This is a genomic window from Actinoplanes sp. NPDC049316, assembly GCF_040677315.1.
GTDB lineage: Bacteria > Actinomycetota > Actinomycetes > Mycobacteriales > Micromonosporaceae > Actinoplanes.
Genome location: NZ_JBFAQM010000022.1, coordinates 31,843 through 89,513, shown reverse-complemented (window position 1 = coordinate 89,513; position 57,671 = coordinate 31,843). Strand labels below are relative to the sequence as shown.

Below are 57,671 nucleotides of genomic sequence, written 5' to 3'. Positions count from 1 at the left end.
ACCCAGGCCCCGATCGTGTCCAGCCGGGCGCCGATGCCACCGAGGTCGTCGCGGAGCCGGGCCACCGAGCGCCACCAGCCCAGCACGTGCAGCCGCTGCTCCGGGCCGTCGGCGAGCAGCGCGCGCAGCCGTTCCCGGTACGCCGGGCCCGCCGCGTCCCACGCGTACCCGAGCACGTAGTGCGGGATGCCGTTCGGCGTGAACGCGGCGAAGAGGTCGTCGAGGTCCTCGGGCCCGTACCAGTCGGCCTGGGGCAGTTCGGCCATCAGCCGCGCGGCGGCCCGTTCCGCCCCCGGGTCCAGGCAGGTGATGCTGAACCGGGCCGGGCCCTGCGCCGCCAGGGACAGCGCGGCGGCGGCGAGCACGTCGCAGGCCTCGTCCGTACGGGTGCCGAGCACCGCCAGGTTGCGCCCCGGCATCCGGCCCAGCCGCAGCCGGGCGGGACGGGCGGAGACGTCGATCCGCTCGCCCAGCACCGCGCCGGGGGACGAGCCCACGTCCGCGGTCGCGTCGGGCACCCGCCCCGCGGGCCGGTACATGTCGGGCAGCCGCGGCACAGCGTCGCCGTCGAACAGGCGCGGCGGCGTGCAGCTGTCCGTACGGGCCCGCCAGAGCTTGTGCTGCAGCATCCGCCACGCGGATCGGTCGCCGGCGTCGGGCAACCGGACGACGTGGTTGGCGCCGGCCACGCCCGAGTCGGCGTTGACGACGGCGTGGAAGCGCGGGATGACGGCGGCGGCCAGGTTGGTGTCGGCGAGGATCCGGCGCGCCTTGGGCAGCGCGATCCGCAGCGTGAACTGCCCGATCAGGCCCGAGCGGCCCCACAGCGCCTCGATGCCGGAGACGTCCTGCGAGGCGAGCACCAGGTGGATGCCCTGCGAGCGGCCGCGCCGGGCGAGGTCCTCCAGCAGCGTCACCGCCTCCTCGGCGAGCGCGTCGCGGCCGGCCAGCAGCACCTGGAACTCGTCGATCACGGCCACGATCCGGGGCCAGTGCCCGTCCGGGTCCTCCGCGCGCAGCTCGGCCAGCTTCGTGGCCTCGTACCGTTTGGCGGCCTGGGCCCGGGCCCGCAGCTCCTCGCCGAGGTGGCGCAGCATCGCCAGGCCGAACTCGCGGTCGCCGTTGACGTTGATCCCGGCCAGCCGGACCTGCGGCAGCCAGCTCGGGTCCCGCGGGCCCGGCGCGAACCGGGCGAAGGACACGCCCTCCTTGAAGTCCAGCAGGTAGAGCGCGAGCTCGTCGGGGCCGTACCGGCTCGCCAGCGAGCCGATCCACGCGTAGATCAGGTTGGTCTTGCCCGAGCCGGACGGCCCGCCGATCAGCGCGTGCGGCGGATCGTCGCCCAGCGGCACCTCGATCAGGGTGCCGTCGGTGCTGTCGCCGATGGGCGCGAGCAGGCCGTTCGCGGAGGACTCGGTCCAGATCTCCGAGGGCTGCAGGTCGGCGAAGCTCGCCGGGGGCGGGCCCTGGCGCAACCGCTCGGCGGTGCTGCGGCAGAAGGCCGTGATCCGTTCCGGCGGTGGCGGGGTGTCGAGCGTGACGGTCAGCTCGCCCGTGGTGTCGCAGGCCGCGGACTGGCCGCGCACGGCGACCCGCTCCACCGTCGGGTGTGGCGCCAGCTCCAACCCCCGGACCACCAGGTGTACGCCGCAAGCGACGCCGGTCCGCACGATCCGGTGGAGCTGGGCCCGCTGGGCGTCGGTCAGGTCGCCGGCGCGGGCGGGGTCGAACAGCAGCACCACCACCCGCCACGGCTCGGGCCGCGGGCCGGTGGTGGCGGCCGTCAGCTCGGCCAGGGACAGGTACTCGCCGGCCAGCACGGTCTCGTTGACCCGGCAGATGTGCTCGACCAGCTCGTCCAGAGCCGCGCCGAGCCCGCCCGGGGTCACGAACGACAGCAGCCCGGCGTTGCCCAGCGGCGCGAAGCCCGCCAGCGTGCCGCCGAGCTCCTCGGGGTCGTACACGCTGAGGCGGACGTCGCCGGGGCGGGTGGTGCCCAGCGCGCGCAGCAGCAGCCCGGAGACGACCCCGTCCGTGGCGGGCTGGTCGCCCAGGATGTTGATGTGGGCGTGGTCGAGGAACGGCACCAGCGCCGGCAGCTTGGTCTTCTCCTCGCCGGCCTCGTACGCGACCGTCCCGATCCGCAGCAGGCCGGGCCGCCCCACCCGGTCGGGCTCGGTGGGCGTCCAGTAGCGCCACGACGTGCCGGCGGCGCCCGGGGCGCTCAGCGCGGCCAGGGACTCGACGTTACGGGTGAGCGTGGCCGCCTCGGCGCGGGTACGGCGCAGAATGTCCTGCCGGGCGGTCTCGCGTGCTTCGGCGAGCTGGGCGAGGCAGGTCGAGTACGCGTCCCGGATCAGCCGCCTGCGGCGCTGCGCCTCGTTGCGGGCGGACTCGGCGGCGGCCAGCACGGCCCGGGCGGTGCCGCGCGCCTCGGCCAGCTCCTGCCGGACGACGGCGACCAGTGCGTTGCGGTGACCCACTCCACCCCCCGTTGTCCACGTTGGGCGATTTTAACCACCTTGGCCGTTTAATCGACCTCTTGGGCGGTGTGTCGGGTTCATCGCCCGCCGGTGGGTGGCTTCGCGGCGCCCGAGCGGGACAGCCAGCGGGGATCGGCGCTGACCAGATCGCGCCACAGCCGCGCTGCCACCAGATCCGCGCCCTCGCCCTTCCAACGCTGCAGGCTGCGACTGGGGACGAAGCGACGGAACCAGTCGAGCGCCTGGCGGGCGTCGCGATCCAGGCCCTCCGCCTGCGGCGCCCGGTCGTACGGCCGCAGCCCCAGCACGCAGCAGTAGTGCAGGGCGTTGTAGAACCGCCACTCGTCCGTGGTGCCGAACGAGCCGGCGGGCTTGAGCCGGGTCACCTGCTCGGCCAGCACGGCCCGCAGCTCGGCGACCCGGGCCAGCGGCTGATCCGGGACGCCGGCCCCGCGCGCGAGCAGCCGCCGGTCCACGGCCGGCAGGTCGACCAGCGGGTTGCGCAGCAGCCGTCCCACGTCGGCGAAGTCCTCGAGGGCGCGGCGGGTCAGCTGCCGGAACTCCTCCTCGCTGAGCGCGATCATCCGGTGCCGCTCCGGGCGCCGGGGCAGCGCCTCGGCGGCCACCAGCAGCGCCGACCGGTCCGCGCGCAACCGTTCGTCCTGCAGGAACGCGATCCGGTCCAGGCCCGCGCCGAGCAGTCCGGCCAGCCCCACCCCGCCCATCACCATCGCGACCAGCACGAACTGCAGCACGACCACCACCCGCAGGTGCGGGGCGGCGAGCATGGTCAGCGCGGCCGGGCCACCGCAGAGCAGGACGGCCACCACCGCGGCGACCAGCGAGCGGCGCAGGTCGGGCAGCAACCGCTCGCCGGCCTCCGCCGCGTCGTGCACCGCCACGAGATAGCCGAGCAGGAGCAGGTCGAGGCCCACGGTGGCGAGCACCAGCTCCGGGGATCCGGCGTCGACCGGCGCGAGCAGCACCACCAGGCCGAGCGCGTACAGGCCGGCGGCGGCCGTGAGCGCGACCGGCAGCGGCCCCGGGCGGACCTTGTCGCGGTAGCGCAGCAGGAGGACCGTCGCCCCGGCGAGCGGCGCCAGCGCGACCAGCTTGCCGACGCCGGGCAGCACGGCGGCGAGCACCAGGAACAGCGCGGAGACGAACACCCAGCCGCGGTTCACCTGCCGCCGCTCGGGCGCCTCGCGCGGCAACAGGGCCGTCGCCACCCCCGCCCAGCACAGCGCGGGCACGCACAGCAGCACCCGCGCGGCGGGGGAGCCCGGCGCGACCGTCCACGCGGCGACGGCCAGCGCGTACGCCGCCAGCGCCCCCGCCGCCCGCCACAGCACGACGCGGGCCGGGTCACGCCCCACCAGGTAGCAACCCAGCCACCAGGTCAGGGCGAAGGCGGGTACGGCGATCGCGGGCACCGCAGGAGTCAACCAAACAGTTGTGGCGTACCGACACCCTCCGAGCGCCGGCCTTCCCGCTTGCGCCTGCGACGTCGCCTGAACACCCACCCGCCGGCGAGCACGAGCAGCACGAGAGCGAGGAGCACGAGAACCGGCAACAGGATCGCTAGCACCGACAGCACGATGCTGGTGAAGTCCTCGGCCGTACTGGCCACCGGAGCGCCCACGCCGGCCGTGGTGGCGTTGACCACCGGCCGCGACGCGGCCTTGAGCCCGTGGACGCAGAGCGCGATGACGACGCCCGCGGCGACCGGCACCCACTGGTGCGAGCCGAAGAAGGCGCCGGGGTCCGAGACCGTCACGGTCTGCGAGTTCGAACCCGCGCCGAACGCCAGGCCGCCCGCGGTCGGCCGGACCACGGTCTGCACCACGTCGTTCACGTGGTCCACCACGGGCACCTTGTCGGCGACGACCTCGACCGCCAGCAGTACGGCGAGGATGAGCAGCACCCACCCGTTCGAGAGCCACTGCCACCCGCCGGGCAGCTCGATCGTGTCGGTGAACCGGGCCAGCAGACCCATCGTGAGCAGGGGGATGTACGCGTTCAGCCCGGCGGATGCCGCCAGGCCGCTACCGGTGAGCGCTTCGAGCACGATCTCAGCATGGCACCGCCGCGCTCGCCCCGCCCGGAGCCGGAGGCTACCCTCGTGCGGTGCGTCTGGTCATCGCGAAGTGTTCCGTGGACTATGTCGGCCGCCTCTCCGCCCACCTGCCGCCGGCCGTGCGCCTGCTGATGGTGAAGGCCGACGGGTCCGTCTCGATCCACGCGGACGACCGTGCCTACAAACCGCTGAACTGGATGAGCCCGCCCTGCAAGCTGCAGGAGGCCCCGGGCGTGTGGAAGGTGATCAACAAGGCCGGCGAGGAGCTGCGGATCACCCTGGAGGAGATCTTCCAGGACACCTCGTACGACCTCGGCGTGGACCCGGGGCTGGTCAAGGACGGCGTCGAGGCGCACCTGCAGGAGCTGCTGGCGGCCCACCCGGAGACCTTCGGCGACGGTCACACGCTGGTCCGCCGCGAGTTCATGACCGCGATCGGCCCGGTCGACCTGCTCCTCAAGGACGCCGGCGGCGGCTCGGTCGCGGTCGAGGTCAAGCGCCGCGGCGAGATCGACGGCGTCGAGCAGCTGACCCGCTACCTCGAGCTGATGAACCGCGACCCGCTGCTCGCGCCGGTGCAGGGCGTGTTCGCGGCGCAGGAGATCAAGCCGCAGGCCCGGGTGCTGGCCACCGACCGCGGCATCCGCTGCGTGGTCGTCGACTACGACAAGCTGCGCGGCACGGAGCGCAACGAGCTCACCCTCTTCTAGCGGTCGCTGAGCTCCACCCGGTCGGTCGCCGTCGTGCCGCTGAGGTACGCGCGCGCCCCGAAGCCGGCGACACCCGCCTGGACGAGCACTCCCGTCCAGGACAGCGCGCCGCCCTGGGCCAGCTGCACGATCGTCGGAAGGCCGAGGATCAGCACGTCCACCCCGGCGAACGCGGCGAGCAGGGGGCCGGTCGCGATCGAGCCCATCGGCGTGTCCAGCGGCAGCAGCGAGTTGTCCACGAAGCCCGTACGGGCCTTGCGGACCGCGGCGACCGCGCCCACCGGGCCGAGGACCAGCCCCAGGGCCCACCACGGGCCGGACGGGAGGTCGCCGAGGGCGGCCAGCAGGATCAGCGCGGCGGCGTACCAGAGGGCCGCCAGGACGCCGGGGACCACGAGCCGGTGCAGGATCGCCGTACGCGAGCTGAGCCCGAGCATGCGCAGCATCCACGGGTTGCCGGCGTCGGTACGCACGCTCGCGGTCGTGACACCGCCGGCCACCATGCCGCCGACCAGCACCGCGACGGCGAGCACCCAGCCCGGCGCGTGCGCCAGCAACGACGGCAGCGCCGCGCCCCCGGCCAGCCACACCAGCCGCCGTGGCCGCCGCCGCACCATCAGGAGGTCCTGGGCGACGAGGACGGGAAGCCGCGCCGGCAGGCGTGCGGAGCGCAGCCGGCGGCGGGCCCAGTAGCGCCGCTCGACCATCTCGGTGACGAAGGACGGTTCCACACCGAACGCCGAGTCGGCGAGCGTTCCGGCTGTGCGGGACGCCTCGAGGATGCGGTCGTTGGGCGTACGGGCGAGGCCGCGTACCGCCAGCAGGAAGAACGCGAGCACCACCACCGTGAGCGCGACCGCCGCACCGGCCACGACGGACGTCGCGGGCCATCCCGCGGGCGCGCGCGGCGCGGCCAGGGCCGAGTCCGCGACCAGGCCGGCCAGCCCCGCCGCCAGCAGCACGTACGCCGCATCGTCCGCCCAGGACGACCACCGCCGCTCGCCCTGGGCGCCCAGGGCCGTCAGCATCAGCGCACCCCCGAGCAGCGCCCCGCCGGCCGGGAGCAGAGCGCCCACCTCGGCCGGGACCGGCCGCGCAGCGGCGTGCCCGGCGATCGCGAACGCCCCCAGCGCGCCCGCGGCAGCGGCGGCGGCCGTCGCGAGCCACAGCGACGGCAGCAGCAGCCTGCGGCGGCTCACCGGGGCGGTGAGCAGCCACGACGCGGCCGGCCGGCTGAGCGCCAGCGGGCCGAGCCGGCGCAACATCAGATACAGGCCGCCGGTGATGGCCGTGGCCAGGGAGTACGCCGCGAGCACCGAGGCGTTCGGCGCGTCCGGCCAGAAGACCACCGCGAGCTGCCGGTGCAGCATCCCGCCGACGATCAGCACGAACAGGACGGCGAAGTAGAAGTTCCCGAGCGTCTCGCCGCGCTCGCGATGCGCCGACCGCGTCCTGCGCACCCACCGCCGGACCGCTCCGACATCCGTCCGCTCGGTCATGGGGCGTGCAGGTCGGCCATGCCGACCACCGAGGTGCCCGCCGCAGCGGCGAAGCCGTCGTCGTGGCTCGCGATCAGGACCGTGCCGCCGTCCTCCAGGTACGCCGCCAGCATCGCTGCCACGCTCGCGCGGCCCTCCGGGTCGAGGCGCTGCTCCGGCTCGTCCAGGATCAGCAGGCGGCTCGGGCGCAGCAACGCGAGCGCGAGCGTGAGCCGCTGTTTCTGCCCCGACGACAGCGACGGCGGGATGGCGTCCGCGTGCGAGGCGAGGCCGAACCGGTCGAGCGCCTCGTCGATGCCCGCGTCCTGCGGGTCCAGGCCGTGCGCGCGGCACACCAGCTCGGCGTGCTCGCGCGCGGTCAGCCCGGGATACCAGGTGGGCGGTTCCACGGTCGTCGCCACCGCCCGCCAGAACTCCGGCGTGGACCCGGGCGGGCCGCCGAAGACCTCGATCTCACCGCCGTCGGGCCGCTGCAGGCTGGTGATGCAGCGCAGCAGGGTGGACTTGCCGATGCCGTTCTCGCCGGTGATGCAGACGCCGGCGCCGGTCGGCACGGTCAGGTCGACGTCGACCAGCACGGGGGTCGAGCCGTAGCTCACCGACAGGCCGCGGACCTCGATCGCGGAATGATCCACCGGGTGAAGTTAGCAAGTACGGTCACGGGCGGCGGCCGTACAGGAGCTTCACCGCCTTGACGATGCGCTGGACCTGGGCGGGCGTGCGCTCGAACGTCATCGACGGCAGCAGCGACGGCGCCCGGCGTACGGTGATCGCCTTCGGCACGCCGAACTCGCGCAGCCCGTCCTCGCCGTGGATGCGGCCGAAGCCGGAGTCGCCCACGCCGCCGAACGGCAGCGTGGCCATGCCGACGAAGGTCAACGTCGAGTTCACCGCGACCATGCCGGCCCGCAGCCGCCGCGCGATCCGGACCCCGTTCGCCTTGCCGAAGACCGCGCCACCCAGGCCGTACGGCAGCGCGTTGGCCCGCTGCACGGCCTCGTCGGCGTCGGCGACCTTGGTGATGGTCAGCGTGGGACCGAACGTCTCCTCCTGGACCGCCGCGGACTCCTCGGGTACGTCGACCAGCACGGTCGGCGCGACGCTGGGCGGCTGCACCGCACCGGCGCCGCCCAGGACCGCGCGGCCGCCCGAGGCCAGCGCGTCGTCGATGTGCCGCCGGACGACGTCCAGCTGGCCCGGCATCGTCATCGGGCCGATGTCCTCGCCCAGCTTGAGCTTGCCCGCCTTGGCCACCACGGCCTCCACGAACGCGTCGTAGACGGGCGCCACGGCGTACACCCGCTCGATGCCGATGCAGGTCTGCCCGGCGTTGGTCATGCCGCCCCACACGGCGGCCTCGGCCGCCGCGGTCACGTCGGCGTCCGCGTCGACGATCAGCGCGTCCTTGCCGCCGGCCTCGATGATCACCGGGGTGAGGTTCTCCGCGCAGGCGGCCATGACCTTCTTGGCGGTGGGGGTGGAGCCGGTGAAGGCGATCTTGCCCACGCCGGAGCGGCACAGCGCGGCGCCCACGTCACCGAGACCGTGCACCGCCTGCAGCACCGGCTGCTCCGGTACGACCTCGGCGAACGTGTCGACGAGCCACTGACCGACCACGGGCGTGTACTCGCTGGGCTTGAGCACGACGGCGTTGCCGGCGGCGAGCGCCCCGGAGATCGGCCCGAGCGGGGTGAGGATCGGGTAGTTCCACGGCCCGATGACGCCGACGACCCCGTACGGCTGGTACTCCAGGTGGCCGGAGTGCTCGGCGAGCAGCAGCCGCATCTTCGTGCGCCGTGGCCCGAGCACCCGCTTGGCGTTGCGGGCGGCCCAGTCCAGGTGCTCGATCGCGGCGGTGGCCTCCACGATCGCGTCGGAGGGCGGCTTGCCCGTCTCGGTGTGGGTGAGCGCGGCGAGCTCCTCGATCCGCTCGGCCAGCAGCGCCCGCCACCGCAGCAGCCGGGTGCGGCGCCCGTCGAAGCCGAGCCCGGCCCACCAGGCGGCGGCCGTGCGGGCCCGCGCGACCGCCGCGGCGACGCCGTCGGAGTCGCAGACGGGTACGCGCCCCGCCTCGGCGCCGGTCGCAGGGCTGGTCGAGATGAGGACGCCGTCCTCGACCACGGGCATGCCGGGAGTACGCGTAGCCGTCATGAACGCGAGTCTAAGTCGCATCAGGCGTAACGCACCCCACACGTACGCTTGATCTGTGAGCCCGCGCCGAAACCGTCCCCGCCGCGACGCGACCTCGTTCATGCCGGACGAGCGCGTACGCCGGGGCGTCGAGGGCGTCCAGCAGTACCAGGACGGCGAGTGGACGGTCCGCTCGATCTTCGGCGGGGCGGCCGTCAAGACGTACCGCTGCCCGGGCTGCCTGCAGGACATCCGCCCCGGCGTCGCGCACATCGTCGCCTGGCCCGCCGACGAGCGCGGCGACGCCTCCGACCGCCGGCACTGGCACACCGGATGCTGGCGCGCCCGTGACCGGCGCGGCCCCGCGGTGGAGCGCTCGCGCAACGCCCCCCGCTATGGGTGATGCCATCCGACCGCCCCACCCGCCACCCAAACAACGACTGAAGGCCACGTCAATGAGCCAACCGATCCGCGCCAACTCCATCCTCCCGGCCCTGCGGCAGGACATCGAGCTGCACACGGCCGACGGGCTGCGGCTGGTCGGTGAGCTGGCCCGCCCGCTCGGCCGCGACCCGGTCGCCACGCTGGTCTGCCTGCACCCGCTGCCCACCCACGGCGGCATGATGGACAGCCACGTCTTCCGCAAGGCCGCCTGGCGGCTGCCCGCCCTGGCCGGCGTCGCGGTCCTGCGGTTCAACACCCGCGGCACGTCCAGCGTGCGCGGCACCAGCGAGGGCGCCTTCTCCGGCGCCGCGGACGAGAAGTACGACGTGGCCGCGGCCATCGAGTACGCCGAGTTCGCCGACCTGCCGAACATCTGGCTCCTCGGCTGGTCCTTCGGCACCGACCTCACGCTGATGCACGGTCTCGACCCGGCCGTCACCGGCGCGATCCTGCTCTCGCCGCCGCTGCGGTTCAGCGGTCCCGAGCACCTGGCCGCGTGGGCGGCGGACGGCAAGCCGGTCACCGCGCTCGTCCCCGAGTTCGACGACTATCTGCGTCCCGCCGAGGCCGTCGAACGGTTCCGGGCGATCCCGCAGGCCGAGGTGGTCGGCGTCCCCGGCGCCAAGCACCTGTGGGTCGGCGACGCCGAGACCGTCCTCGACGAGATCGTGCGCCGGGTCGCCCCGGACGTGCCGGTGCCGCTGCCGCGCGAATGGGACGGCCCGGTGGAGTCGGGCGACATGAACGCGTACGCCGACCGTACCGTCGCCGCCTTCGCGGACGTCCCCGTGCCGAAGCCGCTCGACTGATCTATCTGGTCTCCATGCTGGGATTGACCACCTCGCGGACGAGCAGCTGGATCGCCGCCACCATCGGGATGGCGATCAGCGCGCCGATCACGCCGAAGAGGCCGACGCCGAGCAGCGCGGCGGTCACCGCGGCGACGTCGCTGACCTTCACCGACCGGCGCATCACGTTCGGGTAGATCAGATAGTTCTCCACCTGCTGGTAGATCACGAAGAACACGACGCACGCGATGCCGTGCGGCAAGGAGTCCGCGAAGCCGACGAGACTCACGATCACCGCGCCCAGCGTCGCGCCGATCTGCGGGATGAGGTCGAGGACGGCCACCACCACGGCCAGCGCGAACGGGTACCCCAGCCCCACGATCATGGCGAACACCCAGGTCGAGACGCCGGCCAGCACGGCGATGGCCAGCGCACCCACCATGTACGCGCCGACCTTCGTCAGGATCTCGTCGGTCAGCAGCCGCACCCGGCTGCGCCGCGACGCCGGGACCAGCCCGTACGCCGCCTCCTTGATCCGCTCGAACGCCGCCATGAAGTAGATGGTCAGCACCAGCACGGTCAGCACGTTGAAGATCGTCCCGAACAGCAGCTTGGCCCCGCCGACCACGCCGCCGAGCGCGTTCGTGACGGTACCGGGGTTGAGCGCACTGCCCAGCTTGGTCGCGATGTCGTACCGCTCGATCAGGTCGTTGATCGTCTCGTTCCGCTGCAGGCTGCGGATGTAGTCGGGGAGATTCCCGATCAGCTCACCGGTCTGGGTCACCAGCGGCGGGATGAGCGCGACCACGCCCCCGCACAGCAGTAACACGACGGTCAGGGCCACCACCGTGACGGCCAGCCCGCGGGGGAGCCCCCAGCTGCGCAGCCGCACGATCGCCGGGTTCAGCCCGATCGCCAGGAACATCGCGACGAAGATCAGGACGAGGATCGAGGCGGCGTTCCGCAGGCCCAGGAAGATCCCGTACGCGACCAGCACCCCGAGCCCGCCCAGCAGGCCGACGAGGAACGGGTTGCGCCGGTTCAACGGCGGCCCCGGCGTCCCGAAATCCCCGCTGACGAAGCTCGCCGCCGCATCGTCCGGTGCGTGCGTCCCGGGGCCGCCGTCCGGCGCGGGCGTTCCGGGGCCGCCGTCCGGCGCGGGCGTTCCGGCACCATTGTCCGGGGTCGGCGTCCCGGAGGCGTTCTTCGGTGCGGGCGTTCCGGGGCCGCTGTCCGGTGCGGGCGTTCCGGGGCCGCTCTTCGGCGTGTGGGTGTCGTCGGTGAGCGGCCGGGGGGCCGGGTCTGTGGTCGGGGCGGCGGCGCGCGGTGCGTCCGTGGCCGGAGCGCGGGTCCCGTCCTCGGCGGGCGTCGCGGGCGGCGTCGCCGGAACCTCGCCGGGACGGGGTTCGTCAGCCGTCACCGCAACCTCCACTCGCGCTCGGGGAGGTCACCCGCGCGGCGACCGGACATCCCGGCGGGCAATGTATCGGCCGGGCCGCACGGCCCGCCACCCGCCGGGCGGCGTGTCCGCTGGTCAGTCGGCGCCGACGCGGCTGGTGGAGCTCGGCCGGGCGGTCACCTTGGCGGAGGCGGTGACCTTGGCGGGGGTGGCGGCCTGCGTGGTGCCCGGGCCCGCCGCCTTGTCCTGCGACTGACCGGCCGACGTGACCGGCGAGGCCGCCTGCGGGGCCACCGCGGCGGTCCCGGTGGCCGGCGCCGCGGCGCCCGCGCTCCCGGTGGCCGCGTTCCCGGTGGCCGCGTTCCCGGCCGTCGCCGTTCCCGCCGCCGCGTTGCCGGAGGACGAGGTCGCGGCCGCCGGTGCGGGGCCTGGAGTCGCCGGGGACGCGGTGTCCGCGCCGTCGTTGTCGTCGTCGGAGGAGGCCGCCGCCGCGAGAACGGCCGCTGCGGCCAGCTCGGCGACGCGCTTGGCTTCCTTCTGCACCTGGCGGCGCACCTCGGTGGCGCGGCGCTCCGCGGCCTCGCCCGCGCGCTTGGCCTCGGCCACGTGCTCCAGCTCGGCTTCGAGCTCGCGTTGCACCTCGGCCAGGCGCTGCTGGACGCGGTCGGCCTCGCGCTCGGCGGAGCGGGCGCGCTCCTCGGCCTCGGCGAGCTTCTTCTCCGCCGCGGCGACCTTGGCCTGCGCCGCCTCGAGGTCGCGGGCGGCCGCCGCCGTCTTCTCCTGCTGGGCGGCGATCTCCTTGCGGACCGCGGTGGCCTGCTCGTCGGAGCGGCGCAGGACCTCCTCGGCGTACTTGTCGGCCTCGCTGCGCAGGTCGGCGCACTGCTTCTCGACCGCCGCGCGCATCTGGCCGAGCTCCTGGACGAGCTCCTGACGGCGCTCGTTCACCTCGCGCTCGACGGTGGCCTTGACCTCCTTGTGCTGCCGGTCGGCCTCGGCGCGCAGCTGGGCGATGTCCTGCTGGGCCTTGTCGCGCAGCGCCTTGATCTCCTGGTCGGCCTGGACGCGGGTGGACTTCGCGTACCCGTCGGCCTCGGAGCGGACGCGCTGGGTGTCCTGTGTGGTGCGATCGCTGAGCTGCTGGGCCTCGGCGCGGGCGCGGGAGAGGATCGCCTCGGCCTCGGCGCGCATCTGCTCGGCGGCCTGGCGGGTGGCGGCGACGGCCTTCTCGGCGGCGGCGCGGCGGCCGGCGTCGGCCTTCTCCTCCTCGGCGCGGCGGGCGGCGAGGGCGATCTCGAAGTCGCGGATCCCGTTGTGCGCATGCGCTTCGGCCTCGGCGCGGATGCGCTCGGCCTCGGCGAGGCGGGCGGCGATGTCGTCGGTGGCGGAATTCTTGATGTCCGCGGCGACTTCCTCGGCCTTGGCGAGGATCTCCTCGACCTTGGGGCCGAGGTGGCGGAAGGACACCTCGGCGCCGACGCCGGGGTTGCGCCGGGCCTGCGCCAGCTCCTGCTGAAGCCGGTCGATCTGGCCCATCATCGCCTGGTTCTGCAGCTGGGCGCTGTCGCGCTCGCTGATCAGCGTGGCGATCTCGGTCTCCGCGCGGGCGACGTAGCGCTCGACCTGTTTCTTCTCGTAACCCCGCAGGGCGGTCTCGAAGCTGGGCTCCGGTGGCGTCTCCCCACCGAGACCGAAGATTTCACCGCCGTGCGACATGCTGTCCATCCTCACATACGCCTCGTCCCATGACGGGCCGATACACACCGGCTCGGCCGGGACTGTGCGTCTGGTCGCGGTTTCCGCCCACCCGTCCGGAACCGGGTGGAGCATTTGTCCGTGCTCAGGCTACGCGGGGAAAACCAGCGGGCCGTACCGGAGGTGTTCCGGTACGGCCCGCACACACGTCTTCGCACAGCCGGCCCGGTCCTTTAACCGTCGCGCACCGCCCGGGGTGGCGCAACCGGGGACCGAGTGGTGAAGAACTCAGCTGGACTTGGCCGCAACCTCCGGCTTGTCGGCGTCCGTGCCACCCTCGGGGGCCCGCTGCGCCGGGGCGTCCGGCGTGGTGGCCTCGGCGTTCTTCGCCGCCTGGGCCTGCACCGTCTCGGCCGCCTTGGCCGCGGCGCCGCCGACCGTGGGCACCAACCCGGACAGACCGGAGAGCATCTGGCCGAGCTGGTTGGTGACCGCGTCCTTCTGCCGGGTGAGGTCCTCGACCTCGCGGCGGGCCGCCTGGGTGGTGAGCTCGGCCTCCGTCCGCGCCTCGCTCAGCAGGCGCTGCGCCTCGCTGCGCGCCTCGGAAACGGTCTTGTCCGCGTGGGCGCGTGCCTTCTCGACGGTCTCGACCGCGTGTCGCTCGGACTCGACGCGGCGGCTCTCGGCGCGCTGCTCGATCTCCTTCGCGCGGTCCTCGGCGGCGCGGGCGCGCTCCTCGGCCTCGGAGACCATCTTCTGCGTGGCGCTGACCTGGGCGGCGTGCCGCTCGGCTTCCTCGCGCTCCGCCTTCTCCCGGCGCTCGGCGATCTCCAGCGCGAGGGCCTGCAGGTCCTTGTCGCGCTTGTCGCGAGCGTCGGTCAGCATCTTGGTCGCCTCGGCGCGCTTCTCCTCGGCCTCGCGGGCCGCCTTGGCGCGCAGCTGGGTGATCTCGCGCTCGGCGGTGGCCCGCAGCGAGGCCACCTCCCGCTCCACGGTCGACTTCAGCTCGGCGACCTCGTGCGCGGTGACCGTACGCAGCTGCTTTGTCTCGCGGTCGGCGTCGGAGCGCAGCGTGTCGGCCTCGCGGCGGGCCTGCACCCGGGCCTCGGCGGCCTCGCGCTCGGCGTGCGTCCGGACCTGCCCCGCCTCGCGCTCCGCGGTCGCCTTCATGGCGGCCGCCTCGGCACGAGCCTTGTCCGTGATCTCACGCGCCTCGAGCCGCGCCGCGGAGAGGATGCCCTCGGACTCCCGCTTGGCCTCGCTACGGTGGTCGTTCGCCTGCTCCTCGGCCAGCCGCAGGATCTGCTCCACCCGGGTGCCCAGCCCGGACAGGGTCGGCCGATTGTTCTCCTCGAGCAGCTTGTTGCTGTCGGCAAGCTTCTGCTCGAGGGCGTTCAGACGCTGCTCGGCCTGCCGCAGGCGGCGCTGCGCGTCGTTCATCCGCTGCTCGGCCTCGCCGCGGGCCTGCTCGGACTGATTCAGGGCGGCGACCAGCCGGCCGAGGTGGGCATCCACCTGCCCGCGGTCGTATCCACGCAGGACAACAGTGAAGTCGTGCTGCGAGTTTGCGGTTTCGAAGAACGCGAGATTGGCATCCTGCTGCTGGGGCATTGCGACATACTGGCAGACCCCCCAGGGGGCTACGCAAGAGCGTACGGGCCGGGTATTCCGCCCTAAGATCACCTTCGACCTGGCTGCCGAGGCCCCGTCGGCCGTTCGGGTGGCACCCCCTAGGGGTCTGCCCGCGCAGCGTCGCCACGCCGCTACCTGCTGTGCAGCCGAGGTGCGGAAGATCGTCTCATATCGGGGGCGTGCGGCGCTCCTCGATGGTCTCGATCCTGCCAGTCCGCGACCGCTGCGTGGGGATCATTCACCCGCAAGGCGTACGAAACAGGCAAGCGACACGGCCGACCCGGGTAGCGCGGCGCAAGTCCGAGCGGGCCGCCATCGGCGCAGTGACTGCGTCGACCGGCTGTTGCGTCGCCGAAGAGGGCATGCCGACCGGCTCGGCCGGGGGTCTGTCAAGCCGGGTCGGGCCGGTCAGGTCGCGGGTCGGTCGGGCCGGTCAGGTCGCGGGTCGGTCGGGCCGGTCAGGTCGCGGGTTGGTCGGGCCGGGCGGGTCGGCGGGGCCCGGCGGGTCGGTCAGGCCGGGTGGGGCGGGCGGGCCGGTTCCACGAGCTCGACCAGCACCCCGCCGGCGTCCTTGGGATGGACGAAGTTGATCCGCGACCCCGCCGTACCGCGCCGGGGCTCGTCGTAGAGCAGGCGCAGACCGCGGGCGCGCAGTGCCGCGGACGCCGCTTCGACGTCGCGCACGGTGTACGCCAGCTGCTGCAGCCCCGGCCCGTTGCGGTCGAGGAACTTGGCGATCGCCGAGTCGGGCCGCAGCGGCGCGAGCAGCTGGATGCGGGCGCCGGCGCCGTCGGGGCCGGCGGCGATCATGGCTTCGCGGACGCCTTGTTCCTCGTTCGCCTCCTCGTGCACGCAGCGCATGCCGAAGGTCCGCTCGTAGAAGGCGATGGCGTCGTCGAGGTCGGCGACGGCGATGCCGACGTGATCGACACGCAGCAGGCCGACAGGCGGCAGGGATTCCACGTCGGAGAGTGTGACATTCTCGCTCTCGTCCCCGCTGGGTGACGTAACGGTCATCCGGCTAGTCTGACCTAACCATCGTTCAGGCGTCGCGGCCGGTCCCCACGAGGGCGTGGCCGCGTCCTTGCCGGTGGGACCCCAGCCAACCGGAAAGCCGCCGGTCCGAGAGGCCCCGGCGGCGCGAAGCCACCCGTCGCAGCCACCCGAAAGCGAAGCTCCCGTGACCAGTTCGGTGATCGTCAGCGGCGCCCGTACCCCGATGGGGCGTCTTCTCGGCAACCTCAAGAACGTTCCGGCCACCGCCCTCGGCGGTCATGCGATCGCCGCGGCGCTCGAGCGCGGCGGGGTCCGGCCGGAGCAGGTCCAGTACGTGATCATGGGTCAGGTGCTCCAGGCGGGCGCCGGGCAGATCACCGCGCGGCAGGCCGCGGTCGCGGCCGGCATCCCGATGACCACGCCGGCGGTGACGGTCAACAAGGTGTGCCTCTCCGGGCTGGACGCGATCGCGCTGGCCGACCAGCTGATCCGTGCGGGCGAGTTCGACATCGTCGTGGCCGGCGGCATGGAGTCGATGACCAACGCGCCGCACCTGATGCTCGGGCAGCGGCAGGGCAAGAAGTACGGCGACATCCTGGTGCGGGACCACACCGCGTACGACGGTCTGATGGACCCGTGGGACGGCATCTCGATGGGTGAGTCGACCGAGCGCAGCGGCAAGGACCTCGGCATCTCCCGCGCCGAGCAGGACGCGTTCGCCGCGCTCAGCCACCAGCGGGCCGCAGCCGCGCAGCGCAACGGGCACTTCGCCGACGAGATCGTCCCGGTCAAGGCCGGGCTGCGCGGGGTGGACGAGGTGATCGACACCGACGAGGGCGTACGCCCCGACGCCACCGCCGAGTCGCTGGGCAAGCTGCGGCCGGCGTTCGCCAAGGACGGCACCATCACCGCGGGCAGCGCCTCGCCGATCTCCGACGGCGCCGCGGCCGTCGTGGTGATGAGCAGGGCGAAGGCCGAGGAGCTCGGGCTGACCTGGCTGGCGGAGATCGGCGCGCACGGCAACGTCGCCGGGCCGGACAGCTCGCTGCAGGCCCAGCCCGCCAACGCGATCAAGCACGCGCTGGCGAAGGAGGGCCTGACCGTCGCCGACCTCGACCTGATCGAGATGAACGAGGCGTTCGCGCAGGTCGTCATCCACTCGATGCGCGAGCTGAAGGTCAACGAGGACATCGTCAACGTGAACGGCGGCGCGATCGCGCTCGGTCACCCGATCGGCATGTCCGGCGCCCGGCTGGTGCTGACCCTCGCGCTGGAGCTCAAGCGCCGCGGCGGCGGCACGGGCGCGGCCGGCCTGTGCGGTGGCGGCGGCCAGGGCGACGCTCTGATCATCAAGGTTCCGGCGGCATGAGCGCCGGCGCCGGCGGTCCCGCGGATGCCGCAGCGCCTCGAGGGGCCGGGCGGCGGGACGTGCCGACGCTGGTCGCGCGGGCGCGCGAGGGCGATCCGAGGTCCGTCGCGCGCCTGATCAGCATGGTCGAGGACGGCGACCCGAAGCTTGCCGAGGTCGCCGCCGCGTTCGCGCCGTACGCCGGCCGGGCCCAGGTCGTGGGGCTGACCGGCTCGCCCGGGGTCGGCAAGTCGACCACCACCAACGAGCTGGTCCGCGCCCTGCGCGCGTCCGGGCGCCGGGTGGGGGTGCTGGCCGTCGACCCGTCCAGCCCGTTCACCGGCGGCGCGATCCTCGGCGACCGCGTACGCATGCAGGAGCACACCACCGACCCCGGCGTCTACATCCGGTCGATGTCCAGCCGGGGTCAGCTCGGCGGGCTCGCCGCCGCCACGCCGCAGGCGGTCCGCGTCCTGGAGGGCGCGGGGTGCGACGTGGTGCTGGTGGAGACGGTCGGCGTCGGCCAGGCCGAGGTGGAGATCGCCTCGCTGGCCGACACCACGCTGGTGCTGCTCGCGCCAGGGATGGGCGACGCCATCCAGGCCGTGAAGGCGGGCATCCTGGAGATCGCCGACGTCTTCGTGGTCAACAAGGCGGACCGCCCGGGCGCGGACGCCACGTACCGCGACATCCAGGGGATGCTGAGCCTCGGTGAGCGCGGTCCCGGTGACTGGCGGCCGCAGGTGGTGCGGGCGACCGCGGTCCGGGGCGAGGGCATCGACGACGTGGTGGCGGCCATCGAGAAGCACCGCGCGTGGCTGGAGAAGTCCGGCACGCTGCGGGCCGTGCATGAGAAGCGGGCCGCCGTCGAGGTCGAGGCGATCGCGCTCGGCACGCTGCGGGCCCGCATGGGAAACCTCCGCGACGGTACGGCGCTCAGCAAGCTGGCCGCGCAGGTGGCGGACGGCGCGCTGGATCCGTACGCGGCCGCCGCCGCCCTGCTGTCCGAGCTCGGTGGGCGTCACTGAGGTCACGACGAACACATAGGCGATTCACAGGCAGGAGGCTCAGGCCGGCCGCCGCAGCGCCGATGGGAGGAGTCGGCATCCCGCGTACCCGCGGGTAGCAGGACCGGGAACGAGGTGGCCCAGGATGTGGCGACCTCTCTCGCGCGCTCGGCGCGCCGATCCACTGATCGCCGCTCTTGTCGCCCTGCTCGTGGCGACGCACGTGGGCTTCGGTCTCGGCGGATTTTCGACCGGGTCCCAGGTTGTGGCGTTCTGGCTGCTCATGATCGCCGTCCAGGCATCCTTCACCGTGTCGGCCCGGCGGGTGGCGACTCACCTGACGCGGTCGGGCCCGGAGGGCGCCGCCGGTCGTGCCATGTGGCGGATGTTCGCGCTCGCCGGGGTCGTGCTCGTGCTCGGCAACGTCTGGCAGCTGGGGATCGTGCTGCGCGACCCGTTGTCCGTCGACGCGGCGATCGGCTCGGACCCGCAGCTCGCCTCGCTGGTGCTGGCCATGGCCCTGATCGTTGCGGGCCTGCTGCGCTATCCGATGGCCGAGATGAGGGCCGCCGAGCGTTTCCGGATGCGCATCGACGTCGCCACGGTGATGGCCGCGGCCACGACGTTCGGGCTGTGGGTCTCCGACCTGCCGTCCGGTCCGCGCAACGCCGGCTGGGTGCTGCACACGGCGACCATGATGCTGGTCCAGCCAGGGCTCTTCCTGGTCGCGGTCTTCGCCGTCGTCAAGATCGTGCTGGGCGGCCAGTCGGCGTTCGTGCGTACCGCCGGGCTGCTCAGCGGCACCACCGCGGTGCTGCAGGCGGTGCTCCAGGCCGTGCCGGTCCCGTACTACGTCGCACCGGCCACCATGCCGTGGTTGTTCGCGGCGAACGTGCTGGCCAGCGGCCTGATAGCGATCGCCGCGCGGGTCCAGGAGCGGCAGGTCCGCGCCGGTGCGCGGGACGCCACGCCGGGCGCGGCACGGCCGTACAGCCTGCTTCCGTACGGGGCCATGGCCGCCGTCTGGCTGCTCGCCGTCGCCGTGCTGGCGCGGCTCGGGCTCGACCTGCGCGCCTGGGTGGTCCTCGGCGGCTCCATGACCACCACCGTCCTGGTCGTCGCCCGGCAGGTGGCCGCGTTCCGGCACATCGCGGAGCTGCTGCGGGAGCGCGACGAGCTGACCGCCCAGCTCACCGAGATGGCGTTCCACGACGCGCTCACGACGCTGGCCAACCGCGGGCTGTTCATGCAGCGGCTGGAGGAGGCGCTGGCCGCCGGCCCGGCCACGGTGTTCCTCATCGACCTGGACGACTTCAAGCCGGTCAACGACGCGTACGGGCACGCCACCGGCGACGGGCTGCTCATCGAGGTCGGCCGGCGGCTGCGCGGCTGCGTACGCGCGGACGACACGGTGGCCCGCCTCGGTGGCGACGAGTTCGCCGTCCTGATCCGCGACGTGTCGGACGACCGGCGGTTGCAGGTGGCCGACGACCTCGCGGTGGCGCTGCACGGAAGCGTCCGCGTCGGCGCGGTGGAGGTGCCGCTGAGCGCGAGCATCGGCATGGCGATCGAGCGGCACGGCGGCCGGGATCCGGACAGCCTGCTGCACGAGGCCGACATGGCGATGTACGCGACCAAGGAACGTCGCCGCAACCTGCTCGGCAGTGACTTTGCGTAACTTTGAAGAAGCGTCCGGTAACTCGTCTTTTCCGCCAGGGTCACCCGGCCGTCGCCGCTGGTAGCGTTGCCGCCCTCTGGCCAGGAGGAACGCCCATGCGTACGAAACTGTTCGCCCTCGCCGCGGTCGGCCTGACCGCCATCTCCGGCATGTCCGCATGCACGGGCGGTGACGACGGCGGTGGCACCGCCTCGAGCGGCGGCACCCGCGCCGGGGCGGGCGCCGGCAAGGTCGGCGTGATCCTGCCGGACACCACCACCTCGCAGCGCTGGGGCACCGACGACCCGAAGCTGCTGCAGGCCGCCTTCGACGCGGCCGACGTCCCGGTCGACATCCAGAACGCCCAGGGTGACAAGGCGCAGTTCCAGCGGATCGCGGACAGCATGATCGCCGGGGGCGTCAAGGTGCTGATGATCGTGAACCTGGACTCGGCGACCGGCAAGGTGGTCCTCGACAAGGCCAAGGCCGAGGGCGTCAAGACCATCGACTACGACCGGCTGACCCTCAACGGCGGCGCGGACTACTACGTCAGCTTCGACAACGAGCAGGTCGGGGTGCTGCAGGGCCAGGGCCTGGTGCGATGCATGGCCGAGCAGGGCGCCACCGGCGGGCAGCCGCCGATGGTCGCCGACCTCAACGGCTCGCCGACCGACAACAACGCCTCCCAGTTCAAGGAGGGCTACGACTCGGTCCTGCAGCCCAAGTACGACAGCGGCGAGTATCTGAAGGGCCCCGACCAGTCCGTCGACGACTGGGACAACAAGGAGGCCGGCGTCGTCTTCCAGGAGATGTGGGACCAGACCAACAAGAACATCGACGGCGTCCTCGCCGCCAACGACGGGCTGGGTAACGCCGCCATCACGATCCTCAAGAAGGACAAGATGAACGGCAAGGTCCCGGTCACCGGGCAGGACGCGACCGTCCAGGGCCTGCAGAACATCCTGGCCGGCGACCAGTGCATGACCGTGTACAAGCCGATCAAGAAGGAGGCGGACGCGGCGGCGGACCTGGCGATCCGGCTCTACCGCGGCGAGACGCCCACCACGGGCGACCGGGTCAAGGACACGGAGTCGGGCGCGTACGTGCCGGCCGTGCTGCTCGATCCGCTGCCGATCGCGAAGAAGGACATCAACCTGGTGATCAAGGACGGCTTCGTCGAGAAGAAGGCGGTCTGCGCCGGCCGGTTCGCGCCGTTCTGCCGCGACGCGAACATCAGATGACGGGGTCCGGGTCCCGGTCGTCGGCCGCCGCCCGCCACCGGACCCGGTCGACCGCCACGAAAGCCAGGCCCAGCAGCCAGAAGGCCGCCGCGAAGAACACCGCGCTCAGCGAGACGCCGGCATAGCCCAGGTCGGTGACGTCGATGAACGGGTACGGGTACGTGTGCGTGATCAGGCCGCGGATCAGCGCGAAGCCGAGGTAGCCGAGCGGGAAGGCGAGCCAGTAGGCGGCGTACCGCCAGCGGAACCGGCGGCGCTCGTCGAAGATCAGCCAGTCCAGCACGGCGAGCAGCGGGACGACGGTGTGCAGCAGCTGGTTGCCGACCGACTCGGCGAAGGTGCGCTCGACGGGCCCCATGGAGAAGCCGCTCGCCGGGTTGGCCAGCACGAGGTGGTAGACGAGGCCGGTGATCGTCACGTACAGCGTGACGGCGCCCTTGAGCGCCGGCCGGGTGATCGGGCCGCGCGAAGCCGCCCAACCGGCGAAGAGGCCGTACGCCACATTGCTCTGGATCGTGAAGTACGGCAGCAGCCCGGACACGGTGGCGGCCCCGGCCGCCGTCAGCGCCACACCGGCGATGACGGCGACCAGGGCCGTGATCCGCAGAAATCTCACGGGGGAAAGCTACCGCCCGGTAATTCAGCAGGCGGCGTCGGTGCCCGCCACGTTGACCGCGGTCCAGGCCTTCTGCACGGCCTTGTACTCGGTGCTGCACCGGCCGTAGAGGTCGGTCGTCGCCGAGAGGGTGTACCCGCGGGCCTTGGCGTACGTGGTGCTCGAGGTGAAGTAGGTGGTCAGCGCCCGGTACCAGATCGCCGCGGCCTTGGCCCGGCCGATGCCGGTGACCGCGCCGGCGGAGCCGCAGACCGGGGAGGTGCCGTACGCGGTGGTGCCGGTGCCCTCCGCCAGGTTGAAGAAGAAGTGGTTGCCGACGCCCGAGGAGTAGTGCACGTCGACGCTCTTCGTGCTGGTCGACCAGCAGTTCTGGCTGCCCCGGCCGTCCAGCGACGGGTTGTACATGTAGCGCAGCGGGGTCCCGTTGCCGTTGATGTTGATCTTCTCGCCGATCTGGTAGTCGCCCGGGTCCGCGCTGTTGCCGGCGTAGAACTCGACCATCGTGGCGAAGATGTCGGACGTCGCCTCGTTGAGGCCGCCGGACTCACCGGAGTAGGTGAGGTTGGCGGTGCGCTCGGTGACGCCGTGGGACATCTCGTGCGCGGCCACGTCCATGGACACCAGCGGCTTGGCGTTGCCGGAGCCGTCGCCGTACGTCATCTGCGAGCCGTCCCAGAACGCGTTGACGTACGAGCTGCCGTAGTGCACCCGCGACGGCACGCCGGTGCCGTTGTTGAAGATGCCCTTCCGGCCGAACGTCGAGTTGTAGTAGTCGTACGTCTTCGCGGCGCCGTAGTGCGCGTCGACCGCGGCCGACTGGCGGCTGCTCGTGGTGCCCGTACCCCAGACGTTGTCGGCGTCGGTGAACAGCGTGCACGTACCGGAGGTCCGGTTGTTCATGTCGCAGGTCGTGCCGTTGCCGTGCGCCGCGTCCTTGAGGCTGTAGCTGCTCGTCGACACCTGCGTGGTGTTGATGGAGACGGCGCCGGAGTAGAGGCTGTTGCCGGTGGCGGTCTCGACGGTGTCCCAGGAGCTGAGCACCTTGCCCGTGGTGGCGTCGGTGACGACATGCAGCCGGGACGGGGTCTGTCCGTCCGGTGCCATGCCGGCGACGACCGTCTCGTACGCGAGCGTGCCCGTACCCTCGGTGGCGTCGACGACCAGCTCGGGCGAGCCGACCTCGGCGACCGTACCGGCGAAGCGGCTCTTCGCGGCCGCGGCGGCCGACGCGGCGCTCTTCGCCGGAGTCGTGCTGAGCGCCAGCGGGGTGGTGAGGCCGACCGACGCGCTGCGCAGGGCTCCGTTCGTGCCGTGCAGCACGAAGTCGCCGCCCAGCACGCGCAGCCCCTCGTACGTCCGGCGGTAGCGCACGTGGGTCGTGCCGTCGGCGTCCTTGGCGCTCGCGATGACCGCGAACGCGTCACCGGCGCCGGCCTTGACGGCGGCGCGGTGGGCGGAGGGGGACAGCGGATCGGCTGCCGGGGCCGCGTTCGCGACGTCGGCGCCGGCCAGCAGCCCGCCCAGGAGCAGGGCGGAGCCGACGGCGGCGATGGACTTCTTCACTCGGGGATCTCCTGACCGTGGGGGATGCGGCGGTGACCGCGCAGTCAGACTTCTCCGTCACATGCAGCCCTGTGAATATCCTGAAAAAGTCATAGCATCCGCGGGTGCTTAGCGATCGTTCAGGTTTGCGCATACGATGTGCGCCATGGACGCAGCCGACATCGCCGCCGGTCGCGAGCGCTGGCAGAAGCGCTACGACGACGCCCGCAAACGGGACGCCGACTTCACCACGCTGTCCGGGACCAGCGTCGACCCGGTGTACGGGCCCGCGCCCGGTGACGCCGTGCAGGGCTTCGAACGCATCGGGTGGCCGGGCGAGTTCCCGTACACCCGGGGCCTGTATCCGACCGGCTACCGCGGACGGACCTGGACCATCCGGCAGTTCGCGGGCTTCGGCAACGCCCAGCAGACCAACGAGCGCTACAAGATGATCCTGGCCGCGGGCGGCGGGGGCCTGAGCGTCGCGTTCGACATGCCCACGCTGATGGGCCGCGACTCCGACGATCCGCAGTCGCTCGGCGAGGTCGGCCACTGCGGCGTCGCGATCGACTCGGCCGCCGACATGGACGTGCTCTTCGACGGCATCAAGCTGCAGGACGTCACGACCAGCATGACGATCTCCGGCCCGGCCGTGCCGGTCTTCTGCATGTACCTGGTCGCGGCCGAGCGGCAGGGCGCCGACCTGAGCAGGCTCGACGGCACGCTGCAGACGGACATCTTCAAGGAGTACATCGCGCAGAAGGAGTGGCTCTTCGCGCCCGAGCCGCACCTGCGCCTGATCGGCGACCTGATGGAGTACTGCGCCCGGGAGATCCCGCGGTACAAGCCGTTGTCGGTCTCCGGCTACCACATCCGGGAGGCGGGCTCTACGGCCGCGCAGGAGCTGGCGTACACGCTGGCCGACGGCTTCGGGTACGTCGAGCTCGGCCTCTCCCGCGGCCTCGACGTCAACACGTTCGCGCCCGGCCTCAGCTTCTTCTTCGACGCGCACGTCGACTTCTTCGAGGAGATCGCCAAGTTCCGCGCGGCCCGCCGGATCTGGGCCCGGCACCTGCGCGACGAGTACGGCGCCACCAGCGAGAAGGCGCTCTGGCTCAAGTTCCACACGCAGACCGCCGGGGTGTCGCTCACCGCGCAGCAGCCGGTCAACAACGTCGTACGGACGGCCGTGGAGGCGCTCGCGGCGGTGCTCGGCGGCACGAACTCGCTGCACACCAACGCTCTCGACGAGACGCTGGCGCTGCCCACCGACGAGTCCGCCGAGATCGCCCTGCGGACCCAGCAGGTCCTGATGGAGGAGACCGGCGTGACCAACGTGGCCGACCCGCTGGGCGGCTCCTGGTACGTCGAGGCGCTCACCGACCGGATCGAGGCCGAGGCGGAGGAGATCTTCGCCCGCATCCGCGACCTCGGTCACGACGGCACGATGACCTCGGGCATCCTGCGCGGCATCGAGGACGGCTGGTTCACGGCCAACATCGCCGAGGCCGCCTTCACCTACCAGCAGGCGCTGGAGAAGAACGAGAAGAAGATCGTCGGCGTCAACGTGCACACCGGCACGGTCGCCAAGGACCTGGAGATCCTGCGCGTCTCGCACGAGGTCGAGCTCGAGCAGCGGCGCGGGCTGGCCGCCCGCAAGGACGACCGCGATCGCGTACGCGTGGAGCAGGCGCTGGCGCGCCTGGTCGAGGCCGCGCGCGGCGACGAGAACATGATCCCCGCGATGCTCGACGCGGCGCGGGCTGAGGCCACGCTGGGCGAGATCTGCGGCGCGCTCAAGGACGTCTGGGGCATCTACCGCGAGCCCGCCCGCTTCTAGGGCTTCTAGGGGCGCAGCCCCTTCAGCACGATGTCGAGATAGCGATCGGCGGCGGCCTCCGGGTCGCCGCCGCTGCGCGCCGCGTGCTGGATGCCGCAGGTCAGCCGGCGGAAGTCGTCGGGCGTGACGTCCGGGCGTACGACGCCGGCCGCTCGCGCCCGGTCCAGCACCACCAGCGACGCCGCGCCCAGCTCCTTGCTCAGCTCCGCGGTGTCCACACACTCGAAGCCCGGCTCCGACAGCACCGCCGCCAGGCTGGCGTCGGTGAGCTGACGCCGTAGCGCCGCCCGCAGCAGGGTGGCCAGGCCCGCGGCGATGTCCGGATTCTCCGCCGCCGCCCGCGCCTCCGCGACCAGTTCGGCGAAGCTCTCCGTCGCGAGGCCCTCCAGCAGCGCCCGGCGGGTGGGGAAGTGCCGGTAGACCGTACCCACGCCCACGCCGGCCTCCTTGGCGATGGCGTTCATCGGGAGCTCCAGGTCGCCTGCCGACACCCGGGCCCGGGCGGCGGCCAGCGCCTGCGCCCGGACGCGGGCGGAGTCTGCGCGCAACGTCACACGCAGAGGATAACTCATCCGTTTCCGTGCTACTGTCGGCTCGGAACGGATAGATAATCCGCTGAGAAGGGACAGTCATGGCTGTGCGGTGGAGCTTCGACGACATGCCCGACCAGGCCGGCCGTACGGTGGTGGTCACCGGGGCCAGCAGCGGGCTCGGCCTGGTGCTGGCCGACCGGCTGGCCCGGCGCGGCGCGTCGGTGATCATGGCGGTCCGGGACGTCGCCAAGGGCGAGCGGATCCGCGCCGGCCTGACCGGCGACCTGGAGGTGCGCCAGGTCGACCTGGGCGACCTCGACTCGGTACGGCGCTTCGCGGACGGTCTGCACGCCGACGACCGCCGCATCGACGTGCTCGTCAACAACGCGGGGATCGGCGGGCAGACGCGGGAGCTGACGCCGCAGGGCTACGAGAGTGTGTTCGCCACCAACCACCTCGGCGCCTTCGCGCTCACCGGTCTGCTGCTGGACCTGTTCCGGCCCGACCGGGATCCGCGCGTCGTGGCGGTCGGGTCGAACCTGTACCGGCGGATCCGGCCCCGTACCGACTTCGAGGACCTGAGCGCCGAGCGGAGCTTCGCGCCGGGGCCCGCGTACGTGAAATCCAAGCTGGCCAACATCCTCTTCGGAGCGGAGCTCGATCGCCGGCTGCGCCGGGCGGGGAGCCCGGTGCGCAGCTTGCTCAGCCACCCGGGCATGGCGTCCACCCCGATGCACGACGGTGCCCGGACGGTCGCGCAGAAGGCGATGGTGACGATCGGCGGTGCCTTGTTCAGCCGCCCGGTCGAGCAGGCCGCGTTGCCGCTCGCTTTCGCCGCCACCGACCCGGCCGCCCGCACCGGCGTCCTCCTCGGCTTCGCGGCCCGGAAAAAGGACATCCGCGTGCACTTCGACGCGCTCGTGCCGCCCGCCGACGACCGGCGTCTCGCCACCCGGCTGTGGCGCATCTCGGAGGAGGCAACCGGCGTGCGCTACCTCAGCGACGCCGTGCTCGCCGAGGGCGACGACCAACGCCTGTGACGTCCGATATCGCCTGCCCGGCGGCGCGGCGGACACGCCCGGGTGCGTGCGAGACTAGGTAACCATGAGCGACCCACGGACCACTCCGTCGATCTTCACCCGCGGCGCGGTCGATCTCGGCGCGCTGCGCCCGGCGAGCAAGCCCGCGCCGTCCACGCCGGCCGCCTCCGGCCCGGCCGGCCCGGCCGCCGGCGGCCCCGCCGGGGCGCCCGCCGCGAACCCGGGCGGCGCCCCGGGCGCACCCGCCGCGGTGATCGACGTGACGGAAGCGAACTTCCAGACGACGGTGCTGCAGCTGTCGATGACGACGCCGGTCATCCTCGACTTCTGGGCCGACTGGTGCGAGCCCTGCAAGCAGCTCAGCCCGGTCCTGGAGAAACTGGCCGCCGAGGGTGGCGGCAGCTGGGTGCTCGGCAAGGTCGACGTGGACGCCAACCCGCGGCTGGCGCAGGCGCTGCGCGTCCAGGGCATCCCGATGGTCGTCGCGGTCGTGGGCGGCCAGCTCGTCGAGGGCTTCACCGGCGTGCTGCCCGAGCCCGAGGTGCGCCGGTATGTCGACGCGGTGCTCAAGGCCGGCGGCGTGCAGGTCGCCCCGGCGGAGGACCCGCGGATGGACGCGGCCGACGACGCGCTGATGGGCGGCGACCTCGACGAGGCCGAGGCGGCGTACAGGAAGATCCTCGCCGAGTCCCCGCAGGACCGCGCGGCCGAGTCGGGGCTCGCCCAGGTCGAGCTCTACCGGCGGATCGAGGGCGTCGACCCGGCCGCGGTGCTGGCGAAGGCGGCGGCCGACCCCGACGACCTCGACGCGCAGCGGCTCGCCGCGGATGTCGAGGTCCTCAGCGGACAGGCGCCCGAGGCGTACGAGCGCCTGGTCGCCGCGGTGAAGCGGTCCTCCGGCGAGGAACGCGACGCCGTCCGCAAGCACCTGTTGTCGCTGTTCACCGTCGCCGGGCCGGACGACCCGGCGGTGGCGAGCGCGCGCCGTGCGCTCGCCCGCGCGCTCTTCTAGGCACAGTACGGGGGCCCCATGCGCCGCATAGCCGTGCTCGACGCGCCGTCCAACCTCGGACTGCGCCCGCCGACCGCGACGTCGGTTCCCGGCTGCGCGAAGGCGCCCGGGGCCCTGCGCGACCAGGGGCTGCTCCGCCGGCTCGACGCCCGGGACGCGGGCTGCCTCACGCCGCCGCGGTACGACCCCGGGGACTGGCGGCCCGGCGACGGCGTGTGCCACGCACCCGAGATCGCGCTGTACTCGCGCCGGCTCGCCGACCGCATCGGCGCGATCATCGATCAGGGCGAGTTCCCCGTCGTGCTCGGCGGGGACTGCTCGATCGTGCTCGGCTCGGCGCTGGCCATGCACCGCCTCGGCGAGGCCGTGGGCGGGCGCATCGGACTGGTCTTCGTGGACGGTCACTCGGACTTCCGGCACCCCGGCAACGCCTCGTACGTGGGCGCGGCCGCGGGCGAGGACCTGGCCCTGGTGACCGGCCGCGGCCAGGCCGACCTGGCGGCGATGGAGGGCCGGCGGCCGTACTACCGCGACATCGACGTGGTGGTGATGGGCATCCGCGCCCAGGACGAGTACCGCCTCGACCTGCAGGCCGCCGGCATCGTGACCCGCCCGGTGCCGATGCTGCGCGCGGAGGGTGCGGCCCGCAGCGCCCAGTGGGCCCGTGAGCAGCTCGTCGACTGCGCCGGTTACTGGGTGCACCTCGACGTCGACGTCCTCGACCCGGCCGTGATGCCGGCCGTGGACGCGCCCGAGCCGGGCGGCATCGCGGTCCCCGAGCTGGAGCTGCTCCTCGCCGGCCTGGTCGAGTCGCCGCACTGCCTAGGCGTGGAGATCACGGTCTTCGACCCCGACTACGACCCCGACGGCCGGTACGCCGAGGAGATCACCGCGGCGATCGTCGCCGGGCTGAAGTCGGCGCACACGGTGGACGTCCGGCCCGACCTGGTCGCCGCGCGGCAGGACCTCCTCGCGCCCAATGCCCCCGGCAAGCTGGCCCCGGCCCGCCCCGAGGACCCGATCGAGGAGCGGCGTGCCGCCGCGGCGGCGGACGACGTGGCGCTCGCCGCGGCCGGGATGTCGGGTGGCGGCCCGGGCGCGGGCCACGGCGAGGAGGTGGCCGCGCCGGCGACGACGCTGCTCGCGGTGGAGGAGGCCGGCGAGGTGGAGGCGCGGGTGGTGGAGCCCGCTCCCGGCGCCGGGGTCGTCGCCACCGGCGGGTACGCGCACGCCGACGCTGATGCGGTGATCGACGCGGAGGTGGAGCCGGACGCCGATGCCCACGCCGAGCCGGGCGCCGAGCCGGGCGCCGAGCCGGACGCCGAGTCGCCCGCCGAGCCGGACGCCGAGTCGCCCGCCGAGCCGGACGCCGAGCTGGGCGCCGAGTCGCACGCCGAGCCGGCCGCCGAGTCGCACGCCGAGCCTCATGCCGAGCTGGATCCCGTGGCCGAGGAAGAGCTCGAGGTCGTCGCCGAGGTCATTCCCGAATTCGTTGCTGAGCCGGAGGCCGAGGCTGAGGGAGAGCCGCAGGCCGAGGCTGAGGTCGAGGCCGAGATCGTGGCCGAGGCCGAGCTTGATGGCGAGGCGGAGGATGAGACCCAAGCCGGGGACGGGCATGAGGAGCGGGCGCTGCGGCCGCTCGGTCAGGCGCCGCTGCTCGACTCCGAGCCGCTGCCCGCGACGATGCCCGGCATGCTCCGCCCCCGGCCGATCGACGAATTCTCCCTGCCGGCGCAGCGCCCCGCGTTCGAGATCGGACCCGAGGCGGCCGCCGAGCTCACCTGATCACCGGTTGAGGCCCGTCAGGAAGCGCTTGACGATCGGCACCGCCGCCTCGGCTCCCGCGCCGCCGCGCTGCACCATGACCGCGAACGCGACGTCGCCCTGCCAGCCCACGAACCAGGCGTGGGTCTCCTCCGACTTGTCGGCGAACTCGGCCGTGCCGGTCTTGCCGTACACGGCGCCGCCGGGGGCGTCCCGCAGGTCGTCACCGGTGCCCTTGGTGACCACCTCGCGCATCAGCGTGTGCAGCGGCCCGACCGACGTGTCCGCCAGCTTCGGGCCGTCCGGGGCCGGCTGGGAGGGCGCCGGGTCCAGCACGAGCCGCGGCTGCTTGAACTGACCGCGGGCCACCGCCGCCGTCGCGCTCGCCATCGCGAGCGGGCTCACCGCCGTCGCGCCCTGGCCGAAGGTCGCGGCCGCCAGCTCCGTGGGGCTGTCGGCGGGGGACAGCTTGCCGGGGAAGGCCGCCGCGCCCAGGTCCCACTGGGCACCGATGCCCAGCTTCGTCGCGGCGTCCCTGAGCCCGTCCGCGCCGAGTTTCGGGGCGAGCTCGACGAACGCCGTGTTGCACGACTTGGCGAAGTCGGTGCGGAACGGGACCGAGCCCAGGACCATGTCGTGGGAGTTCTTGAACTCGCGGCCACTGACCTTCTTGGTCTTGGGGCAGGCCACCGTGCCGTCCAGGGTGACCGCCTTCTTGTCCAGCAGGCCCAGCGTGGACACCATCTTGAAGGTGGATCCGGGCGGGACCTGGCCGGTCAGCGCGGTGTCCACGCCGCCGCCGTCGGGGCCGTTGGCGACCGCCAGCACCGAGGAGTCGCTGATCCGGATCGCCACCAGCGCGCTGGGCTGCTTCTCGGCGGCGACCGCGTCGTCCGCCGCGTTCTGCGTACGGGTGTCCAGCGTGGTCTTGATCGGTTTGCCGGCCACCGGCTCGATGCTGTAGAGCTGCGAGTCCTCGATCTTGTCGTCGGGGGTCTTCCGGGCGATCACCACCGCCTGCCCCGGTGTGCCGCGCAGCTGGCCGTCGTAGCGCTGCTGCAGCCCGCCGTGGCCCACCTGGTCGCCCTGGGCCAGCGTGTCCGGGTTCGCGTCGAGGTCCTCGCGGGTGGCCTCGTCGACGGTGCCGATCGTGGCGCGGGCGAACGGCCGGGTGGGCGCCAGCTCCCGCTGCTCGTCGCGGAACACCATGCCGTCCAGGGTGTTCAGCTTGTCGCGCACCTTGACGAAGTCGGTCTGCCGCAGGGTGACCACGTCGACGAACGCGTCCGGCTTCGAGTTGCGGGCCCGGGTGGCGAGGTCGTCGGTGTCGAGGTCGACCTTGACCGTCTTCAGCGTCGTGCCGAGCTCCTTGAAGAGTTTCGGCTGGTCGGGGATCTGGTCCGGCCGGACGCCGACGACCACGACCGCCCGCTTGGTCACCAGCGGCTTGCCGTCGGGGCCGAGCAGGTCCGCCCGGTCGGCGGCCTTGCGGCGCAGTTCCAGCCGGTCGCCGTCGGTGAGCTCGCTGTGCACGACGGCCGGCTCCCACACCACCCGCCAGCCGTCGGAGTTGGCCTTCGTCAGCCGTACGGTGCTCTGGTAGGACCACGCGGACCCGCCCGGCAGCGTCCAGTCGATCTTGATCGGGGCGGAGGCGATGTCACCGGTCTCCTTGGCGTCGCCCTGCTGCGACAGCAGGACCGACGACTTGGCCAGGTCCCCCGAGAGCCCCTGGAGCTTGGCGTACACGTCCTCGGCGGAGATCCGGCCGCCTGCCGCGGTGACGAAACCGACCTTGCTCAGGTCGCCGTTGCGCCAGCCGTCGAGGAACGCCTTCACCGTGTCGCCGGGCCCGTTCGACCCCGAGCACGCGGCCAGGACGGAGCCGGCGAGCGCGAGCCCGGCCAGCGCGGCGACGGCTCGGCGGGCGCGTCCGATCCGGTGCATGAGGTTGCCCCTCCCCAGGTACGAACCAGGAAACGTACGGAACGGTAACCTCCCCGCGCTCGTCCGGAGCGCCCGTGCTGCGTGAGATGTGTCTAATTCGTTGTCGGATCTTCGCTTGCGCACCCCGGGTGTGCCCGGCCCTCCGCCCGCAGGATCTAGGCTGGAGCTGCGAAACGTGGACCCACAGTGTCGTGGGTGAGGGGAGCCGTCTGTCATGCCTGTCGCCGACGAGGCCGCCACCGAATCCGGCCCGGAGCTGGATTTCGAACCGGGCCCCGGGCTAGCCCTCACGGGCCGGCTCGGCACCTCCGACGATGAGCTCGACGAGCCGTTGCCGAACGCCGAGCGGCTCGTCACCGAGGCGGTGGCGCTGGCCGGCGAGGACCACGGCACCGCCGCGCTCGTGGGCCGCTTCTGGCGCTTCGCGCCGGACGAGGAGCTCGTCGGGTACACCCCGGCGGAGATGTTCGAGGCCGCCCGCCGGCACCGGGAGCTCGCCGCCGAGCGGCTGCCCGGGGAGTTGAAGCTCGACATCAGCGCGCCGTGCGAGGACCAGCCGCACACGGTCATCTCGATCGTCACCGACGACATGCCGTTCCTGGTCGACTCGGTGACCGAGCTGCTCACGGCGTATCAGCTGGACGTGCACCTGCTCGTCCACCCGCTGATCGTGGTGCGCCGGGAGCCGCTGGGCGCGCTGGCGCAGGTCGAGGCCGACGTCGAGCCCGACGACGCGATCGACGGCGACCTCGTGGAGAGCTGGATCCGCGTCGAGATCGACCCGGTGCGCACCGGCGAGGCCCGCGAGCACCTGCACAACGAGCTGCGCCGGATCCTCACCGACGTCCGTGACGCCGTCGACGACTGGCCGCGCATGCGGCAGCGGGCGCTGGTGATCGCCGACGAGCTGGCGGCCGCCCGCGGCTCCGACCGCAAGCTGCCCGTGCCGGACAAGGACGTCACCGACACGATCGAGCTGCTCAAGTGGCTGGCGCACGACCACTTCACGTTCCTCGGCTACCGCGAGTACCACCTCGCCGGCGACGGTGACGAGCTGGCGGTCGTGCACGGCAGCGGGCTGGGCATCCTGCGCGGCGACCAGAGCACCGCACGCAAGCTGTCCTCGATGGCGCCGGAGGCCCGTCAGCGGGCGCTGGAGAAGCGGCTGCTGATCATCACGAAGGCCAACTCGCGGGCGACGGTGCACCGCTCGGCGTACCTCGACTACATCGGCGTGAAGGTCTTCAACGACCAGGGCGAGGTCTGCGGCGAGCGCCGGTTCCTGGGCCTGTTCTCCAGCTCCGCGTACCGCACCAGCGTGCGCGAGCTGCCGGTGGTGCGGCGCAAGGTCATGGAGGTGCTGGACCGCTCCGGCCTGTCGCCGCGCGGGCACTCCGGCAAGGACCTGCTGCAGATCCTCGAGACGTACCCCCGGGACGAGCTCTTCCAGATCAAGACCGACGACCTGTACGAGGCGGTCGTCGGCGTGCTGCGCATGGCGGGGCGCCGGCAGCTGCGCCTGTTCCTGCGCCGCGACGGGTACGGCCGGTTCATCTCGTGCCTCATCTACCTGCCGCGCGACCGCTTCACCACCGCCAACCGCCAGGCCATGCAGGAGATCCTGCTGCGCGAGCTCAACGGCGTCGGCGTCGACTACACCACCCGCGTCACCGAGCGGATGCTCGCGCGCGTGCACTTCATCGTGCGTACGGACCCGGCCGACCCGCCCGGCGCGGTGGACCCCAACGCGCTGGCCGAGATGCTCGCCGACGCCACCCGCATGTGGGACGACGACTTCTCGCTGGTGCTCGAGCGCAAGCTCGGCGAGGAGCCGGCCAAGGAGCTCTTCCAGCGGTACGCGGGCGCCTTCCCGGACAGCTACAAGGACGGTCACACGCCGTACGAGGCGGTCCAGGACATCGCCAAGCTGGAGCTGCTGGAGGAGTCCGGGCAGCTCGAGATGCACCTGTACCGCAAGCGCCGGCTCAACCGCGACGGCTGCGCCGAACCCGACGACCACGACGTGCGGTTCAAGGTCTTCCGGTACGGCGAGCCGATGATGCTCTCCGCGGTCCTGCCCGTGCTGCACTCGCTGGGCGCGAAGGTCGTCGACGAGCGTCCGTACGAGGTCCGCCGCACCGACGGCACTGTCTACCTGTACGACTTCGGCCTGCTGCCGCCCGCCGCGCACCGGGAGCTGTCCGAGGTGCGGCCGCAGGTGGAGAACGCCTTCGCCGCGGCCTGGCAGAACGAGGCGGAGGTCGACGGCTTCAACGAGCTGGTGCTGCGCGCGGGGCTGACCTGGCGGCAGGTCGTGGTGCTGCGGGCGTACGCGAAATATCAGCGGCAGACCGGCGCCGTCTTCTCCCAGCGGTACGTCGAATCGACCTTCATCGCCTACCCGGAGATCACCCGCCTGCTGGTCCGGCTGTTCGAGACCCGCTTCTCGCCGCAACTGGAGATCGGCGAGGACGAGCGGGCGCGCCTGGCCGACGACCTGGTCGAGCAGGTGACCGGCCTGCTGGACGGGGTGGACAGCCTCGACCAGGACCGGATTCTGCGCTCGTACCTGACGCTCATCCAGGCGACCCTGCGCACCAGCTTCTTCCAGCGCGGCGCCGACGCGCGACCCAAGTCCTACGTCGCGTTCAAGCTGGACCCGCAGGCGATCCCGGACCTGCCGCAGCCACGGCCGAAGTTCGAGATCTTCGTCTACTCGCCCCGGTTCGAGGGCGTGCACCTGCGCTTCGGCGCGGTCGCCCGCGGCGGCCTGCGCTGGTCCGACCGGCGCGAGGACTTCCGTACGGAGATCCTGGGCCTGGTCAAGGCGCAGATGGTCAAGAACGCGGTGATCGTGCCGGTGGGTGCCAAGGGCGGCTTCGTGCTCAAGCAGAAGCCGGGCGACCGGGACGAGGCGGTGGCCTGCTACCGCCTGTTCATCGGCGCGCTGCTGGACGTCACGGACAACATCCACAGCGGGAAGATCGTGCCGCCCGTCGACGTCGTACGCCACGACGCCGACGACCCGTACCTGGTGGTGGCGGCCGACAAGGGGACGGCGACGTTCTCCGACATCGCCAACGAGATCTCGGTCGGCAAGGAGTTCTGGCTCGGCGACGCGTTCGCCTCCGGCGGCTCGGCGGGCTACGACCACAAGAAGATGGGCATCACGGCCCGCGGCGCGTGGGAGTCGGTCAAGAAGCACTTCCGCGACCTGGGACTCGACACGCAGTCGCAGGACTTCACCGCGGTCGGCATCGGCGACATGTCCGGCGACGTCTTCGGCAACGGCATGCTGCTCAGCGAGCACATCAAGCTCGTGGCCGCGTTCGACCACCGGCACATCTTCCTCGACCCCGACCCGGACCCGGCGGCGTCCTTCGCCGAGCGGCGCCGGCTGTTCGACCTGCCGCGCTCCTCGTGGGCCGATTACGACCCGGCGGTGATCAGCGAGGGTGGCGGCGTGTACCCGCGGACGGCGAAGTCCATCCCGGTGTCGCCGCAGGTCCGCGCGGCGCTGCGGCTCGGCGACGCCGCGGCGGTGAGCCCGCCGGAGCTGATGCGGGCGATCCTGCGGGCGCCGGTCGACCTGCTGTGGAACGGCGGCATCGGCACCTACGTCAAGGCGGCGTCGGAGACGCACGCCGACGTGGGGGACAAGGCCAACGACGCGATCCGCGTCAACGGCCGCGACCTGCGGGCCCGGGTGGTCGGTGAGGGCGGCAACCTGGGGCTCACCCAACGCGGACGCATCGAGTACGCCCGCAGCGGCGGCCCTCGCGACGAGGAGTCGGACACCGGGATGGGCGGGCGCATCTTCACCGACTTCATCGACAACACCGCCGGGGTGGACTGCTCCGACCACGAGGTCAACATCAAGATCCTGCTCGGCGGCGCGGTGACCGACGGCGAGATGACCCTGCCCCAGCGGGACGAGCTGCTGGCCGCGATGACCGACGAGGTCGCCGCGCTGGTGCTGCGGGACAACTACGAGCAGGCCACCGCGCTGGGCAACGCGCGGCAGCAGGCGCACTCGCTGCTGCCGGTGCACCGCCGGATGCTGACCGACATGGAGCAGGCCGGCCAGCTCAATCGCGAGCTGGAGGCGCTGCCCACGGACAAGGAGCTGGCGGTGCGGTACGAGGCCGGCGACGGGCTGACCGCGCCGGAGTTCGCAGTGCTGCTCGCGTACGTGAAGATCTCGCTCGAACGCCAGGTTCTCGCCGACGTGGTCGTTGACGAGGAGTGGACCAACGGCGTGCTGGCCCGCTACTTCCCGACGCCGCTGCGCGAGCGGTTCGCCGCCCGCATGGCCGGTCACCGGCTGCGCCGCGAGATCATCTCGACGGCCCTGGTCAACGAGGTGGTCAACCGGGGCGGCACGTCGTTCGTCTTCCGCGCCATGGAGGAGAGCGGCGCTTCGGCGGCCGACGTGATCCGGGCGTACGTGGTGGTCCGCGACGTGTACGGCCTGGGCGAGCTGTGGGAGGCCGCGGAGAAGCTGGACAACCGGGTGCCCACCTCCGCGCAGACCCTGGTCTACCTGGAGACCCGGCGCCTGCTCGACCGCGCGGTCCGCTGGCTGGTCAGCAACCGCCGCTCCCCGCTCGACGTGGCCGGCGAGATCGCCCGGCTGCGCCCCGGCGTCAGGGCCCTGCTCGCCCAGTTGCCGCAGGTCGTCGTCGGCACCGAGCGCCGCTCGCAGGAGGCCCACATCGACATGCTGGTGGAGAAGGGCGTCCCGGAGGAGCTGGCCCGCGCGGTCGCCCGTGTCGTGTACGGCTTCGGCATGCTCGACATCCTCGAGACCGCCGAGGCCACCGGCCGGGACGCGACCGAGGTGGCCGACGTCTACTTCGTCCTCTCGGAACGGTTCCAGATCGACGTCCTGCTGTCCCACATCTCCCGCCTGCCGCGCGGCGACCGCTGGCAGACCCTGGCCCGCATGGCACTGCGGTACGACCTGTACTCGGCGCTGGCCGGGCTGACGGCGGAGGTGTTGCAGTCCACGCCGGGCGACCTGCCGGCGGAGGACCGGGTGTCGCAGTGGGAGCACGTGAACGCGGCGTCGATCGCCCGGGCCGGCAACGCCATGGGCAACGTCTCGGACACGCCGGCCGATCTGGCGGCGCTGTCCGTGCTGCTCCGGCAGATCCGTACGCTGGTCAAGACGTCGTCGGCCGCCTGAGGGCGCTGATCCGGAAGCCGGTCCCGCGGTGCGGGGCCGGCTTTCTCGTCCGTTCATCTGTAAGCAAAGTTAATCTGCACTTTGCAGACGTCCTTTCGCACATCGTGATTTGACAGCTGCTTCTCGCGGCCTGCAACCGGCTCCAGGCGCTTTAATGACCGTTAAGGCGCGAGGAGGGGTGTCATGTTCAAAGGACCGGACATCGGGTGGGGCGGCGGCGCGGGAAGGCCACCGTGGCGGGTGCTCTACCAGGACCAGCGGATCACGATCACCAGCTGGTTCGTCGAGGTGGCGGGGCACCGCATCGCCATTCCGGAGCTGCGGGACACCGTACGGTGCCTCACCTACGGCTACCCGCTCGTCCGGGTCGCGGCGGTCACCGGTGGCCTCGAGATCGCCCTGGCCGCCCCGTTCGCCGTCGCGTACGGCTCGGCGCTCATGCTCTGCGCCGGCGTGGTGGCGGCGGCCGGCATGGGCCTCGGCGCCCTGCGCGACTTCCACCGGAACCCGCAGTTCATGACGATCGAGGCGGTCATCAGAGGGCACCGGGTCGTCCTCTACCGCACCCGGGACCGCAAGGAGTTCGGCCACGTCTGGCTCGCGATGGTGCGCGCCATCGAGGACTGCCGCGGCTCGCGGCCCTGACGCATCGTCCGACGCGCGCGGCCCTCGAGCCGCGCGCGGCCCGCTGGGCTACAGGCTGTCGCGGACGCGGCGGATCTCCTCGACGGCGGCGTCGCGGGTGAGACCGCCCTCCAGCATGCTGTCGACGGCGTCGTGGAAGCGGGCCGTGACCTCGCCGTCCTTCACCAGGAAGGCCTTGACCGGCGACTCGACCAGCACGACGTCCGGGTCGGCGGTCCCCTCGTACTCGAGGAGCTCGAAGACGCCGCCGAGGCTCGGATGCACGCCGCTGCGCAGCGGCACGACCACCAGGCGGACGTGCTCGTGGCGCGACATCTCGATCAGATGGTCCAGCTGCCCGGCGAGGACGTCGGGGCCCCCGATCCGCCGCTCGAGAACCGCACCGTCCAGGATCGCGACCAGCTCCGGGGGTTCGGCGCCCCGCATCCGCGCGAGCAGCTCCGCCTGCCGCCGCATCCGTACGTCGATCAGGTTCTGCAACTGGTGATCGTCCGGCTTCTTGCCCGCCACCGACGACGTCACGGCCCGCGCGTACGCCGGGGTCTGCAGAAGAGCCGGAATCTGAAGCGCCTGATAGACCGTGATGTGCGACGCCTCGTTCTCGTACGCGACGAAGTCCCTGTACTCGTTGTCGAGCTGGAAGCCGCTCCACCACTGCCGGCGCCGGGCGATCACCGCGAGATCGGTCAGCCGGCTCACCTCGGCGCTGTCGCGTACCTCATAGATGCCCAGCAGAGCCTGCACATCGAGGGGCTGCACCGTGACGGCGCCGGTCTCGATGCGATGCAGCTTCGAGGCGGACCAATGGGTGCGTGCGGTCACCGCGTCGGAACTCAGCCGGCGCTGCTTGCGCAGATCGACGAGCCGGGCCCGCAGGCGTTCCCGGGCGATGGCCTGTCCGATGTGCTCGGGCATGGTGAAGCCTCCGTATCGCTACGGAATCGGATGCTTTGCACGTGACGCGGTGCCGTCACATCCCCACGTTACTAGCGCGCCCGGCTTTTCAGGTGACAGCTATGTTCCAGTGAGGGAGTTCTTCGCCCTCTCGATCATTTCCACGGCGTCGGCGCCGCTCTTCCCGATCTCCCGCAATGCCTCGGCGTTGTCGCGATATCGCGTCGTAGCCGGCGCATCCCGGACGATGTAGTCGTCGGTCAGCGATTCGATGAAGACCAGCGGCGGGGCGTCGGCGAATTCCAGCAGCTCGAATACGCCGCTCAATCCGACGTGGCCGGGCGTACCGGTCGGCATGACGACGAGCGTCAGATGCGGCTGCTGCGCCTGCGCGACCAGGTGATCGAGCTGGGCGTCGAGAACCGCACGACCGCCGATCGGCCGGGACAGCACGGCTTCCTCCAGCACCACCAGGATCTCCGGTGCCGTTCCCCGCGCGATGCGTTCAGCGAGCATCTGCTGTCGTTCGACCCGGATCCCGACACGCGCGCCGACCGCGGCTTCCTCCGGCTCGGCACCGAGGATCGCGGCGGTCGCGGCGGTCGCGTACTCCTGGGTCTGCAGCAGTCCGGGAACGAGAAGCGGCTGGTAGACAACGATCCGCTCAGCCTCGGCCTCGTAACTGCTGAAGTGCTGAAACGCGTCGCTGAAGCCGTTCACGGTCCACCACAGGGGTGTCCGGGCCCGGTGGGCGAGCGCCATCAGGGTCGCCGCCTCGTCGTTGTCCGTGACGCCGTACGCCGCCAGGAGCGCGCCCACCTCCACGGGATGGACGGCCCGGGAACCGGCCTCCATCTCACGCACAGTGGACGGTGGCCAATGCACCGCACCCGCCGCCTCTTCGGGTGACAGGTGGCGCGCCTCGCGGAGGTCGCGCAGCCGGGCGCGGAGCCTTTCGCGGGCGACCGCCGGTCCGATGGGTTCTGACATGACGAGCCTCTCTGCTGGGAGGTCCGACTACGGCGTCGTCCCGGAGTTGGGTAGGGGGTAGCTCCTCTCGACGGAGAGTGGAAAGGTTGAGGTGGAACAACCACTTTAAGCGAGCTGAACCAGCGCCGAACGGCTTGACAACGCGCCGGGCGGGATCATTACGCCGCCTCGGCGCGTCATCCGCCAATTCGGGCGTCGCTCAGAAACGTGTCCCGAGCCCGCGCGACGGCCCTTTCCAGACTGTCCCGGCGTGAATCAGTCGCGAGAAGACTGTTCATGATCTGCCGGAACGTCGAGGTGTGTTCCTCATCCGTGATGAGGAAGTCGCTCGCCGGCGTCTCGATGAAGACCACGTCGAGATCGTCGTCCTCCGAGAAGGTCAGCAGTTCGAACGGTCCGCCCAGGCCCGGATGCGCGCCCAGCGCCAACGGCACGACGGCGAGAGTGACTGTAGGGAACCGGCTCAACTCGAGGAGATGCTCCAGCTGTTCCAGCATCACCTCGCGCCCGCCGATGGCGCGCAGGAGGACGGCTTCGTCGATGGCCTGGCTCAGTCCGGGCGGATTGTCGCCGGCAAGCCGCTGCATCAGCGACTCCTGCCGCTTCATCCGGATGTCGACGACCTCCTGCACGCGCGGTTCCTGCGGTGGCTTGCGAGGCACGGAAGCCGTGAGGGCCTCGGCGTACGCGCGGGTCTGCAGCAGCCCGGGGAGGTAGCTCACCTGGTAGCCGTACATGTGGGAGGCGTCGTTCTCGAAGGCGATGAAGTTGAGGTAGTCCTCGTCGACCGAGTGCTCTTCCCGCCACCACATGCGTTGCCGGGAGGCCAGGGACAACTGGACCAGCCGTTCGATCTCGTCCGGGTCCTGGATGCCGTAGTGCTGGACGAGGGCCCGTACCTCTAGAGGCTGAATCGTCACCTTGTTGTTCTCGATGCGGTTCAGCTTGGACAGCGACCAGTGCATGGCCCGGGCGACGTCGGCCGCAGGCTTCGCTCCACGGAGGTTCCGCAGGTAGGTGGCAAGTCGCTGGCGTGAAAGGGCCGGCCCTGGAAAGTCGCTCATGGTCGTTCCCCCTGCAGCTCACCCGGTCGGGCGGCCGGACGGAGCCGCCGCCGAACCCGTTCCGTCACCGTACCAAAGCGATCTGCAAGTTGCAGATGGGGAATTGCGGTGTAAGCTCACCCCGGTTTCGGCTCCTGTGCCGCCGTCCGCCGCGCCCGACCGCGGGGGTCGGCGGCAATGTGGTTAAATCGGGTATATGGCGCTGGCCGGGATGGTTCTAGCCGACAATGGAGTGGGTGAGAAGTGGCCATGGACGCTTGGGGCGATGCACCGCGCTGGCGCAAGAGTTCCCGTAGCTCGGCGGGCGCTTGCGTCGAAGTAGCCCCTCGGCCCGACGCGATCCTCGTCCGGGACTCGAAGAATCCCCAGGGCGCCGTCCTCACCTTCAGCCGCGACGCGTTCGCCACCTTCATCGACGGCGTCACCGCCGGCGAGTTCGACCTCCGTCGCCCCTGATCTTCCAGCCGTCTAGCGGGGAGCCGGGGACGCCGCGGGGCGTAGCACCCGGGCGTACAGACCCATCACCGCGGTGAGCGCGACGACCAGGATGAACGACACTGTCAGCGATGACAGGTGGGCGATGCCGCCGATGATCCCCGGTGCGACGAGCCCGCTGCCGTAGGCGATGCCCGCCACTCCCGCGAGGCTCCGTCCCGGGTGGTCGCCGATGCGGCCGGCCGTCGCGAAGACCAGCGGGACCACCACGGCGATGCCCACGCCGAGCAGGCCGAAGCCGAGCGCCACGACCAGTACCTGGCGGCCGAGTACGACCGTCAGCGCGCCGAGGCAGGCGCAGAGGCCGGCCAGCCGGACCGTGGTGACCGGGCCGAGGCGGTGGATCACGCGGTCGCCGGCGAAGCGGGCGGCCGCCATGCTGATCGAGAACGCCGACACGGTCAGGGCCGCGGTGCTCGCCGCGCCGCCGAGGACGTCGCGGATGTAGACGGCTGACCAGTCCAGGCCGGCTCCCTCGGCGAACACGGCGCAGAGGGCCACCAGCCCGATCGGCAGCACCGCGCGGGACGGCAGCGCGAACGCCGGTGGGGCGTCGACCTCCGGCTCCGGGCGGTGCGGCAGCAGCCACGCCGACGCCGCCACGGACACGACGGCAAGAGCGGCCGCGGTGACGAGGAAATGGATGCGCGCGTCCAGGCCGGCGCGGGCGGCGAGAGCGGCGACGGCCGAGCCCGCCAGCCCGCCGACGCTCCAGAAGCCGTGGAAGCTGGACATCACCGAGCGGCCGTACCGTTCCTCGATGACCACCGCCTGCGCGTTCATCGCCACGTCGGCGAGGCCGGCCGCGGCGCCGTAGGCGGCGAGCAGCGGGCAGAGCAGGTAGATGGTCGTGGGCAGCGCCGGCAGGATCAGCGCCGCGCACCAGAGCAGGATCAGCGTACGGGTCAGCGCCCGCAGGTCGTGCCGGTGCGCGAGGCGGCCGGAGAGCGGCATGGCGAGCAGCGCGCCGATCCCGGGCATGAGCAGGGCGATGCCGAGACCGCCCGCGCCGATGCCGGCGTGGTCGGCGACCCAGGGCACGCGCGCCGCGAACGTGCCGGTCACGGCCCCGTGGACAGCGAAGATCACCGAGGTGGCGGTCCGGGCGCGGCGCAGCGTCTGCATGACGCGTCACAGTAGTCGTCAGCTACCCCCAGGGGGTATATGGTGGGGGCATGACCCGGCAGATCGAGCTCGAAATCGGTGGCATGACGTGCGCCGCCTGCGCCAACCGGATCGAGAAGAAGCTCAACCGGCTCGACGGCGTGACCGCCACGGTCAACTACGCGACCGAGAAGGCGCGGGCCACCGTCCCGGCCGGGCTCAGCGCCGCCGACCTCATCGCGGTGGTGGAGAAGACCGGCTACACGGCCGCCGAGCCCGCGGCCGCGCCGGAGCCCGAGGCCGCGCCGGCCGACCCGCTGCGGACCAGGCTGCTGATCTCCGCGGCGCTCACCGTCCCGGTCGTGGTGCTCGCCATGGTCCCTGCCTGGCAGTTCGACTACTGGCAGTGGCTGTCGCTCACCCTCGCCGCGCCGGTCGTGGTCTACGGAGGCTGGCCCTTCCACCGCTCCGCCTTCGTCAACGTGCGGCACGGCGCCGCGACCATGGACACGCTGGTCTCGCTCGGCACCCTCGCCGCGTTCCTCTGGTCGCTGTGGGCGTTGTTCCTCGGCGACGCCGGCATGCCCGGGATGACGCACCCGTTCGAGCTGCGCGCCGGTTCCGACGGCGACGCCATCTACCTCGAGGCGGCCGCCGGCGTGACGACGTTCCTGCTCGCCGGGCGCTACGCGGAGGCCCGCGCGAAGCGCCGCGCCGGTGACGCGCTGCGGTCGCTGCTCGAGCTCGGCGCGCGTACGGTCACCCTCGAGGACGGCCGGGAGATCCCGATCGAGCAGCTCAAGACCGGCGACCTGTTCCTCGTACGGCCGGGCGAGAAGGTGGCCACCGACGGCGTGGTCGTCGACGGCGCCTCGGCGCTCGACCAGAGCCTGATCACCGGCGAGTCCGTGCCGGTCGAGGTCACCACCGGCGACCCGGTCACCGGCGGCACCGTCAACGCGGGCGGCCGGCTCGTCGTCCGCGCCACCCGGGTCGGGGCCGACACGCAGCTCGCGCAGATGGCCCGGCTCGTCGAGGAGGCCCAGGACGGCAAGGCCGCCGTGCAACGCCTCGCGGACCGGATCTCCGGCGTCTTCGTGCCGGTCGTCATCACCCTGTCGATCGCGACGCTGGGCTTCTGGCTCGGCACCGGGCGGGGCACGACGGCGGCGTTCACCGCGGCGGTGGCCGTACTGATCATCGCCTGCCCGTGCGCCCTCGGCCTGGCCACGCCGACGGCCCTGCTGGTCGGCACCGGCCGCGGCGCCCAGATGGGCATCCTGATCCGGGGGGTCGAGGCGCTCGAGTCGACCCGGCGCATCGACACGATCCTGCTGGACAAGACCGGCACGGTGACCACCGGGGTCATGACGCTGGAGAACGTCGCGCCGGAGCCGGGCCAGGATCCGGACGAGCTGCTCCGGCTCGCCGGCGCGGTCGAGGCGGCCTCGGAGCACCCGCTCGGCCGGGCGATCACCCGGGCCGCGGCCGAGCGTGGTCCGCTGCCCCCGGTGGAGGACTTCCACGCCACGGCGGGCGTCGGTGTCCGCGGCCGGGTCGAGGGCGTCGAGGTCGAGGTCGCGCGCGGCGCCGGCGACACGGCCAGGACCTGGGTCGAGGTCCGCGTGGACGGCACGGTCGGGGGCCGCCTCGCGCTGACGGATGCCGTACGCCCGAGCAGCGCGACCGCCATCGCCCGCCTGCGCCGGCTCGGCCTGACCCCGGTGCTGGTCACCGGCGACGCACAGCCGGTGGCGGAGCGGGTCGCGGCCGAGGTGGGCATCACCGAGGTGATCGCCGGCGTGCTGCCCGCCGGCAAGGTCGACGTGGTGAAGAACCTGCAGGCCGAGGGGCGCTCGGTCGCGATGGTCGGCGACGGCGTGAACGACGCGGCCGCGCTGGCCCAGGCGGATCTGGGCGTGGCGATGGGCGCGGGTACGGACGTGGCGATCGAGGCGTCCGACCTGACCCTCATGCGCGACGACCTGACCGCGGCGGTCGACGCCGTACGGCTGGCCCGCCGCACGATGCACATCATCCGCGGCAACCTGTTCTGGGCTTTCGCGTACAACGTGGCAGCGCTGCCGCTGGCGGCAACCGGCCTGCTCAACCCGATGATCGCGGGCGCGGCGATGGCGCTGAGCTCGGTGTTCGTGGTGGGCAACAGCCTGCGGCTGCGCCGCTTCCGCCCGGCGGAGGCGGTGCCGGAGACCTCGCCGGAGAGGAAGGCGGAGGCGGCGCCGGCGGGGTGAGGAGCTGGGCAGTGTGAGCCGGGCGCTTGATCCCGTCGGTTGCTCCCGAAACCGGCGAGGCGCCCGGCTCACCAGTGCCGCAGCGGAGGGATTCGGACCGGTCCCGAAGTCCGAAGCCCCGCGGCGGCATCCCCAGATCCACCTGCGGACATAACGCTAAGTGGTGGCCACCCCACGGCGGAAGCGCTGCGTACGGAATATGACCGTTCGGACGGGCGGAGATGCGCGACAGATGATCTCGAAGCGCTCGATACCGGATGAAAAGGCTCCGTGTAGTCACGCTTCGTAAGACGCGCCTTACTACGATGTGTGATCAGTCGCGGCGGATCGTGTCGATCAACGCGAGCACCTGGCGCAGCGCGGGGCGCAGCACCCGCAACCGCGACAGGCCCACGAGCCGGTCGACGAGCGGCACCACCCCGTCGATCAACCGCCGGGTACGCCGCTGGCCGGGGGAGCGGTCGTACACCCAGAAGAGGACCACGCCCATCCACGCCAGCCACAACAACTCGGGCAGTTCCCGGCGCAGCTCCGGATCGATCTTCGCGGACGAACCCTCAATCACGTCCCGGAAGATCGCGATGGCGGCCTCCCGCGCGGGCGACGATTCGCTCGAGAACGGGCTCAACGGCGACGACGGCTCGGCCGCGGTCTTGAAGAACGTCGCGGCGAACGAGTGGTACGGCTCGTTGACGTCGATCCCGGCGTGCAACACCCCGCGCAGCCGGGCGGCGAAGTCCTTCTCGGTGTTCAGCACCCGCTCGGCGGCCACTCGGTGCGCGGCCTGGTTCCGGTCGTAGAACCCCTGGATCAGGTGTTCCTTGGAGTCGAAGTAGTAGTACGCGTTCCCGACCGCGACGCCGGCCTCCTTGGCGATGGCCCGCATGGTCGTCTCGGCGTATCCACGCTCCCGGAACAGCCGCAGCGCCGTCTCGAGGATCAGCTGCCGCGTCTGTTCACCCCGGGCCCGCCGGGGCCGCTCGACCGGGCTCGAGTCCGCCTCCGTCGCCGCTTCCCCGCGGGCCGCCGCCTTCACCGGGCCGGCTTCCTCACCGGCGGCGCTGCGCGGGGTGCCCGCGCCCGGGTCGTCGGCGGCGGAATCAGCGGCAGCGGTCGTCACACCCGTCACCGTAGTCGTCCGATCGCGTCGACTGCCGGACGGCGGCCGCCGCCGCGATGAGCTGCCTCGCCGTGGGCAGCAGGGCCGGCGTGCTCAGCCGCTCCGCCACACCCCGGTAGTCCGCGAGCGCCCACAGGCAGGCCAGCCACGCGCCGTCCGACACGTACACCAGGCCGTTGTCGGCGACGACCGTCAGATCACGCAGCGTCGCTGCCGGGTCCAGGCCGGGGAAGCGCCGCCGGGCCTGCGGCGACCCGGCCGGCACGAACTCCAGGGGTACGAGCTGAGCCCGCCCCGCGAGCCACCGGTGCGCCGCGCGGCAGAGGGGGCAGCCGGCGTTGTAGAGCACGGTGAAGGCGCCGATCCGGCCGGCCCCGAACCCGGCCGGATCGGTCAGCTCCGTCACGCCGGAGCCGGCGGCGGAACCGGCATGCCCTGCCCCGGCCACACCACACCCCCGCTCGCGCCCGGCCCACCGGCGGTGCCCGGCGTGGCGGTGGTGCCCGGGCCGCCGGTGCCGACCGGACGGGCCGTCCCGCCCGGTGCGCCGGGCCCGGTCGCGCCGCTCGGCATCGTCGCGGCGCCCGGGCCGCCCGGCGGGAACAGCGGCCCGCCACCCGGGCCCATCGGCAGTCGTCCGGCCGGCGGCAGCGGCGGCATCGTCTGCTGCTGGCGCAGGCGTCCACGCCGGTAGCGGTTGAGGAAGAACACGTTGAGCACGTGCAGCGCGCCGAGGACGAGCAGCACGAGCCCGATCTTGTACGACAGCGTCTCCAGCGCCCGGGCGGCGTCCGGGATGCGCGCGCCGGACCGCATCGCCACCGCGACGTAGCCGAGGTTGAGCAGGTAGAAGCCCATCACCCGGAGGTGGTTGACCGCCTTGGCGAGCCGGGTGTCGGCGAAGACGTCCTCGAGGAAGACGAGGCCGTTGCGGGAGAGGGTCGTCGCGACCCAGACGGTGAGCCCGACGCTGGTCGCCAGGTAGACCAGGTACATCCACACCTTGTGGTCCACGAGCCGCACCTTTCTTGAACGTGTTCAACAGTTGTCGTCCTGAGGCTAGACCGGTTGTTGAACGCGTTCAAGAGAGACGTGGCGCACAGAGGAGGCAGCGGCGGGTGGCGGCCCGCCGCTGCCTCGGCTCGTGATGTGTCAGGCGCTCAGGCCAAGTGCCTCCGCCGCGGCGCGGCCGTTGGCGAGGGAGGCGCCGTACGTGGTGAGGAACGCCCGTACTCCCGCGGGGCGCCACGTCGACGGCCACCCCATCTCGACCACCGCCACAGTATGGCGCGCCGCGAGGTTCTCGATCAGGGATCGCGTGACGTCGTGGTGCGTACGCCGCCCGACCACCACGATCGGCCGCGCCCCGGCCCGGGCGAGGATGTCGGCCGGTGCGGCGTCGCCGGGTGCCACGATCATCTGCTCCACGCCGTCGAGGTGGGGCGACAGGCCCCACGGCACCCGGCCCTCGGCGATGGAGTGCCCGGAGTCGAGCTGGACGATCAACGGGTTCGCGAAGCCCGCGACCGAGCCCTCGACGCGGATCGCGCGGCGCGCGGCGGCATAGCCGGGGGTGCCGGACGGGGCGGGCCGGTACGGGCGGCCGGCCCAGGCGGCCAGGTCGGCGGTGCGGGCCGCGGCCTCCTCCAGGCGGTCGACGGTCAGGCGCCCGTCGCATACGGCCGTGACGATCTCCGCCGCCACGTGCTCGACGAGATCCCGGTCCACCCGTGCGCCGATGCAGAGCAGGTCCGCGCCGGCTGTCAGGGCGAGGACGGCCGCTGCGCCGATGCCTCCGGCCGCCGCGGTGGCGCCGCGCATCTCCAGCGCGTCGGTGACGATCACGCCGGTGAAGCCGTACTCGTGGCGGAGCAGGTCCCGCAGGGCCGCCGGGCTGAACGTCGCGGGGCCCGTGCCGGTCAGGGCGGGGACCCGGATGTGCGCGGTCATGATCGCCTTCGTCCCGGCGGCGATCGCGGCGGCGAACGGCGGGAGGTCGCGTTCGCGCAGCAGCTGCCGGGTCGCGTCGACGGTCGGCAGCGCTAGGTGCGAGTCGGTCGTCGTGGCGCCATGGCCGGGGAAGTGCTTCGCGCACGCCGCCACCCCGGCCGATTGCAGGCCGGTCACGGCGGCCGCCGCGTGCCTCGCCACGAGCGCCGGGGAGGCGCCGAAGGAGCGCGTACCGATGACCGGGTTGTCGTCGGCCGTGTTCACGTCGACGTCCGGTGCGAGGTCGAGGTTGATGCCGGCCCGGGCCAGGTCGGCGCCGATCGCGGCGTACACCGTACGTGTCAGGTCGGGGTCGTCGGCCGCGCCCAGCGCGGCATTGCCCGGGTACGGGCTCCCGGTGCGGTGCGCGAGGCGCGTGACGTCCCCGCCCTCCTCGTCGATCGCGATGAGCACGTCCGGCCGTGCGGCTGTCAGCTCGGTGGTGAGCCTGCGCAGCGGGCCTGGCTCGCCGACGTTGGTGGCGAACAGGGTGACTCCGGCGAGGCCCTCGCCGAGTAGTTCGTGCATCCATTCCGGCAGTGATTTACCTACAAAAGCCGCAAGCAGGGTACGCAGCGCGAGTCGCCGTAGCCCTGATTCGATCGGCATGGTTTTCTTCCTCGGTTGAGCACTGTCCGCGGGCGGGGGGAGCTGCCATGATCGCTCAATGTCTATCGGACACGCCCCGCAATCGGCCAGTGAGCTGACCGTTACGCTGCGGGCTGGACGATGCGCGCCGAGACGGCAATAGGAAACTATCCTAAATACTAGGGGACACAGTTATGGCCGCCACCCGCCTGCCGGGCACCCCCCGGCTGTTGCGCGCGCTCAACGACCGCGCCGCACTCGAGCTGCTGCTCGCGAAGGGCCCGCTCACCCGGGCGCAGCTCGGCGAGATGACGGGCCTCAGCAAGGTCACCGCGTCGCAGCTGGTCGAGCGGCTCGAGGAGCGCGGGCTGGTGCGTCGGGTCGGCGAGCAGGCCGGCGGCCGCGGCCCCAACGCGCAGCTGTACGCGGTCACTCCCAGTAGCGCACACGTCATCGGCGTCGAGGTGCTCCCCGATCGGGTGATCGCCGCGTGTGCCGACATCACCGGCGAGATCGTCGGGCGCAGCGAGCAGTCCACCCAGGACAGCGACGATCCCGTACGCGCGGTGCACGGCGCCGTCATGGAGGCCGCCACCCGGGCGGGCACCGACCTCGACTCGATCCACCGGGTCGTGCTCGGCACCCCCGGCCTGGTCGACCCGAAGACCAGCGAGGTCTCGTTCGCCTTCGACCTGCCCCGCTGGCACCGTGGCCTGCTCGCCGAGCTGCGCAAAGACCTGAGCACGCCGGTCGTGTTCGGCAACGACGTGAACCTGGCCGCGATCGCCGAGCAGCACACCGGCGCCGCCCGCGGCGTCGACGACTTCGTGCTGATCTGGGTGGGCCGGGGCGTCGGCCTCGCCACGGTCATCGGCGGCAAGCTGCACCAGGGCAGCACCGGCGCCGCCGGTGAGATCGGTTACCTGCCCGTCGCCGGCGCCGAGGTCCCGCACAACGCCTCCAAGCGCGGCGTGAAGGGCGCCTTCCAGACGCTCGTCGCCTCCGACGCCGCCAAGGCGATCGGCAAGCAGCACGGCTTCGGCGGCAAGGAGTCCGCCGACGTCGTCCGCGCGGCCGTGGCGGCCGGCGAGGCGGGCGAGCCGGTGCTGGACGAGCTGGCCCGGCGGCTCGCGCTCGGTGTGGCGGCGACCTGCGTAGTGCTGGACCCGCCGCTGGTCGTGCTCGCGGGCGAGGTCAGCCAGGCCGGCGGGACCGCGCTGGCCCAGCGGGTCGAGGCCGAGGTCGCCTCCATCACGCTGGTGTCGCCCAAGGTCGTGATCAGCGAGGTGGCCGTCGAGCCGGTCCTCAACGGCGCGCTGCTGACCGCGCTGGACGCCGTACGCGACGAGGTCTTCGGGTCGACGACCGGATAGGCACGGCACGGTGTCCGGGGCCGCGAGCCGTGCGTGGTTGGATGGACGCGTGCTCGAGGCAGCGACCCCCACACCCCCGGACGACGACACCGTCATCTCCTTCGACCGCGTCAGCGTGATCCGCGGCGGCACCTTCCTGCTGCGCAACCTCTCCTGGCAGGTCGAGCTGGACGAGCGGTGGGTGATCCTCGGCCCCAACGGCGCCGGCAAGACCACACTGCTCAACCTCGCCTCCGCCCGGATGCACCCGTCGCGTGGCGTCGCGTGGGTGCTCGGGGAGCGGCTCGGACGCACCGACGTCAGTGAGTTGCGTACCCGGATCGGCATCACGACCGGGCAGCTCGCCGATCGCGTGCCCCCCGCCGAACGGGTTCTGGACGTGGTGGTCACGGCCGCGTGGTCCGTGGTGGGCCGCTGGCGGGAGAGCTACGACCGGCAGGACGAGGGGCGGGCCCGGGGCCTGCTCGACCAGCTCGGCATGGGCGCGCTGACCGAGCGTGAGTTCGGCACGCTGTCCGAGGGTGAGCGCAAGCGCACCCAGATCGCCCGGGCGCTGATGACCGACCCCGAGCTCATGCTGCTCGACGAGCCGACCGCCGGTCTGGACCTCGGCGGCCGGGAGGATCTGCTGGGCCGCCTCACCGAGCTCGCCGAGGACCCGGACGCGCCGGCGATGGTGCTGGTGACCCATCACGTCGAGGAGATCCCGCCGGGCTTCACCCATGCGATGCTGTTGCGCGAGGGCTCGGTCGTCGCCGCGGGCCTGCTCGGTGAGACGCTGACCGCCGACAACCTGACCAAGACCTTCGGCCTGCCGCTCGTCGTCCAGCGCAGCGGCGACCGGTACACGGCCCGGGCGGCCTGAGGAGCCCGGCATGGCAACCTCGCCACCCCGGATCGTGGTAGCCGGCAGCGCCAACATGGACCTCGTCGGCCTCGCCGAGCGCCTGCCGTTGCCCGGGGAGACAGTGCTGGGCGACGACTTCGTCATGACACCCGGCGGCAAGGGCGCCAACCAGGCCATCGCGGCCGCCCGCGCCGGCGGCTCCTGCGCGATGCTCGGCGCGATCGGCTCGGACGCGTTCGGGGTGACGATCAAGGCGCGGCTCAACGCGTCCGGCGTGGACACCGAGTGCCTGCGGACCAGCTACGGCTCCTCCGGCGTCGCGGTCATCATGGTCGACCGGGCGGGCGAGAACTCGATCATCGTGAGCCCGGGCGCCAACAACACCTTCGCCGGCCTGAGCGCGGCGGAGACCACGGTGATCGCCGACAGCGACGTCCTGCTGTGTCAGCAGGAGATCCCCGGTGAGACGGTGCTCGCCGCGGCGCGGGCGGCGCGCGAGGGCGGCACCCGCATGATCCTGAACGCCGCGCCGGCCCGGGAGCTGCCGCCCGAGCTGCTCGAGGCGGTCGACCTGCTCGTCGTCAACGAGGTCGAGGCGATGGCGATCACCGGCTCGGAACGGCTCGACATGCCGGGGCTGCTCGCGCTCGTACCGCGGGTCGTGCTCACGATGGGCGGCAGCGGCTCCTGGTACGCCGACCGCGACGGCCGCGACGAGCGCATCCCGGCGTTCCAGGTGCAGGTGGCGGACACCACCGCCGCCGGCGACGCCTTCACCGGCGCGCTGGCGGTCGCCTGGGGCGAGGGCCGCGACCTGCTCGACGCGGTGCGCTGGGCCAACGCGGCGGGTGCGGCCTGTGTCCGCAAGGTCGGCGCGTCGAACGCCCTGCCGTCCCGGGCGGACATCGACGCGCTCTACTACGCCTGACGGGCCATGCTCACGAAGCGGTGAACCTCGCTGCGGAGCACCTCCGCGAGCTGGCTCAGAACCGTCGTGCCGGAGTCGTGGGCGCCGTCCACCGCGGCCGCGATCCCGTCGACCAGGCCGCTCGCCTCGCGAATGCTCCCGGTCACCGACTCCAGCACGGCCACCGCGTCCGCGGCCGCCTGCGGCACAGTGGTGACCTGACCGAGGATCTTCTCGCCGGACGCGGAGGTCGCCCGCCGCGGCGCGCCGGCAGGCCTTCGGTGAGCTGCCGCATCGCCGCGGCGTTCATCGCGGGTCCCGGTTCGTCAGGCTCCAGACGAACTCGTCGTACGTCTGACGGCGCTCGCCGAGCAGCTGCTGGAACTTCTGCCACGACGCCTCCAGGGCGGCCAGGGAGCCGGGACCGGTGGGGACTTCGTCGAAGATCAGTGGGTGCCGCGCGGCCCGGCCGTCGACGCCACCCGCAGACCCCACATGACCAGCGGCGCCTGCAGCGGCAGCCGGCCGTACGCGATCGCCCGCCGCAGCGGCGGCGCGTGCCGCCAGTCGACGGCCATCTTGACGTTCGCGGGGAACACCGCCGCGAACAGCGTGGCGGCGGCCAGCCCGCCCGCACGCCGGGTGCGGGGATGCGCCAGCGCGGCGGCCACGGCCAGCTCGGCGAAGCCGCTCAGGTACGTCCACGTCCGCGGACTACCGGGCAGCGAGCGCGGCACGATGCCGTCAAAGGGCCGGGGCTGGGCGAAATGCAGCACGCCGGTGGTCGTCAGGAGCCCGGCCAGCGCGGTGTGCGACCTCACCGCGGCACGGAGTCGTGATCGAGGGCGCGCTGCAACGCCCGGTAGATGCGGCCGAAGCGCTGGGCGTCCTGCGTCTCCAGCAGCAGCGTCCGGGTGCCGCGGACGTCGGCCCAGATCTCGAGCCGGCGGCTGCCGCGGTCGTAGGAGCGGTCCACGAACTCCAGCAGCACGTCCGCCAGGGGCGCCGCGGCCAGACCGATCAGGATGCCGCCGCCGGCCAGCGCGATCGTGGTGGAGGTGGACGCGTCGATCACCAGGGCGACGAGCACGCCGAGCGCGCCGACCAGCACGGGAGCGATCATCGCGACGCCGAGCGCGCCGCGCCCCGCCACCGCGCTCCACTGCCGGCGACCGCGCTGGTGCCACACCTGCACGAAGTCGCCGAGCCGGTAGCCGCGTCCGCCGATCCGGACCCCGTCCGACGTCACGAGCACGTCCCGGTCCCGGTAGTACGTGACCATGACCCCTCCCTCGACCCTGCATGTTACTTACCCGGGCCGCGCACGCTTACGCTGTCGGGACTGAACGATCGATCGGGAGGCGGCAAGCGGTGGGCGAGTTCGTGAAGCTGGAGATCGAAGACGGCATCGGGACGATCCGGCTCGGCCGGCCCCCGATGAACGCGCTCAACACCCAGGTCCAGGAGGAGCTGCGCGCGGCCGCCCAGGAGGCGTCCGGGTCGGACCAGGTGCGGGCCGTCATCGTGTACGGCGGGGAGAAGGTCTTCGCCGCCGGCGCCGACATCACCGAGTTCACCACCACGACGTTCCAGGAGATGACCGTACGGGCGGCAGCCCTGTCCAGCGCGTTCGACGCGGTGGCGCGGATCCCGAAGCCGGTCGTCGCCGCGATCACCGGCTACGCGCTGGGCGGCGGCTGCGAGCTGGCGCTGGCCTGCGACTGGCGGGTCGTCGCCGAGGACGCCAAGCTGGGCCAGCCGGAGATCAAACTGGGCATCATCCCGGGCGCGGGCGGCACCCAGCGCCTGGCCCGGCTCGTCGGCCCGGCCCGCGCCAAGGACCTGGTCTTCTCCGGCCGCATGGTGGACGCGGAGGAGGCCTTGCGCATCGGCCTCGCCGACCGCGTCGTCCCCGCCGCCGACGTGTACGCCGCCGCCGTCGAGCTCGTGAAGCCGTACCTGACAGGGCCGGCGATGGCCTTGCGGGCGGCCAAGCAGGCGATCGACGGAGGGCTGAGCATGGATCTGGCGTCGGGTCTGGCGCTGGAGAGCCACCTGTTCGCCGGCCTGTTCGCCACGGACGACCGGGTCGAGGGGACGACGGCGTTCGTGGAGAAGCGCAAGCCGAAGTTCACCGGCCGCTGACCCGTCCGTCCTGCGTGAGCCGGTCGGCCGCCGTCAGGGCCCGCTGGTCCCGGAGCAGGTCCCGGCGTTTCATCGCGCTGTAACGGCGTCTGAATCGCGTAAGCGCCTGTTTACCTGCCCTGAAGCGCCGGACACGCCCGCCAGGATCTCGCGGATATCGATCTGTTGCCATAAAGTTCCGGTCTGTGACGATGCCCGGGCTGCGCGCGACGTCGGTGCGCCGCACCGTGATCGTCGCCGTGGCGCTCGTCACCGGGCAGGCTCTGCTCGGCGCGGTGATCGGCTTCATGACCTTCGACCGGGACGAGGCCGGCCCGGCCGCGTCCCGGGCGGCGGAACCGGCAGCGGCGCCCCCGATCGTCGCGCCCGCGCCCAGCACGCCGGCGGCGACGGAAGCGTCGCAGCCCCCGGGCAAGCGCGCGGTCGCCGACGCCTCGAGCGGCACCCGGCGGGTCCCTGCGTCCCCAGCGCCGGCCTTCCCGGCGCCGGCCTTCCCGGCGCCTGCCTCCTCGGCGCCGGCGGAAGCGGTGACGCGGCCCGGCACGTCCCCCTCGCCGACTCGTACCAGCAGCGCACCGGCGCCGCTGCCCCCGTCGAGCTCCGCCGCTCCCGCGCCGGGACTGCTGCCCTCCCCGGACGCGGACCAGCCCGGTGCGGAGACGCCGGTTGCCCGGGAGCCCTGCGAGGAGGAGGGCGCGACGGGCCGTACGGGGGACGGCAAGACGGTGCGGTGCCGGCGGGACCGCGACGGCCGGCTGCGGTGGCGGCTCGTCTGACCCGGCTTCCGCCCTGATCAACTAGTACGCGGCAGCGCCTACACTGACGCGCATGTCCATCGACCAGGGTCGGCACTGCCTCGGCGTCGACTTCGGCACCTCGAACACCGTGGCGGTCGCCCGGTGGCCCGACGGGCGGGCCCGCCCGATCCTCGTCGACGGCTCCCCGCTGCTGCCCTCCGCCGTGTACGCCCAGCCCGACGGCCTGCTCGTGGTGGGCCGCGACGCGGTGCACAGCGCCCGGCGGGATCCGGCCCGGTTCGAGCCGAACCCCAAGCGCCACATCGACGACGGCATCGTGCTCCTCGGCGACCGGGAGTTCCCCGTGGTCGACCTGGTGGCCGCCGTGCTCGTCCGGGTGGCCGAGGAGTGGCACCGCGCGGTCGGCCCCGTACGGCCCGAGGTGACGCTGACCTGCCCGGCCACCTGGGGCGCCACCCGCCGCGGCCTGCTCGCCGAGGCCGCCGCCCGCGCCGGTCTCGAGGGCGCGCGCCTGGTCGCCGAGCCGGTGGCCGCCGCCACGTACTTCGCCGAGGTGCTGGGCCGCGACGTACCCATCGGCTCCGTCGTGGTGGTCCACGACTTCGGGGCCGGCACCTTCGACGCGAGCGTGGTCGCCCGTACGGCCGAGGGTTTCGAGGTCCTGGCCGTCGACGGCCGGGACGACATCGGCGGGCTGGACGTCGACGCGGCGATCGTCGACCACCTCGGCGAGCTCTGCGCCGGGCAGGACCCGGACGCCTGGCGGCGGCTGACCGAGCCGGTGACGCTGGAGGACCGGCGCGCCCAGCGGCAGTTGTGGGACGACGCGCGGATCGCCAAGGAGCGGCTGTCGCGCACCCAGTCGGCGGACGTGATGGTGCCGCTGCTCGACGTCGAGATGCACGTGACCCGCGAGGAGCTGGAGGAGCTGGCGCGGCCGGTCCTGGACCAGACCGTACGCGTCACCCAGGACCTGCTGCGCTGGGCCGACCTGCCCGACGGGCGCCTGGCCGGCGTGTTCCTGGTCGGCGGCGCGAGCCGGATCCCGCTGGTGGCGACGCTGCTGCACCGCGCCCTCGGCGAAGCGCCGGTCGTGATCGAGCAGCCGGAGCTGGTGGTCGCCGAGGGCAGCATCCTGGCGGACGCGGCCCTGCTGGCCACCGAGCCCGCGGCTCCCGGCCCGACGGCGGAGCTGCGGCTGGTCTCCCGCGGTGATCGCGTACGCGTGCAGCCCGCGGACCCGCCACCGCCACCGCCGCTCCCGCCGCCGGTGTCCGTGGACGACATGGAGACCGTGCCCACGGCCCGGCGTGACCTCACCGGGGCCTTCCCGCCGGCGGTCGATCCCTGGCCGGACGCGCCGCAGCACTGGGAGCCGGACCCGGATGCCACCGTCGCCGCTCCGCATCCGGTCACGCCTTCGCACCCCGTCGCTGCTGCGCACCCGGTCACGCCTTCGCACCCCGGCGCCGCTGCGCACCCGGTCGCGTCGCAGCCCGGCCCGGCGGCTCGGCCGGAGCCGCCTGCCAAGTCCTCGGCGTCGGCGCCGCCGCGGAAGGTGTCGTCCCGTCCGGTCTCCCCGGCGGCGGCCGTCACGACCCGGCGCGCGTCGGTTCCCGCGTCGCAGTCACGCTCGGCTTCGGCTTCGCGGCCTGTGGCGGGAACGGCGCGGCCCGCGTCGGGGTCGCGGTCCGGGGTGGGTGCTTCCCGGCCTGCCGCCGGCGCGGCCCGGCCGGTGTCGGGCGCGGCGCGTCCCGCGCCCACCACCCGGTGGGACGGTCCGGAAGCTTCGCCGGTCGCGCGTCCCCGCCGGCGTACGGGGCGCGGACTGCGGGCGTTCCAGATCCTGCTCAGCGTCGTGTTGCTGGTCACCGCGCCGGTGGCCGCGATGCTCGTCGCGTACAGCATCACCACGGGTGTGCCGGTGGAGTCGACCGTCCGGCTGATCGTGAACGACATCCAACGGCTCCTGGGGTGAGTCTCGTTCACGTTTTCTCACGCGCCGGGTAGCGTGCTCGGCATAACCGACACGGCTGGAGCGGGCATGACGGACAAGATCGAGGGGCACGGCGGGGATCTGGCGCTGGCGGCGCTGCGGGCGTACGGGGTCACGGAGATGTTCACCCTCTCCGGCGGCCACGTGTTCCCGATCTACGACGCCGCGCACAAGGCCGACTTCCCCATCTACGACGTGCGCCACGAGCAGTCCGCGGTTTTCGCCGCGGAGGCGGTCGCCAAGCTGCAGCGCCGCCCCGGCCTCGCGGTGCTCACCGCCGGCCCCGGCGTCACCAACGGCATCTCGGGCCTGACCAGCGCGTTCTTCAACGCCTCCCCGGTGCTGGTGATGGGCGGCAGGGCGCCGGCGTTCCGCTGGGGCTCCGGCAGCCTGCAGGAGATCGACCACGTGCCGCTGGTCGCGCCGGTCACCAAGTACGCCGCGACGGTCACCGCCACCGACGAGATCCCCGCCGAGATCGGTCGAGCCCTCACGGCGGCGCTGACCGCCCACCGCGGACCCGCGTTCCTGGACCTCCCGCTCGAGGTGCTGTTCTCCAGCGAGGACGTCGCGGCGCCGGGCGCACCCGCCGTACCCGTCATCGAGGCCGACCCGGACGAGGTCGCCCGCGCCGCGGCCCTGCTCGCCGAAGCCGAACGCCCGGTCATCATCGCCGGGTCGGACGTCTGGGGCGGCAACGCGATCGACGAGCTGCGCGCCGCCGCCGAGACCCTGCAGATCCCCGTCTTCACCAACGGCATGGGCCGCGGCGCGCTCCCCCCGGGCCACCCGCTCGGCTTCGCGAAGGCCCGCCGCCCCGCGCTCAGCGAGGCCGACGTCGTCGCGGTCATCGGCACCCCGCTCGACTTCCGCCTCAACTTCGGCGAGTTCGACCCCGCGCAGGTCATCCACATCGTCGACGCGCCCAGCCAGCGCGCCGGCCACGTCCAGGCGGCCGTGTCACCCGCGGGCGACCTGCGCCGCATCCTCGCCGCGATCGCCGGCCACACCGGCAAGCGCACCGACCACGCCGAATGGATCAACGGCCTGCGGGCCGCCGAGGACGCCGGCAAGACCCGCGACGCCGAGGCCATGGCCGCCGAGAGCGACCCCATCAAACCCGCCCGCGTGTACGGGGAACTGCGCAAGGTCCTGGCCCCCGACGCGGTCACCATCGGCGACGGCGGCGACTTCGTCTCGTACGCGGGCCGCTACCTCGAACCCGCCCAGCCCGGCACCTGGCTCGACCCGGGCCCGTACGGCTGCCTCGGCACCGGCATGGGCTACGCGATGGGCGCCAGGGTCACGTACCCCGACCGCCAGATCTGCGTCCTCATGGGCGACGGCGCGGCGGGCTTCTCCCTGATGGACGCCGAATCGCTGGTCCGGCAGAACCTCCCGGTCGTGATCGTGGTCGGCAACAACGGCATCTGGGGCCTCGAGAAACACCCCATGCGCGCCATGTACGGCTACGACGTCGCGGCGGACCTGCAGCCGGGCCTGCGCTACGACGACGTGGTGAAGGCGCTGGGCGGTGCCGGCGAGACGGTCGAGAAGTCGGCGGATCTGGGGCCGGCGCTGAACCGGGCGTTCGACTCGGGCGTGCCGTACCTGGTCAACGTGCTGACGGACCCGGAGGACGCGTACCCGCGCTCGTCCAACCTGGCCTGATCCACCGCCTCGAGCCCGGGGGGCTTCTGTCCGATCCGGTCCGGCTGGAGCTGCGCCTCCGGCCGGCCCGGCTTGCTTGCCGAGCCCAGTCGGGTCTGCGGTGTCGGGCTTGCCCGGTCTGGGCTTGTTCGCGGGTCTGGCCGGGCCTGGCTTGCTTGCCGAGCCCAGTCGGGTCTGCGGTGTCGGGCTTGCCCGGTCTGGGCTTGTTCGCGGGTCTGGCCGGGCCTGGCTTGCTTGCCGAGCCC

General features: G+C 72.7%; 47 protein-coding genes and 1 pseudogene (1 of these 48 running past the window's edge). 22 read left to right on the top strand and 26 right to left on the bottom strand.

The features are described 5' to 3' along the window. The 3 genes from AB0K03_RS28215 to AB0K03_RS28205 all read right to left on the bottom strand — a co-directional run. A protein-coding gene (locus AB0K03_RS28215; RefSeq protein ID WP_364690558.1) for an FtsK/SpoIIIE domain-containing protein crosses the window boundary here: on the bottom strand, positions 1–2,483 show its 5' portion. Its footprint begins 160 nt before the window's first position; the window shows 2,483 of its 2,643 coding nt (coding positions 1–2,483); it begins with the start codon at positions 2,481–2,483; the stop codon falls past the left edge of the window. A 77-nt stretch (positions 2,484–2,560) separates the two neighbouring features. After that, entirely contained in the window at positions 2,561–3,916 is a 1,356-nt protein-coding gene (locus AB0K03_RS28210; protein WP_364690555.1) for a hypothetical protein, read from the bottom strand. Positions 3,917–3,924: 8 nt separating this feature from the next. Further along, positions 3,925–4,551: a DUF4126 domain-containing protein gene (locus AB0K03_RS28205; protein ID WP_364690552.1), complete on the bottom strand. Its 627-nt coding sequence runs from the start codon at positions 4,549–4,551 to the stop codon at positions 3,925–3,927. Positions 4,552–4,610: 59 nt separating this feature from the next. Between AB0K03_RS28205 and nucS the strand changes: the two genes are divergently transcribed. Beyond that, positions 4,611–5,270 carry an endonuclease NucS gene (gene nucS / locus AB0K03_RS28200; RefSeq protein ID WP_364690549.1) on the top strand — a complete coding sequence of 220 codons (660 nt, stop codon included), beginning with the start codon at positions 4,611–4,613 and terminating at the stop codon, positions 5,268–5,270. Here the strand turns inward: nucS and AB0K03_RS28195 are convergent. From AB0K03_RS28195 to AB0K03_RS28185, 3 genes are read right to left on the bottom strand one after another with little or no spacing between them, the layout of a single operon-like run. Then, the gene (locus AB0K03_RS28195) at positions 5,267–6,769 is read right to left on the bottom strand and encodes a DUF6297 family protein (protein ID WP_364690547.1); all 1,503 of its coding nucleotides are present in this window, start codon (positions 6,767–6,769) and stop codon (positions 5,267–5,269) included. The two genes, nucS and AB0K03_RS28195, sit on opposite strands and share 4 nt — an antisense overlap. Continuing rightward, positions 6,766–7,404, bottom strand: coding sequence for an ATP-binding cassette domain-containing protein (locus AB0K03_RS28190; protein ID WP_364690544.1), 639 nt, complete (start codon positions 7,402–7,404; stop codon positions 6,766–6,768). Before AB0K03_RS28190 ends, AB0K03_RS28195 begins: the two co-directional genes overlap by 4 nt. A gap of 22 nt (positions 7,405–7,426) precedes the next feature. After that, complete coding sequence (locus AB0K03_RS28185) at positions 7,427–8,920, bottom strand: aldehyde dehydrogenase family protein (RefSeq protein WP_364690541.1); 1,494 nt, start codon at positions 8,918–8,920, stop codon at positions 7,427–7,429. Positions 8,921–9,020: 100 nt separating this feature from the next. Here AB0K03_RS28185 and AB0K03_RS28180 point away from each other — a divergent pair, with 100 nt between their 5' ends. Continuing rightward, the gene (locus AB0K03_RS28180) at positions 9,021–9,302 is read left to right on the top strand and encodes a hypothetical protein (protein ID WP_364690713.1); all 282 of its coding nucleotides are present in this window, start codon (positions 9,021–9,023) and stop codon (positions 9,300–9,302) included. A gap of 52 nt (positions 9,303–9,354) precedes the next feature. Next, the gene (locus tag AB0K03_RS28175; RefSeq protein ID WP_364690538.1) at positions 9,355–10,152 is read left to right on the top strand and encodes an alpha/beta hydrolase; all 798 of its coding nucleotides are present in this window, start codon (positions 9,355–9,357) and stop codon (positions 10,150–10,152) included. A gap of 1 nt (position 10,153) precedes the next feature. On the opposite strand, the gene AB0K03_RS28170 is transcribed toward AB0K03_RS28175, so the two are convergent. From AB0K03_RS28170 to mce, 4 genes are all read right to left on the bottom strand, one after another. Beyond that, positions 10,154–11,551: an AI-2E family transporter gene (locus AB0K03_RS28170; protein WP_364690535.1), complete on the bottom strand. Its 1,398-nt coding sequence runs from the start codon at positions 11,549–11,551 to the stop codon at positions 10,154–10,156. Positions 11,552–11,665: 114 nt separating this feature from the next. Next, on the bottom strand, positions 11,666–13,246 hold the full coding sequence (locus AB0K03_RS28165) for a Laminin subunit beta-1 (protein WP_364690532.1): 1,581 nt from the start codon (positions 13,244–13,246) through the stop codon (positions 11,666–11,668). A gap of 267 nt (positions 13,247–13,513) precedes the next feature. After that, a complete protein-coding gene (locus AB0K03_RS28160) occupies positions 13,514–14,836 on the bottom strand; it encodes a DivIVA domain-containing protein (protein WP_364690529.1) in 1,323 nt (440 codons plus the stop codon). 531 nt (positions 14,837–15,367) lie between these two features. Next, positions 15,368–15,874 (bottom strand): methylmalonyl-CoA epimerase, encoded by a 507-nt coding sequence (gene mce, locus AB0K03_RS28155; protein ID WP_364690526.1) that lies wholly within the window; start codon positions 15,872–15,874, stop codon positions 15,368–15,370. Between the two features lie 163 nt (positions 15,875–16,037). Between mce and AB0K03_RS28150 the strand changes: the two genes are divergently transcribed. The 4 genes from AB0K03_RS28150 (at position 16,038) to AB0K03_RS28135 (ending at position 21,106) form a co-directional block, all read left to right on the top strand. After that, positions 16,038–17,222 (top strand): acetyl-CoA C-acetyltransferase, encoded by a 1,185-nt coding sequence (locus AB0K03_RS28150; RefSeq protein WP_364690523.1) that lies wholly within the window; start codon positions 16,038–16,040, stop codon positions 17,220–17,222. Next, the gene (meaB, locus tag AB0K03_RS28145; protein ID WP_364690520.1) at positions 17,219–18,229 is read left to right on the top strand and encodes a methylmalonyl Co-A mutase-associated GTPase MeaB; all 1,011 of its coding nucleotides are present in this window, start codon (positions 17,219–17,221) and stop codon (positions 18,227–18,229) included. Before AB0K03_RS28150 ends, meaB begins: the two co-directional genes overlap by 4 nt. A 124-nt stretch (positions 18,230–18,353) precedes the next feature. Further along, on the top strand, positions 18,354–19,886 hold the full coding sequence (locus AB0K03_RS28140) for a GGDEF domain-containing protein (protein ID WP_364690517.1): 1,533 nt from the start codon (positions 18,354–18,356) through the stop codon (positions 19,884–19,886). Positions 19,887–19,981: 95 nt separating this feature from the next. Beyond that, positions 19,982–21,106: a substrate-binding domain-containing protein gene (locus AB0K03_RS28135; RefSeq protein WP_364690514.1), complete on the top strand. Its 1,125-nt coding sequence runs from the start codon at positions 19,982–19,984 to the stop codon at positions 21,104–21,106. On the opposite strand, the gene AB0K03_RS28130 is transcribed toward AB0K03_RS28135, so the two are convergent. Both AB0K03_RS28130 and AB0K03_RS28125 read right to left on the bottom strand, forming a co-directional pair. Then, positions 21,099–21,722 (bottom strand): Pr6Pr family membrane protein, encoded by a 624-nt coding sequence (locus AB0K03_RS28130; RefSeq protein WP_364690511.1) that lies wholly within the window; start codon positions 21,720–21,722, stop codon positions 21,099–21,101. The two genes, AB0K03_RS28135 and AB0K03_RS28130, sit on opposite strands and share 8 nt — an antisense overlap. A gap of 24 nt (positions 21,723–21,746) precedes the next feature. Further along, positions 21,747–23,285, bottom strand: a complete 1,539-nt coding sequence (locus AB0K03_RS28125) for a M4 family metallopeptidase (protein WP_364690508.1) — start codon at positions 23,283–23,285, stop codon at positions 21,747–21,749. 145 nt (positions 23,286–23,430) lie between these two features. On the opposite strand from AB0K03_RS28125, the gene AB0K03_RS28120 reads away from it, so the two are divergent. Then, complete coding sequence (locus AB0K03_RS28120; RefSeq protein WP_364690505.1) at positions 23,431–25,104, top strand: methylmalonyl-CoA mutase family protein; 1,674 nt, start codon at positions 23,431–23,433, stop codon at positions 25,102–25,104. Between the two features lie 5 nt (positions 25,105–25,109). Here the strand turns inward: AB0K03_RS28120 and AB0K03_RS28115 are convergent, their stop codons facing one another. Beyond that, entirely contained in the window at positions 25,110–25,658 is a 549-nt protein-coding gene (locus tag AB0K03_RS28115) for a helix-turn-helix domain-containing protein (protein WP_364690502.1), read from the bottom strand. A gap of 77 nt (positions 25,659–25,735) precedes the next feature. On the opposite strand from AB0K03_RS28115, the gene AB0K03_RS28110 reads away from it, so the two are divergent. From AB0K03_RS28110 to AB0K03_RS28100, 3 genes and pseudogenes are all read left to right on the top strand, one after another. Further along, complete coding sequence (locus AB0K03_RS28110) at positions 25,736–26,677, top strand: SDR family NAD(P)-dependent oxidoreductase (protein WP_364690499.1); 942 nt, start codon at positions 25,736–25,738, stop codon at positions 26,675–26,677. Between the two features lie 64 nt (positions 26,678–26,741). Continuing rightward, on the top strand, positions 26,742–27,689 hold the full coding sequence (locus AB0K03_RS28105) for a tetratricopeptide repeat protein (protein WP_364690496.1): 948 nt from the start codon (positions 26,742–26,744) through the stop codon (positions 27,687–27,689). Between the two features lie 18 nt (positions 27,690–27,707). Then, a pseudogene (locus AB0K03_RS28100) lies at positions 27,708–28,604 on the top strand (arginase family protein); the annotation flags it as partial. An 870-nt stretch (positions 28,605–29,474) separates the two neighbouring features. On the opposite strand, the gene AB0K03_RS28095 reads toward AB0K03_RS28100, so the two are convergent. Next, positions 29,475–31,400, bottom strand: a complete 1,926-nt coding sequence (locus AB0K03_RS28095) for a penicillin-binding transpeptidase domain-containing protein (RefSeq protein ID WP_364690493.1) — start codon at positions 31,398–31,400, stop codon at positions 29,475–29,477. 214 nt (positions 31,401–31,614) lie between these two features. On the opposite strand from AB0K03_RS28095, the gene AB0K03_RS28090 reads away from it, so the two are divergent. Together AB0K03_RS28090 and AB0K03_RS28085 are read left to right on the top strand one after the other, a co-directional pair. Next, a complete protein-coding gene (locus tag AB0K03_RS28090) occupies positions 31,615–36,588 on the top strand; it encodes an NAD-glutamate dehydrogenase (RefSeq protein WP_364690490.1) in 4,974 nt (1,657 codons plus the stop codon). Positions 36,589–36,771: 183 nt separating this feature from the next. Then, a complete protein-coding gene (locus AB0K03_RS28085; RefSeq protein ID WP_364690488.1) occupies positions 36,772–37,233 on the top strand; it encodes a DUF6232 family protein in 462 nt (153 codons plus the stop codon). 48 nt (positions 37,234–37,281) lie between these two features. On the opposite strand, the gene AB0K03_RS28080 is transcribed toward AB0K03_RS28085, so the two are convergent. From AB0K03_RS28080 to AB0K03_RS28070, 3 genes are all read right to left on the bottom strand, one after another. Beyond that, positions 37,282–38,148 carry a helix-turn-helix transcriptional regulator gene (locus AB0K03_RS28080; RefSeq protein ID WP_364690485.1) on the bottom strand — a complete coding sequence of 289 codons (867 nt, stop codon included), beginning with the start codon at positions 38,146–38,148 and terminating at the stop codon, positions 37,282–37,284. Between the two features lie 99 nt (positions 38,149–38,247). Next, a complete protein-coding gene (locus AB0K03_RS28075; protein ID WP_364690482.1) occupies positions 38,248–39,117 on the bottom strand; it encodes a helix-turn-helix transcriptional regulator in 870 nt (289 codons plus the stop codon). A 176-nt stretch (positions 39,118–39,293) separates the two neighbouring features. Then, positions 39,294–40,181, bottom strand: a complete 888-nt coding sequence (locus AB0K03_RS28070; RefSeq protein WP_364690479.1) for a helix-turn-helix transcriptional regulator — start codon at positions 40,179–40,181, stop codon at positions 39,294–39,296. A gap of 249 nt (positions 40,182–40,430) precedes the next feature. Here AB0K03_RS28070 and AB0K03_RS28065 point away from each other — a divergent pair, with 249 nt between their 5' ends. Continuing rightward, positions 40,431–40,637, top strand: coding sequence for a DUF397 domain-containing protein (locus AB0K03_RS28065; RefSeq protein ID WP_364690477.1), 207 nt, complete (start codon positions 40,431–40,433; stop codon positions 40,635–40,637). A 12-nt stretch (positions 40,638–40,649) separates the two neighbouring features. Here AB0K03_RS28065 and AB0K03_RS28060 read toward each other — a convergent pair whose 3' ends face one another. Beyond that, a complete protein-coding gene (locus AB0K03_RS28060) occupies positions 40,650–41,801 on the bottom strand; it encodes an MFS transporter (RefSeq protein WP_364690475.1) in 1,152 nt (383 codons plus the stop codon). A gap of 50 nt (positions 41,802–41,851) precedes the next feature. On the opposite strand from AB0K03_RS28060, the gene AB0K03_RS28055 reads away from it, so the two are divergent. Beyond that, positions 41,852–44,032: a heavy metal translocating P-type ATPase gene (locus AB0K03_RS28055; RefSeq protein WP_364690473.1), complete on the top strand. Its 2,181-nt coding sequence runs from the start codon at positions 41,852–41,854 to the stop codon at positions 44,030–44,032. A 313-nt stretch (positions 44,033–44,345) separates the two neighbouring features. Here the strand turns inward: AB0K03_RS28055 and AB0K03_RS28050 are convergent, their stop codons facing one another. The 4 genes from AB0K03_RS28050 to AB0K03_RS28035 all read right to left on the bottom strand — a co-directional run bounded on the left by AB0K03_RS28050 (position 44,346) and on the right by AB0K03_RS28035 (position 47,750). Then, a complete protein-coding gene (locus tag AB0K03_RS28050) occupies positions 44,346–44,975 on the bottom strand; it encodes a TetR family transcriptional regulator (RefSeq protein ID WP_364690710.1) in 630 nt (209 codons plus the stop codon). 157 nt (positions 44,976–45,132) lie between these two features. Continuing rightward, the gene (locus AB0K03_RS28045; protein ID WP_364690470.1) at positions 45,133–45,558 is read right to left on the bottom strand and encodes a DCC1-like thiol-disulfide oxidoreductase family protein; all 426 of its coding nucleotides are present in this window, start codon (positions 45,556–45,558) and stop codon (positions 45,133–45,135) included. After that, on the bottom strand, positions 45,555–46,166 hold the full coding sequence (locus AB0K03_RS28040; protein ID WP_364690467.1) for a hypothetical protein: 612 nt from the start codon (positions 46,164–46,166) through the stop codon (positions 45,555–45,557). Before AB0K03_RS28040 ends, AB0K03_RS28045 begins: the two co-directional genes overlap by 4 nt. 138 nt (positions 46,167–46,304) lie before the next feature. Next, the gene (locus AB0K03_RS28035) at positions 46,305–47,750 is read right to left on the bottom strand and encodes a glycoside hydrolase family 3 N-terminal domain-containing protein (protein ID WP_364690464.1); all 1,446 of its coding nucleotides are present in this window, start codon (positions 47,748–47,750) and stop codon (positions 46,305–46,307) included. A 173-nt stretch (positions 47,751–47,923) separates the two neighbouring features. Here AB0K03_RS28035 and AB0K03_RS28030 point away from each other — a divergent pair, with 173 nt between their 5' ends. From AB0K03_RS28030 to AB0K03_RS28020, 3 genes are read left to right on the top strand one after another with little or no spacing between them, the layout of a single operon-like run. Beyond that, positions 47,924–49,102, top strand: a complete 1,179-nt coding sequence (locus AB0K03_RS28030) for an ROK family transcriptional regulator (protein WP_364690461.1) — start codon at positions 47,924–47,926, stop codon at positions 49,100–49,102. A 49-nt stretch (positions 49,103–49,151) separates the two neighbouring features. Continuing rightward, positions 49,152–49,967: an ABC transporter ATP-binding protein gene (locus AB0K03_RS28025; protein WP_364690458.1), complete on the top strand. Its 816-nt coding sequence runs from the start codon at positions 49,152–49,154 to the stop codon at positions 49,965–49,967. Between the two features lie 10 nt (positions 49,968–49,977). Next, entirely contained in the window at positions 49,978–50,877 is a 900-nt protein-coding gene (locus AB0K03_RS28020) for a ribokinase (RefSeq protein WP_364690455.1), read from the top strand. Here the strand turns inward: AB0K03_RS28020 and AB0K03_RS28015 are convergent. The 4 genes from AB0K03_RS28015 to AB0K03_RS28000 all read right to left on the bottom strand — a co-directional run bounded on the left by AB0K03_RS28015 (position 50,868) and on the right by AB0K03_RS28000 (position 52,138). Continuing rightward, positions 50,868–51,065: a hypothetical protein gene (locus AB0K03_RS28015; protein WP_364690453.1), complete on the bottom strand. Its 198-nt coding sequence runs from the start codon at positions 51,063–51,065 to the stop codon at positions 50,868–50,870. The two genes, AB0K03_RS28020 and AB0K03_RS28015, sit on opposite strands and share 10 nt — an antisense overlap. 97 nt (positions 51,066–51,162) lie before the next feature. Beyond that, on the bottom strand, positions 51,163–51,351 hold the full coding sequence (locus AB0K03_RS28010; protein ID WP_364690450.1) for a hypothetical protein: 189 nt from the start codon (positions 51,349–51,351) through the stop codon (positions 51,163–51,165). Then, positions 51,303–51,677 (bottom strand): hypothetical protein, encoded by a 375-nt coding sequence (locus AB0K03_RS28005; protein WP_364690447.1) that lies wholly within the window; start codon positions 51,675–51,677, stop codon positions 51,303–51,305. The genes AB0K03_RS28010 and AB0K03_RS28005 overlap by 49 nt, the downstream gene beginning before the upstream one ends. Then, on the bottom strand, positions 51,674–52,138 hold the full coding sequence (locus AB0K03_RS28000; RefSeq protein WP_364690444.1) for a DUF6232 family protein: 465 nt from the start codon (positions 52,136–52,138) through the stop codon (positions 51,674–51,676). The genes AB0K03_RS28005 and AB0K03_RS28000 overlap by 4 nt, the downstream gene beginning before the upstream one ends. Before the next feature lie 89 nt (positions 52,139–52,227). On the opposite strand from AB0K03_RS28000, the gene AB0K03_RS27995 reads away from it, so the two are divergent. The 4 genes from AB0K03_RS27995 (at position 52,228) to AB0K03_RS27980 (ending at position 57,426) form a co-directional block, all read left to right on the top strand. Continuing rightward, complete coding sequence (locus AB0K03_RS27995) at positions 52,228–53,001, top strand: enoyl-CoA hydratase-related protein (protein WP_364690441.1); 774 nt, start codon at positions 52,228–52,230, stop codon at positions 52,999–53,001. Positions 53,002–53,186: 185 nt separating this feature from the next. Next, complete coding sequence (locus AB0K03_RS27990; protein ID WP_364690438.1) at positions 53,187–53,777, top strand: hypothetical protein; 591 nt, start codon at positions 53,187–53,189, stop codon at positions 53,775–53,777. 52 nt (positions 53,778–53,829) lie between these two features. Beyond that, positions 53,830–55,737: an Hsp70 family protein gene (locus AB0K03_RS27985; RefSeq protein ID WP_364690435.1), complete on the top strand. Its 1,908-nt coding sequence runs from the start codon at positions 53,830–53,832 to the stop codon at positions 55,735–55,737. A gap of 66 nt (positions 55,738–55,803) precedes the next feature. Beyond that, positions 55,804–57,426: an acetolactate synthase gene (locus AB0K03_RS27980; protein WP_364690432.1), complete on the top strand. Its 1,623-nt coding sequence runs from the start codon at positions 55,804–55,806 to the stop codon at positions 57,424–57,426. The last annotated feature ends 245 nt before the right edge of the window (positions 57,427–57,671 follow it).

Bases quoted from the DNA above. Each gene is read 5' to 3' on its own strand.
- AB0K03_RS28195 (WP_364690547.1), bottom strand. From the start codon at position 6,769: ATGACCGAGCGGACGGATGTCGGAGCGGTCCGGCGGTGGGTGCGCAGG.
- AB0K03_RS28185 (WP_364690541.1), bottom strand. From the start codon at position 8,920: ATGACGGCTACGCGTACTCCCGGCATGCCCGTGGTCGAGGACGGCGTC.
- AB0K03_RS28180 (WP_364690713.1), top strand. From the start codon at position 9,021: ATGCCGGACGAGCGCGTACGCCGGGGCGTCGAGGGCGTCCAGCAGTAC.
- AB0K03_RS28175 (WP_364690538.1), top strand. From the start codon at position 9,355: ATGAGCCAACCGATCCGCGCCAACTCCATCCTCCCGGCCCTGCGGCAG.
- AB0K03_RS28165 (WP_364690532.1), bottom strand. From the start codon at position 13,246: ATGTCGCACGGCGGTGAAATCTTCGGTCTCGGTGGGGAGACGCCACCG.
- AB0K03_RS28160 (WP_364690529.1), bottom strand. From the start codon at position 14,836: ATGCCCCAGCAGCAGGATGCCAATCTCGCGTTCTTCGAAACCGCAAAC.
- mce (WP_364690526.1), bottom strand. From the start codon at position 15,874: ATGACCGTTACGTCACCCAGCGGGGACGAGAGCGAGAATGTCACACTC.
- meaB (WP_364690520.1), top strand. From the start codon at position 17,219: ATGAGCGCCGGCGCCGGCGGTCCCGCGGATGCCGCAGCGCCTCGAGGG.
- AB0K03_RS28140 (WP_364690517.1), top strand. From the start codon at position 18,354: ATGTGGCGACCTCTCTCGCGCGCTCGGCGCGCCGATCCACTGATCGCC.
- AB0K03_RS28135 (WP_364690514.1), top strand. From the start codon at position 19,982: ATGCGTACGAAACTGTTCGCCCTCGCCGCGGTCGGCCTGACCGCCATC.
- AB0K03_RS28120 (WP_364690505.1), top strand. From the start codon at position 23,431: ATGGACGCAGCCGACATCGCCGCCGGTCGCGAGCGCTGGCAGAAGCGC.
- AB0K03_RS28110 (WP_364690499.1), top strand. From the start codon at position 25,736: ATGGCTGTGCGGTGGAGCTTCGACGACATGCCCGACCAGGCCGGCCGT.
- AB0K03_RS28105 (WP_364690496.1), top strand. From the start codon at position 26,742: ATGAGCGACCCACGGACCACTCCGTCGATCTTCACCCGCGGCGCGGTC.
- AB0K03_RS28095 (WP_364690493.1), bottom strand. From the start codon at position 31,400: ATGCACCGGATCGGACGCGCCCGCCGAGCCGTCGCCGCGCTGGCCGGG.
- AB0K03_RS28090 (WP_364690490.1), top strand. From the start codon at position 31,615: ATGCCTGTCGCCGACGAGGCCGCCACCGAATCCGGCCCGGAGCTGGAT.
- AB0K03_RS28085 (WP_364690488.1), top strand. From the start codon at position 36,772: ATGTTCAAAGGACCGGACATCGGGTGGGGCGGCGGCGCGGGAAGGCCA.
- AB0K03_RS28080 (WP_364690485.1), bottom strand. From the start codon at position 38,148: ATGCCCGAGCACATCGGACAGGCCATCGCCCGGGAACGCCTGCGGGCC.
- AB0K03_RS28075 (WP_364690482.1), bottom strand. From the start codon at position 39,117: ATGTCAGAACCCATCGGACCGGCGGTCGCCCGCGAAAGGCTCCGCGCC.
- AB0K03_RS28070 (WP_364690479.1), bottom strand. From the start codon at position 40,181: ATGAGCGACTTTCCAGGGCCGGCCCTTTCACGCCAGCGACTTGCCACC.
- AB0K03_RS28065 (WP_364690477.1), top strand. From the start codon at position 40,431: ATGGACGCTTGGGGCGATGCACCGCGCTGGCGCAAGAGTTCCCGTAGC.
- AB0K03_RS28060 (WP_364690475.1), bottom strand. From the start codon at position 41,801: ATGCAGACGCTGCGCCGCGCCCGGACCGCCACCTCGGTGATCTTCGCT.
- AB0K03_RS28055 (WP_364690473.1), top strand. From the start codon at position 41,852: ATGACCCGGCAGATCGAGCTCGAAATCGGTGGCATGACGTGCGCCGCC.
- AB0K03_RS28035 (WP_364690464.1), bottom strand. From the start codon at position 47,750: ATGCCGATCGAATCAGGGCTACGGCGACTCGCGCTGCGTACCCTGCTT.
- AB0K03_RS28030 (WP_364690461.1), top strand. From the start codon at position 47,924: ATGGCCGCCACCCGCCTGCCGGGCACCCCCCGGCTGTTGCGCGCGCTC.
- AB0K03_RS28020 (WP_364690455.1), top strand. From the start codon at position 49,978: ATGGCAACCTCGCCACCCCGGATCGTGGTAGCCGGCAGCGCCAACATG.
- AB0K03_RS28000 (WP_364690444.1), bottom strand. From the start codon at position 52,138: ATGGTCACGTACTACCGGGACCGGGACGTGCTCGTGACGTCGGACGGG.
- AB0K03_RS27985 (WP_364690435.1), top strand. From the start codon at position 53,830: ATGTCCATCGACCAGGGTCGGCACTGCCTCGGCGTCGACTTCGGCACC.
- AB0K03_RS27980 (WP_364690432.1), top strand. From the start codon at position 55,804: ATGACGGACAAGATCGAGGGGCACGGCGGGGATCTGGCGCTGGCGGCG.